General features: G+C 33.4%; 39 protein-coding genes, 1 tRNA gene and 2 pseudogenes (2 of these 42 running past the window's edge). 25 read left to right on the top strand and 17 right to left on the bottom strand.

The window, feature by feature from the left end; genetic code table 11:
• The 10 genes from H3T80_RS05660 to H3T80_RS05615 form a co-directional block, all read left to right on the top strand.
• A protein-coding gene (locus tag H3T80_RS05660; protein ID WP_198200600.1) for a non-ribosomal peptide synthetase crosses the window boundary here: on the top strand, window positions 1-14682 show its 3' portion. Its footprint begins 201 nt before the window's first position; the window shows 14682 of its 14883 coding nt (coding positions 202-14883); the start codon falls outside the window, past its left edge; it ends in the stop codon at window positions 14680-14682.
• Window positions 14683-14745: 63 nt separating this feature from the next.
• Window positions 14746-15411, top strand: a complete 666-nt coding sequence (locus tag H3T80_RS05655; RefSeq protein ID WP_198200598.1) for a 4'-phosphopantetheinyl transferase superfamily protein — start codon at window positions 14746-14748, stop codon at window positions 15409-15411.
• A 185-nt stretch (window positions 15412-15596) separates the two neighbouring features.
• Window positions 15597-17297, top strand: a complete 1701-nt coding sequence (aspT, locus tag H3T80_RS05650) for an aspartate-alanine antiporter (protein ID WP_110447329.1) — start codon at window positions 15597-15599, stop codon at window positions 17295-17297.
• Window positions 17298-17326: 29 nt separating this feature from the next.
• Complete coding sequence (locus tag H3T80_RS05645; RefSeq protein WP_086363303.1) at window positions 17327-18928, top strand: bifunctional aspartate transaminase/aspartate 4-decarboxylase; 1602 nt, start codon at window positions 17327-17329, stop codon at window positions 18926-18928.
• 220 nt (window positions 18929-19148) lie between these two features.
• On the top strand, window positions 19149-19322 hold the full coding sequence (locus tag H3T80_RS05640) for a hypothetical protein (RefSeq protein ID WP_198200590.1): 174 nt from the start codon (window positions 19149-19151) through the stop codon (window positions 19320-19322).
• Between the two features lie 205 nt (window positions 19323-19527).
• The gene (locus H3T80_RS05635; RefSeq protein ID WP_086359347.1) at window positions 19528-20742 is read left to right on the top strand and encodes an MFS transporter; all 1215 of its coding nucleotides are present in this window, start codon (window positions 19528-19530) and stop codon (window positions 20740-20742) included.
• Between the two features lie 59 nt (window positions 20743-20801).
• Window positions 20802-21566, top strand: coding sequence for an ABC transporter ATP-binding protein (locus H3T80_RS05630; protein WP_086363302.1), 765 nt, complete (start codon window positions 20802-20804; stop codon window positions 21564-21566).
• A complete protein-coding gene (locus tag H3T80_RS05625; protein WP_198200588.1) occupies window positions 21563-22471 on the top strand; it encodes an iron-siderophore ABC transporter substrate-binding protein in 909 nt (302 codons plus the stop codon). The genes H3T80_RS05630 and H3T80_RS05625 overlap by 4 nt, the downstream gene beginning before the upstream one ends.
• Before the next feature lie 4 nt (window positions 22472-22475).
• Window positions 22476-24449 carry a Fe(3+)-hydroxamate ABC transporter permease FhuB gene (gene fhuB, locus H3T80_RS05620; protein ID WP_198200586.1) on the top strand — a complete coding sequence of 658 codons (1974 nt, stop codon included), beginning with the start codon at window positions 22476-22478 and terminating at the stop codon, window positions 24447-24449.
• A 153-nt stretch (window positions 24450-24602) separates the two neighbouring features.
• On the top strand, window positions 24603-26639 hold the full coding sequence (locus H3T80_RS05615; RefSeq protein WP_198200584.1) for a TonB-dependent siderophore receptor: 2037 nt from the start codon (window positions 24603-24605) through the stop codon (window positions 26637-26639).
• A 144-nt stretch (window positions 26640-26783) separates the two neighbouring features.
• Here the strand turns inward: H3T80_RS05615 and H3T80_RS05610 are convergent, their stop codons facing one another.
• On the bottom strand, window positions 26784-27371 hold the full coding sequence (locus H3T80_RS05610) for a hypothetical protein (protein WP_110447333.1): 588 nt from the start codon (window positions 27369-27371) through the stop codon (window positions 26784-26786).
• Window positions 27372-27703: 332 nt separating this feature from the next.
• Here H3T80_RS05610 and H3T80_RS12410 point away from each other — a divergent pair, with 332 nt between their 5' ends.
• The 3 genes and pseudogenes from H3T80_RS12410 to H3T80_RS12405 form a co-directional block, all read left to right on the top strand.
• A complete protein-coding gene (locus tag H3T80_RS12410) occupies window positions 27704-29059 on the top strand; it encodes an SWIM zinc finger family protein (RefSeq protein ID WP_198200582.1) in 1356 nt (451 codons plus the stop codon).
• Window positions 29049-32444: a hypothetical protein gene (locus H3T80_RS05600; RefSeq protein ID WP_198200580.1), complete on the top strand. Its 3396-nt coding sequence runs from the start codon at window positions 29049-29051 to the stop codon at window positions 32442-32444. Before H3T80_RS12410 ends, H3T80_RS05600 begins: the two co-directional genes overlap by 11 nt.
• Before the next feature lie 564 nt (window positions 32445-33008).
• Window positions 33009-33170: pseudogene (locus H3T80_RS12405) on the top strand (KilA-N domain-containing protein); the annotation flags it as partial.
• Between the two features lie 28 nt (window positions 33171-33198).
• Here H3T80_RS12405 and H3T80_RS05595 read toward each other — a convergent pair.
• On the bottom strand, window positions 33199-34017 hold the full coding sequence (locus H3T80_RS05595) for a helix-turn-helix domain-containing protein (protein WP_198200578.1): 819 nt from the start codon (window positions 34015-34017) through the stop codon (window positions 33199-33201).
• Between the two features lie 316 nt (window positions 34018-34333).
• Here H3T80_RS05595 and H3T80_RS12400 point away from each other — a divergent pair, with 316 nt between their 5' ends.
• Window positions 34334-34615, top strand: a complete 282-nt coding sequence (locus H3T80_RS12400; RefSeq protein WP_370548266.1) for a hypothetical protein — start codon at window positions 34334-34336, stop codon at window positions 34613-34615.
• A gap of 236 nt (window positions 34616-34851) precedes the next feature.
• Here H3T80_RS12400 and H3T80_RS05585 read toward each other — a convergent pair whose 3' ends face one another.
• Both H3T80_RS05585 and H3T80_RS05580 read right to left on the bottom strand, forming a co-directional pair.
• Window positions 34852-36381: a DHA2 family efflux MFS transporter permease subunit gene (locus H3T80_RS05585; RefSeq protein WP_198200573.1), complete on the bottom strand. Its 1530-nt coding sequence runs from the start codon at window positions 36379-36381 to the stop codon at window positions 34852-34854.
• 8 nt (window positions 36382-36389) lie between these two features.
• A complete protein-coding gene (locus H3T80_RS05580; RefSeq protein WP_198200565.1) occupies window positions 36390-37565 on the bottom strand; it encodes an efflux RND transporter periplasmic adaptor subunit in 1176 nt (391 codons plus the stop codon).
• 658 nt (window positions 37566-38223) lie between these two features.
• On the opposite strand from H3T80_RS05580, the gene H3T80_RS05575 reads away from it, so the two are divergent.
• Both H3T80_RS05575 and H3T80_RS05570 read left to right on the top strand, forming a co-directional pair.
• The gene (locus H3T80_RS05575) at window positions 38224-38640 is read left to right on the top strand and encodes a hypothetical protein (protein ID WP_198200556.1); all 417 of its coding nucleotides are present in this window, start codon (window positions 38224-38226) and stop codon (window positions 38638-38640) included.
• 3 nt (window positions 38641-38643) lie between these two features.
• The gene (locus tag H3T80_RS05570; protein ID WP_110447340.1) at window positions 38644-39414 is read left to right on the top strand and encodes an MBL fold metallo-hydrolase; all 771 of its coding nucleotides are present in this window, start codon (window positions 38644-38646) and stop codon (window positions 39412-39414) included.
• Window positions 39415-39518: 104 nt separating this feature from the next.
• Here H3T80_RS05570 and H3T80_RS05565 read toward each other — a convergent pair.
• Window positions 39519-39952: pseudogene (locus tag H3T80_RS05565) on the bottom strand (TraI domain-containing protein); the annotation flags it as partial.
• A 519-nt stretch (window positions 39953-40471) separates the two neighbouring features.
• Window positions 40472-40559, bottom strand: a tRNA-Ser gene (locus H3T80_RS05560).
• A gap of 193 nt (window positions 40560-40752) precedes the next feature.
• Between H3T80_RS05560 and H3T80_RS05555 the strand changes: the two genes are divergently transcribed.
• From H3T80_RS05555 to H3T80_RS05530, 6 genes are read left to right on the top strand one after another with little or no spacing between them, the layout of a single operon-like run.
• Window positions 40753-41070, top strand: coding sequence for a TusE/DsrC/DsvC family sulfur relay protein (locus tag H3T80_RS05555; protein WP_034902173.1), 318 nt, complete (start codon window positions 40753-40755; stop codon window positions 41068-41070).
• A gap of 21 nt (window positions 41071-41091) precedes the next feature.
• Entirely contained in the window at window positions 41092-41382 is a 291-nt protein-coding gene (ftsB, locus tag H3T80_RS05550) for a cell division protein FtsB (protein ID WP_198200554.1), read from the top strand.
• 11 nt (window positions 41383-41393) lie between these two features.
• A complete protein-coding gene (ispD, locus tag H3T80_RS05545; RefSeq protein WP_198200547.1) occupies window positions 41394-42089 on the top strand; it encodes a 2-C-methyl-D-erythritol 4-phosphate cytidylyltransferase in 696 nt (231 codons plus the stop codon).
• 12 nt (window positions 42090-42101) lie between these two features.
• On the top strand, window positions 42102-42575 hold the full coding sequence (gene ispF / locus H3T80_RS05540; protein WP_065614554.1) for a 2-C-methyl-D-erythritol 2,4-cyclodiphosphate synthase: 474 nt from the start codon (window positions 42102-42104) through the stop codon (window positions 42573-42575).
• A gap of 26 nt (window positions 42576-42601) precedes the next feature.
• Entirely contained in the window at window positions 42602-43624 is a 1023-nt protein-coding gene (truD, locus tag H3T80_RS05535) for a tRNA pseudouridine(13) synthase TruD (protein ID WP_198200545.1), read from the top strand.
• 5 nt (window positions 43625-43629) lie between these two features.
• Window positions 43630-44256 carry a protein-L-isoaspartate(D-aspartate) O-methyltransferase gene (locus H3T80_RS05530; RefSeq protein ID WP_110447412.1) on the top strand — a complete coding sequence of 209 codons (627 nt, stop codon included), beginning with the start codon at window positions 43630-43632 and terminating at the stop codon, window positions 44254-44256.
• A 71-nt stretch (window positions 44257-44327) separates the two neighbouring features.
• Here H3T80_RS05530 and pnuC read toward each other — a convergent pair whose 3' ends face one another.
• Together pnuC and nadR are read right to left on the bottom strand one after the other, a co-directional pair.
• Window positions 44328-45032, bottom strand: coding sequence for a nicotinamide riboside transporter PnuC (gene pnuC, locus H3T80_RS05525; RefSeq protein ID WP_198200543.1), 705 nt, complete (start codon window positions 45030-45032; stop codon window positions 44328-44330).
• 5 nt (window positions 45033-45037) lie between these two features.
• Window positions 45038-46270 carry a multifunctional transcriptional regulator/nicotinamide-nucleotide adenylyltransferase/ribosylnicotinamide kinase NadR gene (gene nadR / locus H3T80_RS05520; RefSeq protein WP_065614557.1) on the bottom strand — a complete coding sequence of 411 codons (1233 nt, stop codon included), beginning with the start codon at window positions 46268-46270 and terminating at the stop codon, window positions 45038-45040.
• A gap of 231 nt (window positions 46271-46501) precedes the next feature.
• Between nadR and H3T80_RS05515 the strand changes: the two genes are divergently transcribed.
• Both H3T80_RS05515 and recD read left to right on the top strand, forming a co-directional pair.
• Window positions 46502-48079 carry a DUF4139 domain-containing protein gene (locus H3T80_RS05515; protein ID WP_198200541.1) on the top strand — a complete coding sequence of 526 codons (1578 nt, stop codon included), beginning with the start codon at window positions 46502-46504 and terminating at the stop codon, window positions 48077-48079.
• A gap of 24 nt (window positions 48080-48103) precedes the next feature.
• A complete protein-coding gene (gene recD, locus H3T80_RS05510; protein ID WP_198200540.1) occupies window positions 48104-49960 on the top strand; it encodes an exodeoxyribonuclease V subunit alpha in 1857 nt (618 codons plus the stop codon).
• Window positions 49961-50035: 75 nt separating this feature from the next.
• Here the strand turns inward: recD and H3T80_RS05505 are convergent, their stop codons facing one another.
• The 9 genes from H3T80_RS05505 to rsfS all read right to left on the bottom strand — a co-directional run bounded on the left by H3T80_RS05505 (window position 50036) and on the right by rsfS (window position 57176).
• Complete coding sequence (locus tag H3T80_RS05505; protein ID WP_110447416.1) at window positions 50036-50761, bottom strand: amino acid ABC transporter ATP-binding protein; 726 nt, start codon at window positions 50759-50761, stop codon at window positions 50036-50038.
• Complete coding sequence (locus H3T80_RS05500) at window positions 50758-51459, bottom strand: ABC transporter permease subunit (RefSeq protein WP_110447417.1); 702 nt, start codon at window positions 51457-51459, stop codon at window positions 50758-50760. Before H3T80_RS05500 ends, H3T80_RS05505 begins: the two co-directional genes overlap by 4 nt.
• Before the next feature lies 1 nt (window position 51460).
• Window positions 51461-52195 carry an amino acid ABC transporter permease gene (locus tag H3T80_RS05495; protein WP_110447418.1) on the bottom strand — a complete coding sequence of 245 codons (735 nt, stop codon included), beginning with the start codon at window positions 52193-52195 and terminating at the stop codon, window positions 51461-51463.
• Window positions 52196-52277: 82 nt separating this feature from the next.
• Complete coding sequence (locus H3T80_RS05490; protein ID WP_110447419.1) at window positions 52278-53186, bottom strand: glutamate/aspartate ABC transporter substrate-binding protein; 909 nt, start codon at window positions 53184-53186, stop codon at window positions 52278-52280.
• A 226-nt stretch (window positions 53187-53412) separates the two neighbouring features.
• Window positions 53413-54954, bottom strand: coding sequence for an apolipoprotein N-acyltransferase (lnt, locus tag H3T80_RS05485; RefSeq protein WP_198200537.1), 1542 nt, complete (start codon window positions 54952-54954; stop codon window positions 53413-53415).
• A complete protein-coding gene (gene corC, locus H3T80_RS05480) occupies window positions 54947-55819 on the bottom strand; it encodes a CNNM family magnesium/cobalt transport protein CorC (protein WP_110447421.1) in 873 nt (290 codons plus the stop codon). Before corC ends, lnt begins: the two co-directional genes overlap by 8 nt.
• An 86-nt stretch (window positions 55820-55905) precedes the next feature.
• Complete coding sequence (ybeY, locus tag H3T80_RS05475) at window positions 55906-56370, bottom strand: rRNA maturation RNase YbeY (RefSeq protein WP_198200535.1); 465 nt, start codon at window positions 56368-56370, stop codon at window positions 55906-55908.
• Between the two features lie 13 nt (window positions 56371-56383).
• A complete protein-coding gene (rlmH, locus tag H3T80_RS05470; protein ID WP_110447423.1) occupies window positions 56384-56854 on the bottom strand; it encodes a 23S rRNA (pseudouridine(1915)-N(3))-methyltransferase RlmH in 471 nt (156 codons plus the stop codon).
• Window positions 56855-56858: 4 nt separating this feature from the next.
• Window positions 56859-57176 carry a ribosome silencing factor gene (rsfS, locus tag H3T80_RS05465; protein ID WP_034902136.1) on the bottom strand — a complete coding sequence of 106 codons (318 nt, stop codon included), beginning with the start codon at window positions 57174-57176 and terminating at the stop codon, window positions 56859-56861.
• A 363-nt stretch (window positions 57177-57539) separates the two neighbouring features.
• Here rsfS and H3T80_RS05460 point away from each other — a divergent pair, with 363 nt between their 5' ends.
• Window positions 57540-57671: the 5' end (the start) of a hypothetical protein gene (locus H3T80_RS05460; protein WP_198200533.1), read on the top strand. The gene runs 1416 nt beyond the window's last position; the window shows 132 of its 1548 coding nt (coding positions 1-132); the start codon lies at window positions 57540-57542; the stop codon falls past the right edge of the window.

Below are 57671 nucleotides of genomic sequence, written 5' to 3'. Positions count from 1 at the left end.
ATTTTCTGGCAAAAAAGAGAGTCAATCACAGAAGATAAATTAAAAACATTATTAGTTTATCACGATCAGCCCTTAACTAACGAAGATATCAGTAAAATAGTTTCGGAACCCTTTGATTTAGAAAAGGATATTTCTGCGAGACTTCATGTTATTCGAGTTGACCATCAACAATATCGAATTATTTTAGTATTTCATCATATTTTAGTTGATGGAGTAAGTACACAAGAGTTTTGGGATAAACTAAGTCAATATTATAACGATATACCTTATGAGCTACCGTCATATGAAGTACAAGCTCAATTGCATGAAAAACTTAATGATTCGTATCATGAAATTTTAACAACGCAAAAACAGCAGATGGAAGATTTCTGGAAAGAAGAGTTACAAGATGTAAAAAATATCGACTTTACTTTCTTAAAGTTAGCAACCGAAAAACCAAAGCCATTAAATCAATTTAAACCTTATATTAGTGAATTTACTTTTAGCTATGATGAAAACATTTATAATCAAGTTAAAGCAATACGACGTAAATATAAGATAACACCTTATTTATTCGGTCAATTAGTAGCGGCGTTGTTATTAAATAAAATGACGTCTCAAAGCGCAATTCCTCTTGTTTATCCAATTGCTTTTAATGAAGGTAAAGAATTAATCTACGGCGCTCATATTAATACGTTACCGGTTGTTTACCATTTTGAAGAAAATTCAACTTTAGAATCTGTTATACAAAATATTTTGCTTCATTATAAAAAGGTTAAACAAACTGGCGCTAGATACTTACCAGTTTACGATATTATGCAATTTGCTGAGAATGCTAATATTCTAGATGTGGCGTTTGTGCAAACCTTTGTTCGAGATCATAAAATGAATCTGAATGGGATGATTGATGAAGCTGTTAATCATGAATTTCAAATAGATTTATCTAATAAATTGGTGTTTGAGCAAGAAGAACATAACAACCAAATTAACTATCGCGTTAAATTTAGTGAACAGCAATTTGATAAACAACTGGTTGAACAACTTGTGATGTTCTATCAGAGATTGTTTATAAAATTACTTAACTATTTAAGTAATGATCAAGCCGATATTTTAGTAAATGATATTGAGGTACTGGATGAAGATGAATTAAAAGTTTTAATTCATGATATAAATCAAACTCAACAACCTTATAAAAGAGATAAAATAATTGCTCAATTATTTGAAGAGCAATGTCAAAAAACACCAAACAATACCGCTGTGCTTTTTGAACAAATTGAGATGTCCTACTCTGAATTAAACAACAAAGCCAATCAATTTGCTCATTACCTTCAAGATCACTTTTCTATCAAACCAAATGATTTAGTGGGCCTTTATTTAGATCGTACTGAACAAATTATTGTTGCTATTATAGCAGTACTTAAATCTGGAGCCGCCTATGTTCCGATCGATCCAACTGCACCTCCTGAACGTAATAAATATATTTTAGAGGATGCCAACATTCGTGCAGTTATTACACAATCTCATTATGTTGATAAACTGAATGAGTTAATGCCAACTGTTGAAAGTGTTTCGGTTGATGATTCATCTTTTATAGCAACCTTACAAAATTATTCAACAGACAATACTGTTATCGACACTAAACCTAATGATTTAGCTTATGTTATTTATACTAGCGGAACAACGGGAAATCCAAAGGGAACATTAATTGAGCAACACTGTGTTAATCGTTTAGTCGTTGATGCTAATTACGTCGAAGTTGATGAGTCAGATCGCATATTATGTATTGCAGGATATCATTTTGATGCATCAATTTATGAAATATTCATGGCTTTACTCAATGGTGCTGGAGTAGTTATTACCGCTAAAGAAAATCTTTTAGATTTAGATAAATTTAATCAGTTAATTGAGCAATATGATATTACCAATATCCTAGCTATATCAACATTTTTCAACACGTTAGTTGATGCTCAGTTACCTAATATAGCAAAATTACGCTATATTCTAGCAGCAGGAGAAGCTTTATCAGCTGTTCACGTAAATAAATGCCTTAAGTTATACCCAAATGTTAACTTATTGAATGCTTATGGCCCAACAGAAACGACTTGTCTTGCTACAACTTATCTAACTAATCAATGTCAAACATCATTCGTTAACAATGTTCCTATTGGTGTAGCCTTACCAAATACCTCTTTATATGTTTTAAATCCACAACGTCGCCCATTACCTGTTGGCTGTATTGGTGAGCTTTATATTGGCGGTGCAGGAGTCGGTCGTGGTTATCTGAACAATGTTGAGATGACTAATAAAGTATTCATTAAAAATCCATTTCAAACTGAAGATGAACGAAAACAAAACTATAATGATCGTATTTATAAAACAGGTGATTTAGTCCGTTTGTTGCCTGATGGTAATATTGAATATATCGGTCGTAATGACTTCCAAGTAAAAATACGTGGTTTCCGTATTGAGCTTGGTGAGATCGAAACGCATTTAATGATGCATCCACAGATCAAACAAGCCACGGTATTAGCACTAAATAATCAAGGTGGTTATAAATATTTAGCAGCATATTATGTCGCTGATAATGAACTTGATACAGAAGAATTAGTAGCGTATTTAAACAATGTGTTACCTGAATATATGGTTCCTTCAGCATTTGTTCATTTACTCGCTATGCCTATGACGATTAATGGTAAAACTGATCAAAGAGCATTACCAAAACCAACCTTAATGACCCAAACTAGCTATGTTGCACCTAGCTCAACCACTGAGCATTTAATTGTAGAGGCAATCGCCAGTTTATTAGGATTTGAAGAGAGTGCTATCAGTGTCACAGATGATTTCTTCCGTTTAGGTGGTAATAGTATTTTAGCTATCAAATTATCAAGTAAGTTGACTCGAGAATTTGATCGTTCTATTCGAGTGGCTGATATTTTTACTTTACGTACCACACAAAAAATAGCTCAATTCATTGATAAGAACCAAGAAAAAAGACAGATAATTAATGTCATACCTGTTGAACATATTGAGCAACAATTATTGTCTTTTGCGCAAGAACGTCTATGGTTTATCGATTCTTATGAAGGTGGTAGTAATGCTTACAATGTTCCATTGGCATTTAAACTAACAAGCACGACAGATATTAATCTACTTGAAAAAGCAATATACGCAATTATCGAACGACACGAAGTTTTACGTTCTTTAATTAAAACGAATGCACAAGGTATTGGCTATCAGCAAGTTATTGATTTACAAAAATTCCCATGGAAGATTAATAAACAAAACTGTTCAAACAAAGCAGAACTTGAAGCGACAATTTATGAGGATCTGCATAGAATATTTAATTTATCCGAAGAATTACCGATTTATGTTTGCTGTTATCAATTTGCTGGTGAAAGTTATTTAAGCATTGTCATTCATCATATTGCATTTGATGGTTGGTCAACAGATGTCTTTTTAGACGAGTTAGTTAATCTTTATCATTATGTTACGGCTTTATCTCAAGGAGATAACCAATACGCTGAAACATTACGCTTACCGGCAGTCGAAGTTCAATATAAAGATTTCGCTTTATGGCAACGTGATCTTTTAAAAGGTGATTTTTTAAATAATCAATTAAATTTCTGGAAAGGACAGTTAGAAGATTTTGAACAACTTAATCTGCCTACTGATTATCCACGTCCAAGGGAGATTGATTACACTGGCCATGATATTCCTTTTGAACTTAACGAACAAATAAGTCAACAAATCCGTTCATTAGCTAATGAACTTAATGTAAGTGTCTATTCAATATTATTAAGTGGTTTCTATCTATTATTAGGTACTTTTAGCAATCAAAAAGATGTGGTTGTTGGTTCTCCAATTGCGGGTAGAAATTATTCAGGTATTGAAAATACTATAGGCTTTTTTGTTAATACTATCGCACTACGTAAATGTATTGATCCGAAAGACAGTTTAAAATCATTCATTTTACAAACCAGTGAGTTAGTCACCCAAGCTCAACAATATCAAGATTTGCCATTTGAACGATTAGTTGATGCATTAGCTATTGAAAAAGATTCTTCACGGCACCCAATATTTCAAGTAATGTTTGGTGTACAATCATTTGGGTCAGCGATACATAATGGTAAAATTGAAGAGCTATTAAGTTTATATCAAAGTGAAGTTGTTAATTATCAATCTGCTAAGTTTGATATGACAGTAATGCTTGATGACTCTAAATCAGCTATTAATGGTCTATTTAATTATGCTTGCAAACTCTACCGCCAAGAAACAATTGAGCACTACATCACTATTTATCAAACGATTTTAGAACAGTTTGCTCAAATGTGTGAGTTAGAACAACCGTTAACTGAAATGCGGTTAGTTGATGCGGCTACTTTCGATAGATTGGTCTTTGATAAAAATAAACCGTTTCAACCTTATGCAAGGGATAAGTCTATTGCAGAATTGTTTGAAGAAAAAGCTCAGCAAATACCTGATAATATTGCAGTCATTTTCCAGAATAATGAGCTATCTTATCAACAAATTAATGAGCAATCCAATCAGCTAGCGCGTTACCTTAAAGAGCATTTTGATATAAAACCTAACGATTTGATTGGTCTTTATCTCGATCGTTCACAATATATCTTGATCTGCTTCTTAGCTATTTTGAAGGCCGGTGGAGCCTATGTTCCATTGGATCCTAATGCACCAGATACTCGTAACGAATTCATAATGCAAGATGCGCAAGTTAAAGCAGTTCTTACAACCGAAAATCATTGTAATAAATTAACTGGTTTAGCCCCTAATTTATCCATAGTAGCTGTTGATCAAGCTGATTTTGTTGACAATCTACAACATTATGCGAAAGATAATCTTTTGATTAAAGTGAAACCGCATGATTTAGCTTATGTTATCTATACGAGTGGAACAACGGGAAATCCAAAAGGAACACTCATAGAGCATAGAAATCTTAATAACTATATTGTTAATGCTAATTATGTCAAAATCAATTCTGACGATCGTTTACTAAGTATCTCAGGTTACCAATTTGACGGTTCGGTTTATGATTTTTACACACCTTTACTTAATGGTGTACCGTTAGTTATTATTGAGAAAGAGACATTTTTAGATTTAGAACAGTTTAATGAGTTAATTGCCGATAAAAAAATTACTAATTTCTTCTGTACAACTACCTTTTTCAATGCGTTAATCGATAATGAAGTTGCTAATTTAAAATTATTAAATTACATACTTGTCGGTGGTGAAGCCTTATCGGCACATCATATTAATAAATGCCATCAACTTTATCCGCATGTAAAAGTGGTTAATGGTTATGGTCCAACTGAAACCACTGTATTTGCTGTTACTTATTTAACTAATTTAGCTCAAGAACCATTTATTTACAGTGTTCCAATCGGTAAAGCATTGACAAATACTTCATTGTATATTTTAGATGAACAACTTCGTCCTGTACCTGAAGGGGCAATTGGTGAGCTTTATATTGGAGGGGAAGGTGTTGGTCGTGGTTATTTACATAAACCAGAACTAACAGATAAAGTATTTATTCAAAACCCATTCCAGACTATTGTTGAAAAGGCACAAAATTATAATGCGCGAATCTATAAAACAGGTGATTTAGTTCGTTATTTAGCTGACGGCAATGTTGATTATATTGGTCGTAATGATTTCCAAGTTAAAATTCGTGGATTCAGAATTGAACTTGCAGAAATCGAAGCTTGTTTAATTAGTCATCCTGATATTCAACAAGCTGCTGTGTTAGCTTTGAAAAATAGTGCTGGCGCTAAATATATTGCAGCTTATTATGTGGCTAAACAACCATTGACTCAAGATGAACTAATTGATTATTTACAGAAGTCTCTTCCTGAATATATGATCCCAGCTGCGTTTGTTTATCTTGACGCTATGCCAATGAACATGAATGGTAAATTGGATCGTAAAGCGTTACCAACACCACAGCTTCTTGATGAGCAAAACTACGTTGGTCCAACAAATGAAACTGAAGCTATTTTTTGTCAAACCTTTGCCAATATACTTGGTTTACAAGCCAATGAAATCAGTATTCATGATGACTTCTTTAAACTCGGTGCGGACAGTATTAGCAGTATCCAGCTTACCAACCGAATTAAACAGGCTCTTAATTATTATCTATCCATTAAAGATATTTTTAATTTAAGAACGGTAGAAGCTTTAAGTAACCATGTGATTAATAATCGCCATGAATCAAAAGCCAATGTGGAAACCGAACAAGGAATTTTAACTGGAACTCTTAAACTTTCACCTATTCAACAGTGGTTCTTTAAAGAAGTTGAAGTTGGACGATTCCAAGACTATCACCATTGGAATCAAGCATTTTTGCTTAAAGTTCCAATGCTAAATGTTGATTTACTCAAACTAAGTGTCCAAAAATTGCTTGAATATCATGATATGTTACGGGTTAATTATCATGATTCTGCCGCAATATATCAATTATTGCCTGATATGTTACCATTTTCTACTCAGAATATATCTGGTTGGTCACAAGATAAGATTCAACAATTATTGACTGATTGGCAAAGCCATTTTACCTTTAATCAAGGGGCGTTATGTCATTTTGGTTATTTAACTGGTTTTGATGATAATTCTGCTCGTATTCATGTCGCTGCACATCATTTAAATATTGATGTAGTAAGTTGGCGTATCATTAAAGATGACCTAGAAGCTATTTATCAATATTTAAGCCAACAATCATCCGTTGATGCCAATATCAATGTTAAAGATATTCTTGGTGAAAAAGGTAGTAGTTATCGTCAATGGGTCAATAAACAACAGCAGTATTCAACGCTAATTGCCAATGAGCAAGAATCTGCTTATTGGCAAACTATATTGGCTGATATTAATCAGTATCATAATCACCTTGATCAACATCGTGTTGATACGCTATATCAAGCTAAAATGCAGCTATCTAAGACGCAAACATCTCGTTTACTTAGCCAAGTTAATAAGGTATATGGCACAGAAATTAACGATATTTTATTAACAGCGCTTGCGCAAGCGTTAAAATTGGTATTCAGTGGTAATGATCACTATATTTTATTAGAAGGTCATGGACGAGAAGATCTCTACAGTGAAATTGATATTAATAACACGGTTGGTTGGTTTACCAGTATGTATCCAGTTAAACTAATGGTAAATAACCAGAATGTTATTAATAATGTTGCCATGATTAAAGATACCTTAAGACAAATACCTAACCATGGTGTAGGTTACGGTTATTTGGTGGGGTATATTAAACAAGCTTTACCAGCGATTAGTTTTAACTATTTAGGCCAATTTGATAGTACTGAAAAAGCTAATAAATGGCGATTTAGCGATGAAGATAGTGGTTTAGAAATGTCTCCAAATAATCGCATGACTGACTTTTTATCCGTTAATGGCGGTATTTTGGATGATCAATTACAATTTGCTATTACAGGATACGTCAATAATGTACATGGTGAAGCTTTAGTTACGGCATTTACTCAGCAGCTTAATGAGCTCATTGATCAACTAGTACTGATTGAACGAAGCTATTTGACACAATCTGATATTAATAACGTGATCTCTCCAACACTGCTTAATTCATTACAAAGCGATAAAGAAATAGAGGCAATTTATCCTGCAAATAGTTTACAGCAAGGGTTTATCTATCATGCTGTTTCGCAGGGAGATTCGGATAATGCTTATCGAATTCAGATGATTTGGGATTATCACAATTCACTAGATATCAATTTGCTTAAACAAGCATGGCATCTTACACAGCAAAAATTTCCATCATTACGATTACGTTTCTCATGGGTGGAAGAGCTGGTACAGATTATTGATAAACAATCTGATTTTGCGTGGCAATTTGTTGATCTTAGCAATCAAACTCAAGAGCAACAACAAGTCAGTATCAATCAATTGATTAAACAAGATGAACAAATCGGTTATGATTTAATGAAAGGCCAACTATTTAGAGTGACTTTAGTTAAATGTTCTGATGAGTATTATCGATGTTTATTTAATAATCATCATGCTATTTTAGACGGTTGGAGTTTACCTATCTTACTTAATGATGTACATCAAAATTATCTATCTTTATTACATCAAAAAGAGGTTATTATCCAAGAAGATAGTAGCTATTTAGCTGCACAATCTTACTTACAAAGTAAAACCAATGAGACGGCATCATTCTGGAAACAATACCTTAATGTTGAACTTGAACCTGAAAATCTAGAGAGCTTACTTAAAGCGGATTTAGGGCATATTAATTTATCTGACCATAAATATGTTGAAGATCCACAAGAAATTTCGATAGAGATTGGTTCCCAACAATGTGAAGAATTAAAATCTTTATGTAAAAACAATGAGTTTACATTAAATGCTTTGGTTCAATATTGCTGGCATCAACAATTAAGCATTTTTGGTAATAGCAACACTACCGTTGTTGGTATGACATTATCAGGTCGTAATTTACCGATTGACGGTATAGAAAACTCTATCGGACTTTATATTAATACATTACCTGTAATTTTAGAGCATACTGATGGTAGCGTTATTGAAACCATCAAAATGTTACAATCACATATTAATAATGTGAATAATAACAGTAATATTAATCTGATTGAATTACAAACATCTGGGACACGTTTATTTAACTCATTATTCGTATTTGAAAATTATCCATTATCAGAAAGCGAACAAGATGAATTAAAAATTGTGTTTCAAGGTGGTCATGAAAAACTTGATTATCCTCTCGGAATTGTGGTCTTCGAGAGTGCAGGTAAGTTATCGATTAAAATCAAATATGCTGGAGAACTCTTTAATGACACAGCTATAAAACGTGTATTGAAAGGAATAGAATTAACCTTAACACATTTAGCTAAAAATCCAGCTATAGAGGCATCTAAGCTTAACTTATTAACTGAGCAAGAGTATGACCAATTAATCGTTAACCAACAAAAAAATATCGTTCCATTTGAAAATCATAAACTGGCGAGCCGATTGTTTGAAGAGCAAGTTCAGAAAACACCTGACTCTATTGCAGTTGTTTATGAAGGGATAACATTAACCTATCAAAGTTTGAATGAACAAGCGAATCAACTGGCAAATTATTTACGATCTCAATTATCAATTCAACCTGATGATTTGATTGCGTTATATTTAGATAAATCGCAATATATGATAGTAAGTATTTTAGCTGTGCTGAAAGCAGGCGCTGCTTATGTGCCGATTAGTCCAAGTACGCCGGCAGAACGAGTAGAGTTAATTCTTAATGATACTAAAGCGAAAGGAGTGTTAACTCACGCTCATTATGCTAAAGAATTAATTCAATTAAAAACTGAATTGCAACCAGAAGTTATTGCTGTTGATGATCCATCAATGGCTAACAAACTTTCACAGTTTGATAAGCACAATCTGGTTACATCAACACAAGCCCATCATTTGGCGTATGTGATTTATACGAGTGGTACCACCGGACTACCAAAAGGGGTAATGATCGAACACCATGGAATAGCTAATTTAGCAACAGTTCAGCAAGACATTTTAGATCTACAACCATGTCATCATGAACAAGAACAAAAAAATGTTCTGTGGTATTCAAATTATATTTTTGATGCGCATGCTTTCGAAATATATAACGCCTTACTTAATGGTCATCAGTTGCACATTCTGTCAGAAGATAAACGTTTAGACTTTATAGCATTATCAAAATATACCCAAGATCAACATATTGATTTTGCCTTTATCCCACCAGCTTTACTTGATCAAGATGAACTACTTTCTGTTCCTGTATTGACAGTGGGTGGTGAAGCTGTTAATGCTAAATTAGTTAATCTTTACTGCCAGCAGGGTATCAAGTTAATTAATGTTTATGGGCCAAGTGAAACGACTGTTTGGGCTATGGCTCATCGTTATAATAAAGATGACTTAAATACAGATTTGGGAACAGCCATTAAAAACGTGACTTTATATGTTCTTGATGAATATTTGCGTCCAGTGCCTCCTGGTGTCATTGGTGAATTATATATCGGTGGTGCTGGTGTTGGTCGTGGTTATCTAAATAACCCTGAATTAACAAATCAGACATTTATTGCAAATCCATTCCAAACCAGTGAGGAAAAAGCGCAAAATTATAATGCTCGAATCTATAAAACGGGCGATCTGGTTCGTTATTTGCCAAACGGTCATATTGAATATATTGGTCGTAATGATTTTCAGGTTAAAATTCGTGGTTTCAGAATTGAATTAGGTGAGATTGAAACGCGATTAATCAGTCATCCTCAAATTAAGCAGGTACTTGTTGTGGCACTGACTAATAACCAAGGTAATAAATATCTTGCTGCTTATTATGTATCTGATACAGCTATAGATCAGACTGAATTAACCAGCTATTTAGAAAAAACATTACCTGAATATATGGTTCCTGCGGCCTTTGTACACCTAACGATTATGCCTGTTAATGTGAATGGTAAAATTGATCGTAAAGCATTGCCAAAACCTAACTTTGTTATGCAAGAAAGTTATGTTGCTCCTAGTACAGTGACTGAACAACAGTTAGTTGCTGATATAGCTGAATTATTAGATATGGATATTGACTCAATTAGTGTGGTCGATGACTTCTTCAGATTAGGTGGTAACAGTATTTTAGCTATTAAGCTGTCAAGTAGAATAGCCAAAACTTTTGAACGTGATGTGCGTGTAGGTGATATTTTTACATATCGTACCATTAAGGAAATTGCGAAATTTATTGACAGTAATCATCAAAAACGTCAATCAATTACCATACAAAAGGTGGCTAATGAACAAGAACAGAGATTATCCTTTGCGCAGGAACGCTTATGGTTCATCGATTGTTATGAAGGCGGTAGCAACGCATACAATATACCACTAGTATTTAAACTTCTGCCAGAGACTAAAATCTCGTTTGTTGAGCAAGCTTTACACGAAATTGTTCAGCGTCATGAAGTATTGCGTTCATTAATTAAAAATACAGCAGATGGTGTTGCCTACCAACAAGTGATAAGTTTGCAACAGCAACCGTTGGTAATCGAAAATCATTATTGTGATAGCCAAGCTGAATTAGATAAAGCGATTCATAATCATATATACAAAGTAATAATGTTATCTCATGAGTTACCGATTTCGATTTGTCGCTATCAATTAGCTCAAGAGAATTATATGAGTATTGTGATCCACCATATTGCATTTGATGGTTGGTCAATTGATCTGTTCATTAATGAGTTCAGACAGTTATATCAATACTATGAGGTTTTATCTTTAGGTGATAGTAATCAAACGGTAACACTTAACTTACCACCTGTCGACGTGCAATATAAAGACTTTGCTTTATGGCAGCGGCAGTATTTGCAAGGTGATATTTTGAATCAGCAATTGCAGTTCTGGCAAGATCAACTAGCTGATTTTGAACCGCTTAATTTGCCGACTGACTATGTTCGTCCACAACAAATTGATTATACAGGTCAAAATGTTATGTTTGAGCTTGATTATGATGTCAGCCAACAAATACGTTCATTGGCAAAAGAACTCAATGTTAGTGTTTATTCTGTACTACTCAGTGGTTTCTATTTACTACTTAGTTCATTTAGTAATCAAAAAGATATTGTCATTGGTTCACCAATTGCAGGAAGAAATTATCAGGGTACAGAAAATACCATTGGCTTCTTTGTTAATACATTAGCATTAAGAAAATGTATTGAACCAAGCGACAGTCTAAAAATGTTCATTTTGCAGACTAGTGAATTAATTACACAAGCTCAACAATATCAAGATCTACCATTTGAGCGCTTAGTGGATGCGTTATCTATTGAAAAAGATACTTCGCGACATCCTATTTTCCAAGTAATGTTTGGCGTACAGTCATTTGGTGAAGATGGGAAAGAGGGTAATTTATTGCAGCGTTATAATAATGACAATGCAAGTTATCAAGCTGCTAAGTTTGATATGACCGTGATGCTTGATGATTCTAAACCAGCGATAACTGGCTTATTCAACTATGCGACTAAACTCTATAAGCCGCAGACTATTGAACACTATATCACTATTTATGAATCAATCTTGCAGCAATTTACAAAGATGTATCAACAGCAACAAGTTCTGTCAGATTTACGTTTAATTGATAACTCAACTTATCAAAAAGTGATCTTTGATTGGAATAAGACGCGTTGCGATTATCCAACAGATGTGACAATGCATCAATTGTTTGAAAGACAAGTATTAAAAACACCAAATAATCTAGCTTTAGTTTATGAAAATGATCGCTTGACCTATCGAGAGCTTAATGAACAAGCTAATCAGCTAGCACATTATCTGCGTGAAAACTTTGATATTCAGCCTGATGATTTGGTGGCAATCTGTCTTGAACGTTGTAAATACATGTTAGTAAGTATCTTAGCTATCTTGAAGGCAGGAGGAGCTTATGTACCAATGGATCCTAATATGCCAGAAGATCGTCTCAGTTATATGATCGAAGATACAAAAGCTAAGGTTGTATTAACTACTAACTTAAGTTATGAAAAAATCAATTCGTTAGTTGCTAAGGATCAAGTTGCATTGAACTTGCAATCCTCACAAACTATAGATTGCTTAAGTAAATATCCAACAACTAACCCAACACCATTAGCTCAGCCTAAAAACTTAGCTTATGTGATTTATACCAGTGGTACGACCGGTATGCCAAAAGGTGTAATGTTAGAACATCAAGGCGCGGTTAACCGTATTATTTGGATGAATAACGAATATCCGATTACTGAAAAGGATCATATTTTACAAAAAACGAATTATACCTTTGATGTCTCGGTGTGGGAGTTATTTTGGGCGAATTGGTATGGTGCTTGTATTGTCTTTGCTCATTCAGAACTTTATAAAGATAATGTCTATCTTGCAGAGTTGATTGAAGCTGAACAAATCACCGTATTACATTTTGTGCCATCTATGTTAGTTGCATTTGTGGAAACATTAGAAGCACAACCTAATTTGGTTCCAAAAGTTCAGGGATTAAAATATCTGTTCTGTAGTGGTGAAGCACTTAACCTTTATGAAGTGAAAAAATGTCAAGTGTTGATGCCAAACTGTGAGATACACAATCTTTATGGACCAACAGAAGCAACCATTGATGTACTTTATTATGATTGTAATAATCCGAATATTTCACAAGTATTAATTGGTAAACCTGTTGCTAATACTTCAGCTTATGTTCTTAATGAATTATTACAACCAGTACCTATTGGCGGAATAGGTGAGTTGTATGTCGGTGGTGATAATGTTGCTAGAGGTTATCTAAATAACATTCCATTATCGAATGAACGTTTTATTGCTAATCCGTTCCAAACGGAAGTAGAAAAAGAGCAAGATTACAATGGTAGAATTTATAAAACTGGCGATCTTGTTCGTTCTTTAGCTGATGGTAATATTGAGTATTTAGGTCGTAATGACTTCCAAGTTAAAATTCGTGGATTCAGAATAGAACTTGGTGAAATTGAAGCTCGATTAACCCAATTTAATGGAATCAAACATAGTATCGTTATCGCTTATGAACAGGCTTCGGGCAGCAAGTATTTGGTTGCTTATTATCTTGCTAATGAGGAGATTGATAGCCAATTATTACAAGCTCATTTAAGTGAAACTTTACCAGGATATATGATTCCGTCAGCATTTATATATTTAACTGAATTACCAATTACCTCAAATGGTAAGTTAAATCGTCGAGCGCTACCAAAACCAGAGCTTACCGATAAGGTTGAGTATGTCGCGCCAGAAAATGATGCTGAAAGAACATTATGTGAAGTCGTTGCTAATATCCTTAAAATTCCTGCTGAAGAAATTAGTATGCAAGATAGTTTCTTCCGATTAGGTGGTAATAGTATCTTAGCTATGATGCTTAATAACCGAATTAATGATGCGTTTAAAGTTAAAATGCGTTTAGTTGATATTTTAAGCGTTAATACAATTCGGGAGTTAGCGAAAAAAATCTCAACGACTCAACAGCAGTTTAATCCTATTGTGGAATTAAGAACTAATCATGAAAAACCACAAATTTTCATGATCCACCCAGGATTAAGCGGTTGTGATGTTTATCAATCATTAGCGAATAAGTTATCCTCAAAATACAGCTGTTTTGGTGTAGATTCTTACAATTTATATCATGACAAACCTATCGAGGATCTCAATGTATTAGCGCAATATTATCTGGATCATATCAGTAAAGTTGCAACAAAAGATCTGCCAATAAAATTATTTGGTTGGTCTTTAGGTGGCAACATTGCGTTACAAATCGCAGTACTACTTGAACAGCAAGGAATCGAAAATATTGAAGTTTATCTATTGGATTCTTGGCTATTAAAAGAGCGGGATTTAGATCAATATAAGCATCCAGTTAACATTACTCGTGCTATGGATCGATTAAATATACCTGCACATGTACGCGGTGAAATTGAGAATTTTGCAAAAATTGATAACAAGCTCGTTGTACAGCCATTATCTGCTCAATTGAAACAGACTCAAGTAGTGTTGTTTAAAGCTACACAGATTGAACAAGGTGGAGATATAGCTGAAAAATATGTATTAAATAATATTGATACTTATTTAGAAGATAATTCTCAATTAAAATTGGTTAAGTTAGATTGTGGTCACTACACAATTTTATCTCATGAACAAGAGATCTTAGCTCAGATTTTATAACCTTAATGTTAATTATCCCCTTAAAAAATCTTATTTTAAGGGGATGCTTTTTAGGTAAAGATAATGAACTTTATTTATTTAGCGAATATCAATAATCTGTCGTGGTCTGTTTTAAAAGATCAAAAAAAAATACTTAGCCACTCTGCACAGTTAGATATCGAGAAATTTAGATTTGATCGAGATAAATGTCGCAATTTAGTTGGCAAACTGCTGTTGCTTTATTCTTTGCAGCGTCATGAACAATTTCAACAATCCTGTTTACCCGTCATTGATTACGGTCCTTATCGAAAACCATTTATTCATTCAATGCAAGGACATTTCAATATTTCACATGCTCATAATTGGGTTGCTTGTGTATATAGTACTAATGGCGAAGTTGGCATTGATATTGAATATATTACGCCAATTAACATTATTGATTATCAGAATGTTATGACTGAAAATGAGTATCAAATTGCACTTAATAATCCACATTTTGATTTCTTTCAATTATGGACATTAAAAGAAGCAATTATGAAAGCTCAAGGGCAGGGGTTTTATCTTTCACCATCTTCGTTTGAGTTACCATTCCCTTTTTGTAATGATGAGATCGTTGAAATTAAACACACACGCTGGTTCGTTTATAGTCAAAGCTTTGCCGATGAATATCGGTTGTCTTTGGCTTCTTTATATCCAATAGTTGGCAATATACAAGTTATTCCTTTGCAACTTGATCAATTTTGGCAGTAATCAATTATCACGCCTTAATTCATTACTGACAATAATATTAATCGTTAAAATTAACTATCTATTCTTGGTATTGAAGTTTAAAATATATCCATATTCATAAATTAGTATGAATATTATTCAAGTTCCAATCTTTTCTTTTCTATCTTTTTCTATTTCATAAATCTTAGCACTTGAGGACAATTATTATGTTTCAATGGCTTTCAAATTGGATTTTAGATGGACTTAAGCATTCACCCGAAATACTTTTATTTCTTTCTTTAAGTTTAGGGTATTTGATTGGTGGAATTCGAATCGGTAAATTTCAATTAGGTGGCGTTGCTGGTTCATTATTGGTGGCAGTGGCATTAAGTGTATTTGGTGTTACTGTCGATGCTGGCGTTAAAGCTGTGCTTTTCGCCCTATTTATTTATGCTGTCGGGTTCGAAAGTGGACCACAATTTTTCCGTTCATTAGGAGTTAAAACTCTGCGTGAAATCTTTTTAGCGTTATTTATTGCTGTTGCTGGTTTTGTAACGGTAGTAGTTTTAGCCAAATTATTCAATTTAGATAAAGGCCTTGCTGCTGGTTTAGCTGCAGGAGGATTAACACAATCAGCTATTATGGGTACAGCATCTGACGCGTTGACTCAGCTAGGTTTAAGTCCAGAAGAGTTAAGCAGATTACAAGGTAATGTGACCATTGGTTATGCTGTGACTTATATCTTCGGTTCACTTGGCGCTATTATTGTCTGTGTAAATATTTTGCCGAAAATTATGGGGCGTGAAATTAATGATGATGCAATTCAGGCCGAAGCAGAACAATTACATGGTTCGCTTTTATTAGGTAATGGCCAGAATTTTGCTTTGTCTGATGTAACTGGTCGCTTATACCGAATTACTAATAAGGTTAATCAAACCGTTGAAAGTTTAGAAAAGGTTATTAATGGTATTAGTATTGAACGAATCAAACGTGGCAATCGTATTATTGAAGCTGCACCTGAAACCTTATTAAAAGCCAAAGATATTATTTTAGTTGTTGGTCATCGGGATGCCATGATTGCTGCAGCTGATTTATTGGGTGAAGAAGTGAATTCAGCACAAGGTATGGATGTGGTGATGAATACTCAAGATGTTGAAATGCGTAATACTCGATATGTCGGTCAAAATTTAACGCAAGTGCTTTCATCTGACGAAGTGATGAAGTTAAAGCATGGTATTTATTTAATTGCTGTTCATCGTGATGGACAACCATTGCCATTAAATAATGATATGGTATTTAAGTTAGGTGATGTCATTACTATTTATGGTACTGATGGTGACTTAAGACGTGTAGTAGATAGAATTGGTGCGCCGATTACCAAAAGTGAAAAAACTGATTGGATATTCCATGGTTTAGGTCTTGTTGTTGGACTTATAATTGGTCTTATTGTGATTAGAGTCAGTGATATTCCAATCACTTTAGGTGCAGGTGGTGGTGCATTATTATCAGGATTATTGTTTGGTTGGTATCGCTCCTTGCATCAAACTGTTGGAAATATTCCAACCGGAGCTGTGCAACTACTTAAAGATTTTGGCTTAGCTGGCTTTGTAGCAGTGGTTGGTCTTAGCTCAGGTTTACAAGCCATTAATACGATTAAAGATCAAGGTCTTTCATTATTCTTAATTGGTGTTGTAGTGACTTTATTGCCGATGTTACTTGGCATTTATTTTGGCAAGTATGTACTAGGTTATAAAAATTCAGCGGTATTTGCTGGAGCTTTAGCTGGCTCTCGTAGTGCGAATCCTGCTTTTGGTGAAGTACTTAATAAAGCTGGTAACTCAACGCCTACCAATTCTTTTGCTATTACCTATGCTTTAGCTAATGTTTTCCTAACATTATTGGGACCATTAGTTGTTGCTTTTGTTTAATTGACATCTCAAATTAAGGATACATGGTTATGAAAAGTAATAATGAATATGCAAAATATGCGAATTTAAGTCCTTTTGAATTGAAAGATAACTTAATTAAACTAGCACAAAGCCATACTGACCGTGTGATGTTAAATGCAGGGCGTGGTAATCCTAATTTTTTGGCAACATGGCCACGACAAGCATTTTTTCAACTTGGTGTTTTTGCCCTACAAGAATCCGAAATGTCATTTTCATATATGAATGAAGGTGTTGGTGGTATGCCAATTAAGGCTGGTTTAACTGGTCGTTTTGAACATTTTGTTCGTCAAAATTATCAAACACCTGGCGTGTCATTTTTAGGTAAAGCATTTTCTTATATTCGCGATCAGCTCGGCCTAGATGAAAATGCATTTTTACAAGAGATGGTGGAAGGTATTTTAGGTTGTAATTATCCTGTACCAGATAGAATGTTACGCTTTAGCGAAGAGGTAGTTAAAGCATATGTGCTTACACAAATGGGAGCACAATATCTTGGTCGTGATGATCTTGATCTGTTTGCCGTTGAAGGTGGTACTGCAGCAATGGCTTATATTTTCAATTCTATGAAAGAAAATAACTTAATCGAAAAAGGCGACAAAATTGCGATTGGCGCACCTATTTTTACACCATATTTAGAAATTCCAGAGCTTAATGATTATCAATTAGTAGAGGTATTAGTTAATTCTGATCCTGATGCGAATTGGCAATATCCAGAAGCTGAATTACGTAAATTAGAAGATCCTACTATTAAAGCTTTTTACTTAGTTAATCCATCTAATCCCCCATCAGTAAAAATTGATGATAAAAGCTTGCAGATCATTGCTGATATTGTGAAAAAACGTCCTGATTTAATTATTTTAACTGATGATGTTTATGGCACATTTGCCGATAATTTCCAATCTTTGTTTGCTATTTGTCCAAAAAATACGATTTTAGTTTATTCATTTTCTAAATACTTTGGTGCAACTGGTTGGCGTTTAGGTGTTATTGCTACAGCACGTGATAATATATTCGATAAAAAAATTAAGGCATTGCCTAGCAAAACGAGACAAATTTTAGATAAACGCTATAGTTCTATTGTAACTGATCCTGAAAATTTAAAATTTATTGATCGTTTAGTGGCCGATAGTCGTGCAGTTGCACTAAATCATACCGCTGGGCTTTCAACTCCACAACAAGTACAAATGGTGTTATTTGCATTGTGTGAAATGATGGATACCGATCAAAGTTATAAAGCAGCATTAAAATCATTGATCCGTCGTCGAGCGGCTTCGTTATATCAACATTTAGGACTTACGCATCATACTGATGAAAATAGTGTTGATTACTATACCTTAATTGATCTAGAACATATTTGTCGTGAGCTTTATGATGACAAATTTGCTAAATGGATCTTAAAAAATAAAAATCCATCTGAAATGTTATTTAGAATTGCCGATGAAGCTGGCGTTGTTTTATTGCCAGGTAAAGGATTTGCTGTACAACATCCTTCGGCTCGAGCTTCATTAGCCAACTTAAATGAATATCAATATGCAGCGATTGGTTTATCAATGCGGAAACTTGCTCAAGAGTATTATGCTGAGTATCAAAGTAAAGCTAAGAAAAAATAGTTAATCATTTAGATTAATTCATCTGTCTACATATCAAACCCTAGTTTAACTAGGGTTTTTTATTTATATATCATTTAACTTGATTATAAATTTTAGTTATTCCTTCTGAATAAAATCAAGTTAATTTAATAATATTGATTTTTTTTAAACAGTAATTTGACAGCTTATTTTCCAATCTATATGATTGCAAATGAAAATCATTATCAACTGTGCGATTCGGATGAAAAAAATAACTGCAAAATTTAATTTATTTAGCTTGTGCCTTATAAGCTGTTATAGCTCTATTGTTCTAGCTGAAAATAAAATTAAAGATATCAAGGAAGATAATGAAAAAGATAAATTGGAGACAATTACTGTTACTGGTGAAGGGGTCCAACGTAGTGAATTGACATAGTAAGCCTTATGTCCTTATCTTCTCGATATAGTACTTATCAGCAACCATGACAAGTAGGTATTTCTGCACAAATAACCTATTGATAAATCAGTTAAATATTATATGTACGAAAGGTCTAAATTTGTTTTATTTTTTACTACTAAAGAATGGTATTAATGAAAATATTATGACCACAAAATAGGTACTGCAAAAGGAAAATTAGTAAATGAATGACAAAGCAACAATTAAATTACCTAAAAATGTATGGTTATTATTTGTAAGTCTTTATATTACAGAATATGTTGGTATTGGCTTTTTGACTATCGCCTTAGCTTTAATCCTAAGAAAAGATGGCATGGAGTTAGACCAATTAAGTCTTATTCCTTTAATGATGTTACCAATTGGTTTAAAAATTTTATGGGCACCTGTTATTGATAAATATTTAAAAAGACGAATATCTCATTATCGCAATTGGTTATTTATCTCTTTAACGCTAATGTTAGTATGCTTAATCTTTATAGCTTTGTTAGATCCTATAAAACAGTTTTATATCATTTTACCCATCATTTTTATTTTTTCGACCATGACTGCAACTCAAGAATTAGCCATATCAGGATTAGCCTGTAATATTTTTTTAGTTCAGCAACGTTATCTAATTTCAAGTATCAAAACCAGTGGTTCTATGATAGGTAATATTTTAGGTGGCGGAGTAATTTTACTACTTTATGCCTATATTGGTTGGATGGGTTGTTTATTATTAATTGCTATTTTAATTGGATTTACATTAATTCAACTTTTCTTTTTTGAAGAGTACCGTTACTGTCAAAATAAACCAATATATGAAAATATGGATCCTAAATATTGGAAAGATCTGATTATCATCTGGAAAGGTAGAATTAATTGGTTAATTATTTTGATACTTATGCCGTTTAGTTTCTTACCGGCTTATAATCTATTATCACCAATACTTGTCGATGATGGTTGGGCATTATCAGATATTGCTATTTTATTAAAAGTATTTGGATCCATTGTTAGCTTAGTGGCTGTTATATTAGTTGCAAAAATCCTCAAGCGATTATCTAGGAAACAAAGTTTAACATATTCATTACTTTTTCATGCTTTTGGTTTACTTGCATTCATCCCGATCTCGTTAGGTTATGTTAATATTTTTAATGTCTATTTAGCCTGTTTTCTTTACTTCTTTAGTTTACCTTTAATGTCTATTGCGATTACTGCCATCATAATGGACAACTCAGATAGTTCACAGGCACGTTCTACTGCTTGTAATGCTCAATCAGCGCCAAGTTTTATATGTGGATTTATCGTAATATCACTAAGTTATTATCTTGCACAAAAATTTGGTTATTTTCCAGTTGTAATCGGCTCAATAGTATTGGCATTTTTAAATGCATTTTATGCAAGTCGAACAATGGGAAAATAGTATCAGAATAGGTAGATAGGATAACTTTAAAGCGTAATTGGATGGATAATTAAATTAGTATGCTTATTGCTCAAGATATTGAATACCAAATTCAAGATACCCTTGTTGTTAATCATGTAACGACTCAATTTCAACCAGGGCTTGTCTATGGTATTGTTGGTCATAACGGTTCTGGCAAATCGACATTTATTAAATTATTAGCAAAGCAAATTGCCGCAACATCTGGTGTTATCACATTAGATGAAAAAGAACTGACTCACTATTCACATAAACAGCTCGCGAGAATACTGAGTTATTTACCACAATATTTGCCTACTGACATTAATCTGCCGGTTAAAGAACTGGTTAAATTAGGGCGATTTGCATGGCATGGTGTACTTGATCGCTATACGGAAAAAGATTATAAAATTGTTGATCAAGCATTAATACAAACAAATACTGCACATCTTAAAGAACGCTACTTAAGCTCACTGTCAGGAGGAGAACGTCAACGAGTTTGGTTATCCATGTGTTTAGCTCAGCAAAGTCAATATCTTTTACTTGATGAACCTCTTTCAGCGTTAGATATTAATTATCAAATTGAAGTAATGAAATTACTTCGACAGCTGGCCCAAAAGCATCGAATAACCACTATTATTGTTCTTCATGATATTAATTTGGCCAGTGAGTTTTGTGACCAGCTATTAGCTTTTAAACAAGGTCACTTAATTTTTGATTTACCGACAAAACAGATGATTACACCATCGATTTTACAGAAAATTTATGGTGTTCATTTTGAGATCATTGATCATCCTACTCGAAGTCATAAGGTTGCTTTAGCATGAAGTTCAAAATAACCCTAATTAGCCTTGTGATTGTAAGCTCTATTTTATGGATAACGCATTTACCTGATAGTAATCAGGATTATGCACAATTTGATAACCCAACTAGAATTATCACTACGGATTGGACTATTGCAGAAACATTATTAGCTTTACAAGCACCGTTAGTGGGAGTAGGTGATACAAAAGAGTATGCCACGTGGGTAAGTGAACCAGTCTTAAATGATAATATTGTTGATTTAGGGTTACGATCACAACCTAATTTAGAAGTGATTGCTAATTTAAAACCGACTCTATTGATAAATTCAACTTGGACACAAAATCTGATCCCTAAAAATATTATTCCCATAAATTTAGCTGCAATTGATTTTTACACAAATGAAGGTACAAGTTGGTCGCACATCGTGCAAACAACAGAAAAATTAGCGCAACTAGTCAACAAAACCACACAAGCTCAGATATTGATAAGCCAGACCGAAAAACAGTTTACCGATAATATCCAACGATTAAAGAAAATACCAAAACAGTCCTATGCAGTTGTGCAATTTATTGATTCTCATCAATTACGTATCTATGGCGCCAATAGTTTATACGGTGTGGTATTAACCAAATTGAATTTAGATAATGCATGGCAACATTCGACAAATGCATGGGGATTTAGTCAAATTAGTTTAATTGACTTAACGACATTACCTAAAAATACGAGTCTTATTATTGTTAAACCTTATCCCGCTAATGTTAATCAGCAATTAGAAAAGAATTCATTATGGCAAAAGTTGCCATTTAGTCAGCAGGGAAATTATTATATTTTACCCTCCGTGTGGGGATTTGGAGCGTTACCTTCAATGCAACGGTTTAGTTATTCATTAACTAACGCTTTAACTAAGCAAACAGTGAATACATGGTGATTGTATGTCGGCATTGAAGAAAATCATCTTAATTAATTTATCTCTTTTTTTACTTGCACTGATAGCAATCGTTTGGATTATTGTGCATGAGTTACATCAGCCTTTTTTGCAAGTTGATTTAATTCAAGTAAGTGTATTAAAACGTATAATTCTTGTCGATAACTGGTTACCTCGCTTTACTATGGCTTTATTGGTTGGAGGGGCATTAGGTATTAGTACCATCATTCTACAGCAAGTTACTTATAATCCCTTAGCCTCTGATTCAACGTTAGCTGTAAGTAGCGGTGCTTATATTGCCCTACTGGGCACTCATCTTTTTATACCATCATTATTACTTTGGTTAAGTAGTGCAATGATTGCATTCTTTGGTGGACTTGCCAGTTTACTGCTTGTGTTTATGATGTCTTATCGTAATCAATTTTTACCAATCAGGATGCTACTGTCAGGTTTGATATTAAATTTATATTTGGGAGCATTAGCCACAGCATTAGTTATATTCCATCCAGAAGCGGCTAAAAATATTTTTGCTTGGCAAGCTGGCTCATTAATTCAAGATAGTTGGCATGATGTCAAACAGATAGTTATTGTCTCTTTGATTGCATTTTCCATCCTGATTTTATTATTGCGCGCATTTGAAGTTATGCAATTAGGTGAAACTCAAGCAAAAAGTTTAGGTGTACCGGTAGTGGTGCTCCGTGTTGTCTGTATTTTGTTTGTCGCTTATTTATGTGCTACAACACTAAGTTTAGTCGGGATGATTGGATTTATCGGCCTAGCCGCAGCTACCATGATTAATCAATTGCAGTTAACTAAAGCCTGGCACAAGCTTCTCTTTTCATATACAACAGCAGGATTAATTTTATTATTAACAGATTGTCTTTTAGTTATTATCCAGTTCTATTGTTCTTTTTATTTGCCTGTCGGCACAGTCAGTGCATTTATTGGAACACCTTTATTACTTTATTTAATTTTCAAAGCGTTACCTACAACAATTAGTATATCAAGTAATAACTCTTTAACTCGATGTGATTTATTAACGCCTATAAAAACAAGGGGACACTGGATATTAGCGATATTAATAATCTTAATATTATTATGGTTTAGTTTAACAATCAGTAATACACAATACGGTTTTATATCGACTGGTTGGAATCATTCTCTTATAAACATTAAATTACCAAGAATTATCACCGCCATTTCGGCTGGAATCATGTTAAGCACGTGTGGCGTTTTACTGCAATGCATGACCCATAATTCTCTGGCTAGCCCTGATTTGTTAGGTATTAGCTCAGGTGCAGCTATTGCTATTATTGTCACAGTTATGACGATGGGGTCTGACATCATGCCACTTTGGTTGCCGGGATTATTGGGTGCTCTACTGACCTTTTTATTTATTATTGCAATTAATATTAAAAATAAATTCCAACCTGAAAAAGTGGTTTTAACGGGAATAGCTTTTGCCGCTTTTTTAACGGCTCTGATTCAATTATTTTTAGTTACTGGCGATCCGCGTATTCAATATTTATTAATATGGTTATCGGGATCAACATACAGTAGTGGGCTACTAAGTAGTGTGGTGATATTTTTAGTAGCATTATTCATTTTATTTATATTATTAATATTTTCACGGTCAATAAGCTTGTTGGAATTGCCAGAAAATATGAGTAATGCATTAGGAATGAATAGCAATATTGTCCGTTTTTTATTAATTGTCGTTTCGACCATTTTAATTACTTTAGCCACATTACAAATTGGACCACTTAGTTTCATTGGTCTACTTGCGCCATTAATGACTCGGATTATTGGTTTTCATTTCATCCGTAACCAATTACTCATGTCATCGCTAATTGGAAGCATATTAATGATCGCTGCTGATTGGTTAGGTCGTAATATTATGTTTCCTTATGAAATTCCGACAGGAGTTATGGCATCACTGATTGGTGGGTCTTGCTTTATCTATCTAATAAGGCGTTCTTGATAATGTCGGCTTTTTTGCAAACTTTTAAACCATATGGTCATACTATTTTTGCTATTAGTCATGATAACAATATTTTGAGCATACTGATGGCATTATTGAGGAGTTCAATGATCAACTATATGAACTCAGTTCATCACCAAAAAGGAGAAAACTATGAGTTATTCAACTCATTTTAAACCTAAAAATCGCATTTTAGCTTGTTCTATATTATCTGTTTTACCTATCATCGCATATGCTGAAACAACCGATACAATGGAAGTTGTTGGTTCAATGGCTAAAACAGGCACGGTCAAATTTTATGATACGCAATCAACAGATTCTATTGATGAAAAGCAGATTAAAGATAAAGACTATAAAAAAGTTGACGAAGCACTATCTTATACTTCTGGCGTATTGAATAGTTCATATGGTCATGATGGCCGAACAAATTGGTTGAAAATTAGAGGGTTAGATGCTTCTTTTACTTTAGACGGTATGCCTCAATTTACTTATAGTTATTTTGGTTCAACACCTGAAATTTTCGGACTGGAAAAAATAGAAATATTAAAGGGCGCAAGTTCTCAACTATATGGTTCATCTAAACCTGGCGGTACTGTCAATATGATAACCAAACGCCCCAAAAATACTCCGGCTGGTGAAGTTAATGTGTTTTATGGAACACATGCACAAGTAGGAATAAATGGAGATTATAGTGGCATATTAACTGATGATATACGATATCGAGTAGTGGGTGCCTATCGAGATGAAAATGGACAACAAACTAAAACTGGATTAAAGCATTATTATTTTGCGCCGAGTTTAACATGGGACATAAATGAACTAACTTCTTTAACTTTATTATCAAGTTTTCAACGTGATTTTGGCATTCCTGAAAATGGATTTTTCCCTGCTTATGGCACGCTATTTCATTCTAAATATGGGAAAGTAGCAAGGGATACTTATTATGGTGATAAAGATTTTGATAATTTTAATCGTAAATCAGAAACAGTCGGTTATGAATTTAGACATCAATTTAATAATGGATTTGTTTTTACACAAAACTATAAATATGCTCATCAAGATTTAGATTTATCAGGTGTTTATGGTATGGATTTCACACCAACAGTTGATGGAAAAAATTATTCACGTTTTGCATATTCTCAAATAGGTATTAACAATACTCATACAATTGATAATCGCCTTTCTAAAGATTTTGAATATGGAAATTGGCGAGACACATTATTAATTGGAATTGATTATTTAAATACCTATATGAGTGGAAATAATTTTAGTGGCAGCGCTAGTACAGTGAATCGTTTTAAACCAAGATTAACCCATTCAAATATTACAGGTAGTTATTCGCCTTTTAAATTAAAAGCACAAGAATTAGGTGCATATGTACAAAATCAACTGACTTTTGATAATAAACTGATTTTCAATCAAGGTATGCGTCATAGCAAAATAAAAAATGATGGATACTGGAGTGGTTCTGATTTTAATCGTGATTATAACCACAATGCCTACAATGCAGGTTTAATGTATATTTTTGATAGTAATATCGCACCTTATATAAATTATTCAGAATCATTTTTGCCAGTGTATGGTTATGATAGTGTCAACAAAACAATGTATCGACCTTATGAAGCAAAACAGTGGGAAGTAGGGGGGAAGTATGAGCCTGATTGGTTTAATGGTACATTCACTCTGGCCTATTTTGATATTAAATCTCAGAATTCATTTGTTTCTAATGGGACAGGGCAAGCATCACAAACATTAGAAACACGCAGTAAAGGTGTAGAGTTACAAATAAAGGCTGATATTACTAAAAGTATAGATATGGATTTTGCTTATACTTACACTCATGCTAAAACAGATCAAACAGCTTCATTGACAACACGTAGTTCATTAATTCCAAAGCATGCTGCTTCAGCTTGGGTAAATTATAAATTTGATGGTGAGTTTGATGGGTTAACTGTTGGATCAGGGCTTCGTTATATTGGTAAAACTGTTGATGAAGTCTATTATCCAAATGAAAGTGTACCTAGTTATACCTTATGGGATGCAATGGTTAAATATCAGTTTAATAAATCATGGTCAGTACAAGTTAATGCAACTAACTTAACCGACAAAAAATATATATCAGGTTGTAGTTATTGGTGTTATTACGGTGCGGAACGCAGTGTGGTTGGAACGCTTAGCTATAAATGGTAGCTATCAACTTTAAACTAATAAAATGCAAACAATTGTTTGCATTTTTTATACTATTTAAAAAGGTATCATTAAAATAAGACAGTTAGAAAGTTCATCCTTGTTGGTTTATATTTGAACAGTTTAAAATGAAATTAGCTTTCTATATTATGGTTTGACTTTAGGTCCATAACTCCAGTCTAGAATGTATGGTTTATAATTAATATCTTGTTCATTATACTTTATAGAAGAGTCCATATCTTCCTCTTCATCTGAAGGAATTTTACCAACAAAATCATTCAAATCACCTACTTTAGGTATTGTAGCAAATTCTTCAATAGTGACTAATTTATCGTTTTTAACGTAAGTGATCTTCCAAATGTAATCTGTAGGCTCTTCACCTCGATAAAAAGTATCAGCAAATTTTTCTACCGTAGTTAACAATGTAAATAACTCACCACATAGATCTGATTCATCAACACAAAACTCAACCGAAACTACACGATAAATATTGTTACCGATGATATATCTTGCGACCGCTTCTCTGGAATAATCGTTTTTATCAGAATAATTATTAATAATAAATACAAAGCGACCATCATCAATATCTGCTGAGTAAGTTAAATATTCTATTCCATCATTTAAAACTTCTTTCTGTTTTTTAAATATGGATATATTTTCAGTATTTGGGGTGGCAAATAATGGAGCAGCAAACAACAAAGATAATATAGTGATTTGTTTTAATAGTTCTTTCATGTGTCATATTCCTATATTTTTATATGCAACAAATTATCTAAATATGCATTTCAGTAAAGATCGCCGTTTATTGCATTTCAATTTGGTTATTGTAGAAATGTTTGGCGCTCAATATTGCCAACAAAATGGACAGATAAGAGTAAAAAACAGATATTTTTCATAAAAAACCGAACATAAATAATCTTCTAATAAATAAATGCTAAAAGCAATGTTTCCCTTTAAAAAAACTCACTTTTTTGGTGTTTTTTGATAAACTAATTATTAATAAACAATATAATCGTAACAGATATAATATGTAGTATTTGTTTTAATTTTTTTATTTAGGAAAAAACGTGCGAGCTTTTTTTCAGCAATCAAATTTTACTGATGGAGCACTAGCTTTAGCGCTTTCTCCTGCATTGACGCCAACAGGTATTGTTAATCATCCGGTATTTTTTTCTGGTTTTGCTCTTTACCCTCAAATTATTGCAAGAGGATTGCTTGTATTAGCAGACATTACTTCTACGAACTATTTCCAGTATAAGCCTGAGTTTCAAAAAGATCCGGTACTTTCAGCGCAAGGTGATCGTGTAAGAGCAGAGTGTTTTTCTGCCTGTAATGGGGTATATGCACGTTTAGATTTATTAAGAGAAGGCCTTGATGGAGAGATTTATCGAGGTACTACTAATGTTGATATTGGTATTGGTTTAAGACAAGCTCTTGCTAAGGTTAATAGTAAAGACAGACTTCATTTAAATATAGGTGATCAAGGGTTAGTAACACGGTATATAGAGGATAAAGGCAATCATCTCAAAGGGTTAGATAAAATCATTTTACAACGGCCTGTTCAAATGCCTAATCGGTGGATAAGAGCTTTAGGCAATATCGCTGAAATCCATAAAAACATGAAGCCAGTTTTTACAATAAAAGGACCTCAAGCACAAATGTTTGTGAGTACTCTACCTAATGTAACGAGTAAAAATCAATCTGGTTGGCTTGTATTATCGCGTTCAGGTATTAAATTAATGTCTAGAAGCGATACGCATAGTGTTTATATATCTGGCTTGCATCGTCTCAATGCACTTAAACGTCTAATAACTAATATTATAAGTTTAACCTTTTACTGTTTGCAAAATAACGAGCAGGGGCCATGCATGATTGAAGTAAGCCTTTTGGGCGCTCGTTTAACACTCAGCTTAACAGCTGAAGCATGGCAAGGATATTCTGGTGAAGGAGCATTGTTAACCTCTTTAGTTTCATCAGCAGAACAAAAAGATTCAAAAATAGTGAATGATCTTTTACAGTTTGATGCGCTTATTAATAAAGAACAATTGTCAAATGCTTCAGCATTAGAGGATTATCGCATTGAGCGGGCACTTGCTTATCTTGCCGTTTGTGGAAAACTTGGGTTTGATGCATATGAAGGTTCTTATTTTCATCGCGAGTTACCAGAAGATCCGAAGCGAGTTTTAAAAGATAACCCACGGCTTATTGGTGCGCATAAATTAGTTGATCGGATCGAAAAAATTGATGAGATGACATGGATAGTCAATTCTACAGATGATAGTTATCGAGTGTCTATTCCAACAAATCAATTGAATTGCAATCCTCAATGTACATGTAGTTGGTATCTTAAAAATCAACAGAAAAAAGGCCCCTGTAAGCACGTTTTAGCTGTACAAATCAAGGAAGGTATTTATGAACTCTAAGCTTGAAGAAGCCGTCGCTATTTTTAACTCTTTGGGATGGGAAAAAGTAACTATAGATACCATATTACAGCAACCACTAGGAACAAAAGAACAACAAAAAATTGCGCTGAATGGTCTAAAAAATGGAGACTGGGAGCGTCTTATTAAAAGAGAAGCGAACAGTACTTACACCAATGAAGGATATATTGAATGCAATCTCAAACATATTACATTGTATGCTATTAGGATTGGAGTTTCTATCACCCGTGCTCTAGAGTTTGCTTATTTTGCTGATAGGCCATTATTACTGCCTATTATTAAGGATAAGGGTGAAAAGTATGCGACTAACTTTATCAGCAAAGCTTGCGTATCCAGAAGAAGAGTATTTGAACACTCTTCAAGTGTATTTGGTGATATTGCAGTTCAACTTGTTGATCAGTTAAATTTAGCTATTCCTGAAAGCTACGAATATATGAAAGATTGGGCCGTTTATGCTGCTTTGTCCATGGGATTACCTGCTGAAGACTATTCTAGAGCAGTATCGACACAAGAGTTACCAACACAAGAACAAATAAAACGCAGGTTTTCTGAGCATATTAAAATAGGGATTGCCGTCAATGTACCTGCAACCGGACCATTCTTTTCTGTATTTATCGAAGGTGTTAAACAAGGTTGGCTCTCAAAACACGATGCAATAGAGTTTATCTTTTTTGCGTTAGATAATGCTATTCGACCTGGGGATAGAAAGGTTTGGGTTAGTGCTATAGATGAGTTGGGGATAAGTACTACAACGTTACATGAAAGAGCAGCAATTTTGATTCCTTTACTTGCCAAAGGTGAATCAAGTGTAATTGCAAAAATTGCGCCTATATTGATTGAGAATGTTGATGATGAACTTTTTAATGAGGTAATGATAGCCTCATTTTCAGCAAAGGTTAAATCAACAAAACAGTTAGTTTTAAAAACAGCAATGACAAGAGTAGCCCCTAATGATGTAGCGCAACTCACACCATGGCTGGCGATATGGTGTGACGATAAAGATAAATCTATTGCAAAGTTAGCTCGTCAATTGGCTAACCATTGGCAACTCAATTATGCACAAATTGAAGAAAGTCATACACAGGACATTAAACATCTTTGGCAAAAAACACCATCTTTATGGATATGTCCTCAATTTGATTGGGGAGAAGTTACACCTCAAGCACTAACAGAGCTTGCCAGTGAACTGGTTAATCGAAGAGAGTTTGTTTGTGATACTGTTGCTGAAAGATTTTTAGCTGTTGCAAATAAGATCGCTTATACCGATCCTCAATCGGCTAAAACAAGTTTGGCTGGATTGAAAACAATATCTTTTGATGTGCTATTTTATTTAATTGCTTGTTGGGTGAAAGGAATCGAACCTGAAGGCTATTGGGGCGCTGATCAGAAAGATATGGTACATGAAGTATTGCATGCTCGTAATTATGTAGTTTGTAAAAATTTAGATCAATTACCTTGTATTTTATCAACTCCCAGTAAGAGTGATCTTTCAATTACAGTTGATGATCTTTGTAAACGGCTAGAAAAATATCAGAAAAATAATATTCATGCACTTGAAGCAGATATATTTTTAGCTTTAACTCGTTTGGATACCAAAACACAAAGTAGTAAAAATTTAAACTTATTAAAAACGTTAAAGGTTGATGTCATTTTACAATCAGGTAAAAAAATGCCTGTTAACGCTGGTGACATAGTTTTAGCTTATCTTGATTGCCCTGTAAAAGAAGTTTTATTAGATTATAATGAGGAATATTTTGGGGATATAAAAATTCCAACCACTCCATCATTACAATACTTTCCTAAACGGTTTGATTCTTTACGTGATTTGACTACTAGTGCATTTTCTGTGTTTCCGCTCTGGGGTGATGCGGCTATACGACTGAGTGTTTCCTCATTCAATGAAATGGAGCATGCCAAAGGCCTCATTTTTAGGCAAATTGCAAAACGGCAAATACCGTTTACTGCTGGTGTTGCAATGAATATTCTCGCTGCACAGCGTTCAGCATCACCCCGTGCTATAGCTGATATAGCCTTAGCCGTGAATGAGGCATGGGAAAGAGGTTTGCTTATACCAGGAATTGCTGATGTTTTCTTACTAGACTGGATAAATAGCACTCCTTCTAAATTAGTTAGCTTAGTTGCAACGCTGTCAAATATTGCTCAGCAAGGGCTTTTATCAGTTGTATGGCCAATTTTAGACGAATTAATTTTAGCCTCTTTAAAAGCGCCGAGATTACTAGTGGGAACTGATGAAATTGTAAATGCTATAGCAGAATTTTTACCCGAAGTTCAGTTTGCAGTTACCAATGGACTTGCGTCGCCAAATCAACTGGATCTTTTAGGTTTGAGAACTTTAGCTGAAAAAACAGGCAGTTCACGGGTAATCAATGTAGCAAAATATATTATAACTCAATTACCAGACATTAAGTCTGTTAAATCAAAAAAATCTAATGAAGTTAATGTAACTGATTTTGATAAAATTTGGCCTAAAAAAGAAAAAAACATTCCGGTACTTGATGATGGCGCTATTATCTCAATTGATTTATTTGAGCAAAGCAAATCTAATTCCGCTTTCATTTTTACATTGAAACTACCAGATATTAATGACCGAGTTTTTCATATAATAAAAACAAATTGGTTTTATGATTTAGAAGAAGGGCAATGTCAAGCATATCCAGCCCCCATAGAACACCCTAAATTTACAACGGATAGCCAGAAAAGTGTTTATTTGCATTGGGATAATGATAAAAAAGCCTTACTGGTCAGCAAATATCGAAATTGGTTAAAAAATGAAGATGGCCCATTGTCTAGTACAAAAATACCAGCATTATCAAATGTTTCATTATTTCTAAATTGGCTAAGTAATAAATATGAACCATTATCTAGTACAGAAATACCCGCATTATCGAATACTTTATTAATGGTTGTTATTGGGCTTCTTGCTCAAGATGGCGAGGGTGCCTATTTTGCTGAAAATTATGTTTTAACGGGTCGTATTGATGAAGGAACTGTTCGTAGAGCAATTTTACTATTTTTAAAAAATCCCATTGTAAGTCCTGCAAAACTTATTAGGTCATTAGAAAAAGAAATTAAATTTTTACCGCTACTTTGGCCTATTTTAATTGAATGTGTTCGTTTTGTTGGTAATCTTGTTAGTCGAGGGGAAAAAATACCAGTCTGGACAAATCGTATTTTAGATATATCGTTACAGTATGCTGCTTATTTGAAAGAAGCTGCATTGCGTGGTTACATAACAAACAAAGATGCTAAATGGGAAGGTCTACATACAATAGCTTCATCAAAATTAAAGTCAACAGCAGTTGCGAAAGCAAAACAGTTGCAAGAAGATTTAAATATTAACCTTTAATCAAAGACTGTTACAGTACTATTAAATGTATATTTATTTTGTTATTTCTAGTGCATCATGAACTTTAATGCCTAAATAGGATGTTATACTTTTGTAGTAGTATGTCTATTTAGGTAATTGTTTTTTAGTTAGAATGAGCCTTAAGCATAGCTAACCCCTTTATCCATAGTCACCCAAACGAGAGTGCTTTATTAATCCCAAAATATTAATATGATGGTATACACTCCTCAATTATTTTTACAAATAAATGATGGAGTGATACTACAGGGAAGAAAGATAACTAACACTACAATAAAAATGACTTATCCTGAAATCAGTTATTTCTTTACCAAAAAATTCCAGATAGAATACTTGCAAATATATATTTTTTATATAGTTATATTCTCGGTTAAACGTATATTGATTAAATTTAATTTTTTATCATAATAACGATGTGTATGAGGAATAGGTGTTCCTCTAGTTTTGTACTCAATATGAAAATGTAACATACTATCTTCAATATTTATCAAGTGTATTTTTTCCATATTCGGATGCATTGTTAATTGTTTACATAATGATTCAAAAGAGCAATTAGTCATTTTATCTAATTTGGAAAGTATTAACTCAGTCTTAATTCATCAAGGTATAAGTGCTTGCGAACGCTTGATACAGCTCAATGGTATTGCGATTAATCAAATGCAATCTTTGGTCAATATTTCTGAAATGAAGAATCTTATATTCAGTTAGTAGTATATAAACGATAATACAGTGTATTTTAGGTATGTAATGCCTGAAATACGCTGTACAAACAGTAATGTTTTCCGCATATAGTGTCTTTATTATCAATTATTAAAGCTCGTTTCAGTTGTGATGGTCTCAGCCCCAAACTAGATAAACATGTTCTGCTAAAATGAGCCGAATCAGAAAATCCCATATCATTGGCTAATTTTGTCAGTGTTGTAGGGGTGTCGAGTGTATCAATTACATCCTGTAATCTTTTCCACAATAGATAACCCCTGAAATTAATACCCAACTCAGAACGAAAAAGATGAAGAAAGCGACTTTCAGAAAGGTGTATTTTTTCGGCGATTTCCCTCGATGAAATTTGCTTTATGGGTAATGATGAAATAATAGAGACTGCTTTATTAATGCGGTTATCTTGATCACATGAACAATTAGCATCTGACTCACGTAATAACTTATAGACGTGATAAAGATCAAATGGTTGGCTAATCGTAACAGATTTCATAAAATAACTGGCAATTTTTAATGCTTCTTCTTTAGTTAGAAAATAAACAGGATTAATTTCAGTAAAATGCGATAATAAGTGATAATAGGGATTTTCTGGGTCAATAAGCAAATTAATACAACAGACATCTGGTGCGCTCAGTTTATGAGGAACATTTGATTGAATAATAAAACCAAACACATCTTTTTTTTCATCTGGTGTTTCTAGCTCAAAAGACATATTGTGCAATGATATTGTCAATTGAAGAGAAGGGTGACGATGCCAATCCGTCGTGATATTGTTTATAAAAAGCAATGTAGATAAATTTTGTCGGTGCACTTTAACTAACAAATCATTGTCTAACATGATATTTTATCCTTGCTAAATAAACATCCTTGTCATCAAAAACAGTAACATAAACCATATGTAAAGACTATATATACGTAATTCGATTAACTAAAACTTACTAAAGGATAACACATATCATATATAAAGTTAATCAAGAACAATACAAACGTATTTTTGGCTATTTTAAACCTATCACCAAAAATTTTATTATAGGATCTCAAAATATTTCGCAATCTTTTTGCCATTTTCAGTAGATAATTTTAATATTAATAATTTTGATGATTTACCATTAAAATTAAAAAAAGATGTTCAATAATTTCCAGTAAGAAGAAAAATAGAGTTCTTAGCTAGTAGAATGTGTTCAGCTACGGCATTAGAAAACTTATTGCGTGATGGAGAATATTACTGGAGACTAAAAAGTTCCAACGGAGCCGTTTTATGGCCTAAAAACATAGCTGGTTCAATATCTCAATCTAATAATTTTGTAACTGTGGTTACAATAAAACACTCAAATGAGGTTGAAAGCATAGGCGTTGATATAGAAAAAATAATGTCCACTCAAAAAGCAATTGATTTAAGTCAAACGATCTTAAAATGCCTACTCCCAGTGACATGATAATGGACATAACACATTACATTACTTTAGTATTTTCAGCCCAAGAGAGTTTATATAAGGCGTTTAGCTCAACTGGTATTACACTTTCATATGAAAATATTTTTTGCATAGGTATAAACAAAGAAAAAAAACATGTACATTACATGTAGGTAATCCGATCAATAAAGTTTTTGAAGTTCATTTTTATTTTTCAAAATATCATAATCTTGTTATGACTTACGTACTTATCTAACCAACTATTTTTCTATTTCATTCTTTGATGTAATGGTTGATTTTGCAAACCAAACAACTATGATTAATAGTATAAAAATAATTCCATATAGCCAAAAAATTTCGTTGGTTGCGATTACCAGCCCCTGATTAGTAATATTTTGTGCTAGTTTTGCCGAAGCTTGAGTTTCAGAAAAACCTTGCAACTGAAACTGCTGATATGTGTATTCTAGCGTTTGTATATTTTGATTCATTAGATCAGTTAGTTGGTTGTGATGAATTGCTTCACGATGTTCCCATAATGAATTTGTTAAAGAAGTACCAATGGAAGTAGATAATGTTCTAAAAAAATTAAATAAACTTCCTGCTGCCGCTAACTTGTGAGAAGGTATATCAGTTAAAATTATTATATTCAAAGGCATAACAAAGCAAGCTATCGCAAATCCTTGAAAGAATTGGGGCCATGCAGAACTCGAAAAATCCATATTAGGCTCAAACGAGTAAGCTCTCCAAAAAAAGCACAAAGCAAAAACAATGAAACCAAAAGTCACAAGCTTCCTCATATCTAAATAGGGAACCAAACGGCCGACAATTGGAGCAAGAACGATAGGAACTAAACCGATGGGAGACAATGCTAATCCAGCCCACGTTGCAGTATAACCAAAAACTCGTTGTAATAGCTGTGGTTGCATAACTAATGTTCCTATATGTAGCAAAAATGCCAAACTTATGCAAATCGTCCCTACTGTAAAATTTCTTGATCTAAATAAAGATAGATCAACAATAGGATGATTCGATGTCATTTCCCAAAGAACAAAAAAAGAAAGTGTTACTAACGCTATCACAGATAAAATAATAATTTCAGATGAATTAAACCAATCCAGTTCTTTTCCTCTATCTAAAATAAGCTGTAAACTACCAACACCAAATATTAATAAAGCAAGCCCGATAGTATCTATTCGAGATTTACTTATTTCTGTTTCTCGTCCTTTTAATAATATTCGAATACTTATCCATGCTATTAGACCAATTGGCACATTTAGTAAAAAAATCCAGCCCCAAAATAAATTGTCACTTATCCATCCACCCAAAATAGGTCCGCAGACGGGAGCAATAATAATAGTCATCGACCATATTGCTAAAGACATATTTTTTTTGGAATCTGGAGAGTTAGCTAATAATAAGCTTTGAGAAAGAGGAATAATTGGTCCAGAAACCGCACCTTGTAGTACTCGTGAAATAATTAACATTTCAAGGCTGTTGGACACACCACATAACCAAGAAGCAAATACAAACAACAAAATTGAAAACAAAAATAATTTAACTTCCCCAAAGTACTTAGCTAGCCATCCAGATAAAGGAATTGAAATGGCATTGGATACGGCAAATGATGTAATTACCCATGTTGCTTGACTACTTGATGTTCCTAGGTTTCCAGCAATAGTAGAGAGAGCTACATTGGCAATTGTTAAATCTAAAATTTGTAAGAAGGCCACTGTTGCCAATGCAACAATAAGCCCAATTAATTTTGCACCTGATAGATATAATGGTGACATTTTATGATTCACTGAATATTACTCTCTAAAATTAAGTTATTTTGCATAATTTCTCGTACTAGTTGCTCGAATTCATCTAAGTCGTAAGCAAGTACATCTGTTTGATATTTAATTTCTTGAGGTGAAATATCAGTAAGTAATTTTCCACTTACATCACTGGTATCCACTGTTACATACATAGATAACCCTACCCGTAATGGATATTCCTTAATTTGCTCTTTATTCAATTCAATACGAACAGGTAAACGCTGAACTACTTTAATCCAATTTCCTGTTGCATTTTGTGCTGGTAATAACGAAAATGCACTTCCCGTTCCCATAGCAATTCCTGTAATCACCCCGTCGAATTTAATATCATCTCCATAAAAATCACTAGTTAACTTAACTTTTTGTCCTATTCGAATGTGTTTTAATTGAACTTCTTTAAAGTTAGCTTCTACCCAAACTTGATCCAAAGGAACAATAACTAATAATCGTTCTCCTCTATTAACCTGTGTTCCAACTTGGACTTGGCGCCTCGAAACATATCCAGTGACAGGGGAAACAATTGTTACTCGTTTTAAGTTAAGCCAAGCTTCCTTTAGTTTAGAAATAGCTTGCTGAATACGTGGTTGTTCTAATAATGAATTCTGCATTAATAGGGCATTATTAATTTCTAACTCTTGCTTGGAAATTTTTAAGTCATTTAACGCAATTAATACATCTTGCCTAGCATGCTCTATTTCTTCTTTTGAAATAGCATTACGAGACCAAAGGCCTTCTCTCCGAGCTAAATCTTTTTCTAATTTATCTAATGTCGCTTGCTTTAATTGAATACTTGCTGACAATTTTTCAGTTGTCAGTTTGATCTGTTGAATTTCTCTTATTACCTTGGCTAATTCATTTTTTGCATAACTAAAATTATTTTCAGCATCAATTGATTCTAATTGAGCGATAACATCTTTTTTTCTTACAAAGTCATTATCATCAACGTAAATGGAGGAGATTCCTCCGCTTATTTGAGTATGAATTGGAATTTGATTTCCCATAACATACGCATTATCTGTAGATTCTGTAAACCGAGAAAACATGTACCAAAAAATGAAATATCCTATCCCTGAAACAAGGAAAATAACAGATAAAATAATCAATTTTTTATATCGTGTTAAACCATTGAATTGTCGGTCATCGGTGTTGTTTTCCATCGTACACTCCATTTACATCTTTTATTTTAATCATTGCTTCTATGAACAGCATCACAAAATACTGTTTCATTAAGCAGACATTCCACCATCAATAACTAGAGTTTGACCCGTAATATAATTACCCTCACAACCGAGTAAAAAATTCACAGACATAGCCACTTCCATATTATTTTTTATTATGTTACTCCATCTCTTGTTTGGTTATTAGATTGTGAAAAGTTAACGACATTATATAAATGGGTGACTAATATTGTCTTGAACAAATAAGCTGACTTCATTTTATAAAATAAAATTATTGATTTATTTAACTCTTTATATTTCAAATAGTTATTTATTCCTTGACAATTATTCTCATTTAAAAAAAAGAATGAGAGATCTAATATAGCTAGTTTATTCAATTAAATAACCTTTGAATTGATACATGCTCACCCAACATATATCTATTAGAGGATAAAATTCATGACTTACGACAGTGTAATCATTGGTGCTGGGCAAGCTGAACTGTGTTTATCATCATTTCTGACTAAAAAAATATCACTGTTCTTATATTAGAAATGGAAATACATGATTTTTACATGGAAAAAGTGACGGAGAAGAAATTGATGGCTCTAATCACTATAGAAAACAAGCTGTATCGCCTTACGTTATGCCTAGATATGTGAATAAATTAATAAGAAAAATAAAAAAAGATTCTAAAGTAGATATAAAATCATTCTATGTTAGTGAAAAAAATATGGCCGATAGATTTAAAAGAGATATAAAAAGCAAAATAACATCCAATCCTGCTTTCAGAAAATCAAACCAAGACGTTTTTATGGAAGTCGGTGGGGAGAATTTTCTGGTTATTAAAAATAATAAGCCTACATGTGCAACAGGAAATGCAGCAACATGTAGAGCAATAAGATATTTAGTGACATCAAATAAAATTTTTGATAATTATATATCTCATATTGGAGTTTTCCCTCTTTGTTCATTGGATAATGTATTAAATGGGTATGGAGCTGCTACTTCTTTCTATGGAAATCTCAATTTACCATGCTTGTTAGTTTTTTGGGGAAAATCATGTTTTGAGTAGTATATGAAAATAAAATTATTAATTAATGATATTAGAGGCTTCAAATTAAGCCCCAATAAAGGTGTTAGTTTTTATATTGAAGATGATAATACAAAAATTCTAATGGATTGTGGATCTGAATGGAGTGAAAATTTAACTCTAAATAACATAACTTATATAGTTTTATCACACGGTCATTATGATCATTCTGGTGGAATAAAACATGTAAATATAAATCAGGATGCATTAGAAAAAATAACGCTAATAGCACATCCTGATGCATTAGAAAAAAGATATGCCATCAATCCACTAAAAATTCGATCGGATGGCAGGTTATCCTTGGAAAAATTGAAAACAAAATTTGATATAAAGTTAACAACAGAAGCTATTTGGTTAACAAAAAAAATGGTATTTCTTGGTGATGTTGGTGGATGCAAATTACCCACAGGAATTATTAAAACTGATAATAAAATAAGGTTAGACTATATTAATGATGATTCTAGTTTAGTTTATTGTTCAGAAAAGGGATTAGTCATTATTACCGGATGCAATCATGCTGGTTTGAAGAAACATATAAATAAAGCTATCAGAATAACTGGGGATAAAAGAGTTTATGCAATAGTTGGTGGATTACATTTTAATGGGCTTTCTGTATTAAAATTACCATTCGTGCTTAGAATTTTAAAAAAAACAAATACGACTAATTTTTATACATGTCATTGTACAGGTAAAATTGCAGAAAAAATATTAAATTCAAAAAAAATGTCTACTGGTGATATATTAGAGTTTATATAATCTATATTTTTTGTCTTAATGATAGTGCTGTTATGTTAAAAACTTTAAATATGTGATGGCTTGTTTGTCGATCAATCACTTTACGTCCAAATAAATATAACCATCGGATGCCAAATTGAGCCATCTTGGTATTCAACATGAATATCAACCGCGAGCTTGCCAATATCATGAATTAAAGCAGCATAAGCAATACCCGCTGTCCAAATATCCTCTGAGGCACTTCGTTCTTCAGATGAAACACCAATAGGTAAAAGATATGATTAGCGATATTTTCACGCATATGCCACAATTTCGAGTCCATGCTCTAAAATCCCCCCAAATAGGCATGATGATGACTTTCGGAGGCTGGAAATTATTGAACTAATTCAGCATAACATTCAATCGGATTGAGATAGATTTGTTTGAATTGTGAATATGACAGCGATGTGCGCTGCCAAATTGCTTTTAATAACTGCTGGCAGCGCACGTTGGATAATAGGTTTTCTGCCGTTTGTGGTACGATAAATCCATCAGGAACAATAAGTAGCGTTTCAGTTATTACTTTATTCTCTTCAACTGTTTTTTCTCTTAACAACTTTCGACAGTTGCGCGCTTCTTCTCTTACTTCTGACAAAGAAACAGTATGTGTAGCGCCAAGTCTGATTCAATGCGCTCTTTTTTAAATTAACACGAAAAATCCAAGATTTGGCTCCCGCATGACTAACGCAAAGCCAAAGTCCACCTTCATCACTATAACAATCAGCTGTATTTATTTTTTTCACAGATAAAGCTGTCAGTTTTTCAATTAGCCTTGCCATGAATAATCCCCCAACATTTTTTTTATGTGTTGAATTATGTAGAACGAGATAGGCGCATTTAATAAAAAATACAAAACAGTCCAGTATTTATTTTTAGGTGGACGTTTTGGTACAAGTTCTAAGCGTGGATTGAAATGATTTACTCTGGATGAGCATAAGATTAATGAAAAAGTGGAAATAAAAAAATCCACGTAACCTCATGACTACCAAGATTCTAGTGGATTCTATTACATTTCAGTGGATTCTGCCATAAAAATAAATGGCGGAAGCGCAGAGATTCGAACTCTGGGAGGGTCGCCCCTCGCCGGTTTTCAAGACCGGTGCTTTCAACCGCTCAGCCACACTTCCGCAATGGCTGTGAATATTAAAGGAGACGGACTTGTTTGTAAATAGTAAATTTAATATTTTTTATCGACTGCTTTAATTTTCGCCAAATTCGGGCGAAATTCAGCAAAACTAGATTGTTTACTCGCCAAAACTAGTGTTGCAATCTTATTAATCGAGTATAATACGCAGCAAATATTAAGTTATGTTTTGAAAAATGTTAAATCAAATAGACACTGATGATAAAGGGTATTTAAAAAATTGGCAGGATTGGACTGTTGATTTAGTACCTGAATTAGCTACTTTAGAATCTATAGAGTTAACTGATGCTCACTGGGAAGTGATTTTATTTGTTCGTGATTTTTACTTAGAATATAAAACTTCACCGGCAATTCGAGCATTGGTTAAAGCAATGGAAAAAAAATTTGGTCCAGAAAAGGGCAATAGTCGCTATTTATATAAGTTATTTCCTGATGGTCCAGCTAAACAAGCAACTAAACTAGCAGGCTTACCAAAACCTGTTAAATGTATTTAAGTTAAGAGATAAATTAAACTCATGATTAGGTGGAAAATTCCATTTTTATTACTACTAGTGCTGGGTTATTTACAGTACTCATTGTGGTATGGGAAGAATAACATTTATGATTATCAAGAAAATGTGCAAATATTACAGAATCTGCATCGAGAGAATGATATGTTGAAAGCACGTAACGAACAGATGTTTGCGGAAGTTGACGATTTGCAGAAAGGCTATGAAGCGATTGAAGAAAGAGCGCGCAGCCATTTAGGTATGGTTAAAGCCAATGAGTATTTTTATCGAATAATTATTGATTCTAAAGCAAAATAATAAGGTATTACGTGACAAATAATAGTGATATTATCGCAATCGTTCCTGCGGCAGGAGTGGGTTGTCGCATGAAAAGCCAATTACCTAAACAATATCTAAAAATTGGTCCAATGACAATATTGGAACATACTATACAAAAATTGTTAACTCATCCCAATATTTCCTGTGTAGTGGTGGTCATCAGTCCTGAAGATAAGTTTTTTAATACACTTGAACTCGCTTTGCAAGACAATGTTAAAGTGGCTTATGGCGGTGAAACTCGAGCTGATTCTGTATTAGCTGGTTTGAATTTAGTTAATGATCACCAATGGGCCTTAGTTCATGATGCCGCAAGGCCATGTGTGACTCATGAAGATATTACAAAATTAATAAATCGAGTATTACAAGAAAATAAGGGTGGAATATTAGCAACACCACTAAGTGATACGATTAAACAAGCTTATAGAGATAATCAAACTGTTATTGATCACTCTATCGATCGAACTTATTTATGGGGAGCTGCTACGCCGCAATTATTTAATGCTGGTGAACTTAAAATGTGTTTAAGTGAAGCATTAAAAAATAACATTGCAATTACTGATGAAGCATCGGCTATAGAGTATTGTGGTGGTCATCCATTATTGGTGGAATGTCGTCGAGATAATATAAAAATTACTCGACCAGAAGATTTAAACTTAGCATCATTTTATTTAACTAATCAAAATTAATATAGGTAGATTATGCGAATCGGTCATGGGTTTGATGTCCATAAATTTGGTGGTGAAGGACCAATTACATTAGCTGGAGTGAAAATCCCTTATCAGTTTGGTCTTGTTGCTCATTCTGATGGTGATGTGGTATTACATGCTATTACTGATGCTTTGATTGGTGCATTGGCTTTAGGAGACATTGGTAAATTGTTTCCAGATACAGATCCTAAATACAAAGGTATAGATAGCCGATTATTATTGAAAGAAGTGTATGGTATTATCCAATCTAAAGGTTATAAATTAATTAATTTAGATACGACCATTATTGCACAAGAACCTAAAATGAGACCTCATGTAGATCAAATGCGGGTTAATATTGCTGAAGATTTGCAAGTACATTTTGATCAGATTAGTGTCAAAGCAACGACTACTGAACAATTAGGTTTTACTGGCCGTAAAGAAGGTATTGCTTGTGAAGCCGTAGTGTTATTAGCAAAGAAATAAAAACAAATTAGACAATAGGCGATTACGTGTTAGCAGAACTCAATTATTTTTATGGTAAACCAACAAGCCATGGTTTATATAAGCAACAATATGAAGATTTTATTGTTATCGAAGAACTAGGTTTTGATTTAACTGGTGAAGGTGAACATGTTTTAGTGTATCTCGAAAAGAAAGATTGTAATACGGTCTTTGTGGCTGAACAGTTAGCTAAATATGTTGGCATTTCAGCCAAAAATGTCAGTTATGCAGGCCTTAAAGATCGCCAAGCTGTTACCCAACAATGGTTTAGTTTGCATATGCCTGGCCAAGATACCCCTGATTTTTCACAATTTGATTTAAATGGCTGTCAAATATTGCAGGTTACTCGGCATAATAAAAAATTGAAAATAGGGGCTTTAAAAGGTAACCGATTTAAAATTGCTTTAAGAAATTTGACTGATAAACAAGAAGTCGAATCAAAATTAGACTTAATTAAACAGCATGGTGTTCCTAATTATTTTGGGGAACAACGATTTGGACGTGAGCAAAATAATATTAATCAAGCAATAAAGTGGGCCAATGGTAAAATTTCAGTTAAAGACCGTAAAAAAAGAAGCTTTTATCTTTCTGCGGCACGAAGTGCTATTTTTAATGATATAGTCAGTCAAAGGATTCAACGCCAGATTCAGCAAACAGTTATTGATGGGGATATATTACAATTATCAAAAAGTAATAGTTGGTTTTTGTCTAAAACTGAGGAATTATCACTTTTACAGCAACGTTTACAAAATGGTGAGATTAATATTACCGCTCCTTTGGTGGGCGATTCAGGATTAGGTACTGAATCTATTGCTTTAACATTTGAACAAAGTTGTTTGGAAAATTGGTCTTGTTTTACTGAGTTATTTAGAAAGGAACGCGTTGAAACGATGCGACGCTCAATATTGTTGCGCCCTGAGCAACTAGAGTGGCAATGGCGAGATGAAAATAACTTAGACATCAGTTTTTATTTACCTTCAGGTTGTTATGCAACAAGTGTATTACGTGAATTGATTATTGAAAATGAGTAACTAAAATGCAAAGTTTAAAAAGGCAGCGGTTGATTGACTTATTACGCCAGCAAGGCATAAAAGATGATCGTGTTTTAGAAGCTATAGCTTCAATACCACGTGAAAAGTTCGTTGATGAAGCGCTTTCACATCAAGCTTATGATGATTGCTCGTTACCTATTGGTAGTGGTCAAACTATTTCTCAACCTTATATTGTTGCTAAAATGACGGAGTTATTAAACTTAACGCCTAATGCAAAGGTACTTGAAATCGGTACTGGTTCAGGATATCAAACGGCAGTTTTAGCCAAGTTAGTAAATCATGTTTGTTCAGTAGAAAGAATTAAAAGTTTACAATGGAATACCAAACGAAGATTAAAATTACTAGATATCCATAATATTTCAACTCGTCATGGCAATGGTTGGCAAGGTTGGCCAGAACGAGGGCCATTTGATGGTATAATTGTAACTGCAGCGGCAACGGAAGTGCCTTCGAGTCTGCTGACACAACTAGCTGATAAAGGGCGGTTAGTATTACCTGTAGGTAAAAATCAGCAAACGTTACAATTAATTGAACGCGATGGTGATAATTTTATTACCAAGAATATCGGTGAAGTGAAATTCGTACCGCTTGTAGATGGCGATATAGAATAATGAAAAAGAAGCAAATAATTTGATTATTTGCTTCTTTTTCAATTTAACTATTCTCTTTCATTTATTAAAAATTAATTTTTCTTCTCTTTTTCATTTTGTTCGGAAAGTTTCCACTCACAAATACCGTATATTGCATTAAACAGATAAATTAAATACTGGGTTGCGATAACAATATTGTTAGTATAAATATTTAAACTAATAACTAATACATTTAATAAGACCCATAAATACCAATTGAAAGCATATCTCATCATTAATAAAAGTTGAGCAACTACGCCCAGACCGAATATAAAGCAGTTAGTAATAAGTTGGTAGGAGGTATTTATTGCGCCGATTTCATTAGTTAAATAAATATTGAAAAAAGCAGCCGCAATGAGGAATATTAACGCATATAAAAAGGCATTTTCATTTAAAGTACGAACTTTAACGCTTTTATTATTATCTAGATTTTTTTGCCAAGTTAATATGCCATAAATATGTGAGCCAAAATAGTAAAACGTTGGCAAACCCGCCCCAATATTACCGCCAAGGAAATTTGCACAACATTCAGCAATTACCGCTAGCATACCAAGCACATTACCTAAATTTTTTCGTTTTGCTAATAAGATCACACATAACAAGCCTAAAAATGCACCAGCATATGATACTGCATAGCGTAAATTGAAATCATTAATTGGATCCGTATATATATATGCTCCGGTGACACAGATAATACAAAACAATGGATAAAATTTATTGCGGCCAATAGCTATGGCAAAATGGCTTAATTTATTCATAATTATTACTCTTCATCATTAATAAGTTGATTGACTAGTTCGATACTTCGCAAATAACGCTCTTCATAATCTGGTGAATCAATTTGGATGTATTTGATATGATTTTTTTCTAACAATGAGATCAGTAATTGTTGAAAATCTTTTCGTTGTTTTGGACTGCCTAAACTTCTTAATCCATCAGCAACCCACGGTGTGTTATTACCTAATAAGATAACTAAATCGAATCGATAATTATTGATCATAGCTTGTAAAAAAGGATGTTCTTTACCTTCATACTTTTTACAAAATGCTTGAGTGGTAATAAAATCAGTATCAATAAATGACACTTTATTAGCATGTTTGATAGCAAAATCAATATATTGAGCATGCCCTAATGCAATTTTATCATAGTCAGCATATTGCAATGCACGTTCATCGCCACCAAGATGAGAAAATACATAATCACGGCCATATTCCCAAGCACTAGTGGTATTAAACATATTGGCTAATTTATTTACTAATGTCGATTTACCGCTTGATTCACCACCAAGAATAGCCACCGTTCTCACAAAAAATGGTCTCACTTCTGTTGGTATATATTGCCAATTTTTTAATGGGGCTTGACGAATTTGAGTACCACTGACTTGCATAAATTGCCGAGTAGGATCGATAAGTACTGTGTCTAAATCGAATAAATCTTTATACATGGCTACATCTTGTGGTTCACTTGAATAGACGCAACTAGGATTAATGCCTTTTTCTTTAAATAATTTTTTGACTCTATCACTCCATTCATTCCAACCATTTGGATAAGCCGGAATACCATCTTCTTCTAAAAGTTCAATATGGATATTTTTTTGATATTTGAATGTTTGTAGCAACCAACGAATCCTATCATTGATCGTTGGTTGGCGTGACATAGCACTTTCTTCAAATAACGCCATATCCCGGATGGTGTCGGAACAAAGAATAATATAAAGTTCATCAACTTGGCTAATTGCACGTTGAATCAAATAAATATGACCAGTATGCAATGGATAAAATTTTCCAAAAATCACTCCAACTTTTTTATTTTTGCTGGCTAAGTCTATTTGTAAATAATGATGCAGTGATTGTAATTTCTGTGCGCTTGGATTTTTAATTTTATCATTAATCAATTGGCTCAAATAACCTTTAGTCATTTGACAAGCATCAGCAACAGTCTGTAATGATAAGTTTTTGCGTTTTATGGCTGCTTTTAAATAATTGAAACCATCCATACCGCCTCCTTTTCGTTTTTTATTTGTTACAAAATTTACATTATTTTTTATAAATGTTCAATATACTAAACAAAAAATAAATATTTTTGATTTGTAATTTAAATCTTATGCTGATTAAATATAAAATAATGAATATTTTTATCATAAAAAAACTGTAGATAATTATATTTTTAATTACATTAATTTAGTAGATTAATAAATAAAATCATGGTGATATAGGGAAATGCTAATATGAAAATTCATAAAATTGCATTGGCGATTGTATTAATTTCAGGGAGTGCTTTGGCAAATAATAATGTTACATTAAATAAAGTAACTTTGTTTTTACAAGGTGCCGAATTACAAGGTCAGTCAACTGTTTTATTAACTAAAGGTGAAAGTGAAATCATATTAACAGGTATCGCTAATAATGTTAAGCCTGATTCAATCAATGTTGGTTTTGGTAATAATGATGTCAAAATATTGTCGACATCATTAAATAATAAATATGCTGGAAGTATTAATAATGATCAGGATATTCAAAAAGTTATTGATAAACTGCAACAACTACAAGAAAAGCATGATATTGTAGAAATTCAATTAAAAGTGGTGAATGAACAAGTTTCACTTTTGCAAGGTAATCGCTTAGATAGTTTAGTTAAAAGTGGATCTGCTGATTTAGTTGCCATGAAAAATGCACTTGATTTTGTGAAAGCTAATCTAATTTTGACATTAAATGAACAAAGTCGATTACAAAAAGAAATTGATTTGTTAGATGAACAAATTAAACAATGCCAAACCCAAATAGATGAAATGCAAGAAGCTGACAAATTACATAATGCGGTTGTTGTCAAAGTCATTTCCAATAAAGATATTACATTACCTATTACACTTTCATATGTTACCTCTGAAGCTGGTTGGGAACCGATTTATGATGTCCGAGTTGCCGATATTAATTCGCCTTTACAATTGACCTATAAAGCAGCAATTTATCAAAACAGTGGTTTAGATTGGCAAAATGTCGATTTTAGTTTATCAACCTCTAATCCAAGTAAAGGTATATCTGCCCCAGAAATTAATCCATGGTATATTGATGTTTATAGTGAAAAAAGTGGTCTATTTTTTTCCAAGTCCGAGAAAGAAGAATATTACGAACGAGAATCAAAATCAAGATTGGTAGAGCCTGGCCAAAATACCAAAGTTAATACTTTAGGTATCAATACCCATTTTGATGTTAAATTACCTCATACTATCAAAACCAATAGTGAAAATAATATTCTTACATTGCAGACAAAAGAAGTTGAAGCTAGTTATCATTATATTTCAACGCCTAAATTAGATAGTAGTGTTTATTTACTAGCACAGATAAGAGACTGGGATAAACTGAATCTATTCTCAGGAAAAGCCAATATCTTCTTTAATGGAGATTTTGTTGGTGAGACAACTATCTCAACCCAAAGTGCTAAAGAGACATTGGATTTTTCATTAGGACGTGATAAAAACATTTTAATCGCCCGCAATCGTAATGTTAAAGAAACCTCAACTCCATTACTATCTGGTGATGATATTTCACAAAAGTATGCTTATACTATTGATGTCAAAAATAATAAAACATTGCCAATTGATATAGAAGTTAATGATCAGCTACCGGTAATTTTAAATAAAACCGTAATACTTGCTGATACCAAATATGATGGTGCTCAATATGATAAACAAACTGGATTATTAACTTGGCGATTTACTTTAAATCCAAATGAAACTAAAGATCTTAATTTAGGTTTTAAACTCACTTATCCAAATGATAAAGAAGAAGATATATATGGTTTATAAACCTCATAAAATAAAGTATAACCTATGTTAACTAATTGGTTCGAGCAATTTAAGCAAAACAGTCAGATCAGTTTACTTGATCTTCATTTGGCCCAATTTTTGGTCAATAAAGTTGATGGCAACGATGAAATTATTAGCAAACGTTTTGCCTTTTTAATTATATCGTTAAGTCAAGAAGTCAGGTCAGGTCATGTTTGTCTTGATATTACTCGCCTGAATCAACAAGTTATTGATCCGCAACTTTGGCAGGAGCTCAATACTCCAACCGTTGAAGATTGGGTTAATGTACTCATTGTAGCTTCAAATAAACAAGTAGTAAGTGATGGAGAACAACTTGCACCACTTATTTTTATTGAAAATAAACTTTATTTTCAACGTATGTGGCTAGATGAACGTCATGTTGCTCAGTATTTTAATCAACCACAATTGAATATTGCATCAAGTAAACCGATCGACTTAAAAAATATTCTTGACCAACTATTTGTTGATGATAATACAACTGTTGATTGGCAAAAAATTGCGGTTGCGGTGGCACTAACTCGTAAAGTAGCCATTATTTCAGGTGGCCCAGGTACAGGTAAAACAACAACAGTAGCTAAAATTTTGGCCGGAATAGTGTTAAATGATCCTACCACGCGAATCGTGGCTGCAGCACCAACAGGGAAAGCTGCATCAAGGTTAACAGAATCTCTTAGTCGAGCAATTGAACAGTTATCTTTTGAATCATTAAATATTAAAACCGAAGCAGTGACTCTGCACCGTTTATTGGGTGCAAAAACTGATAATCGCTCATTTAATTATAATAAACACAATCAATTACATATTGATGTTCTTGTGGTTGATGAAGCTTCAATGGTTGATCTGAATATGATGGCAAGAATCATTGAAGCTCTGCCTGATTGTGCTCGCTTAATCTTGTTGGGTGATAAAGATCAGCTATCTTCTGTGGAAGCAGGTGCGGTATTTGGTGACTTATGTGACTTTATTTTAAATGGATATAGTCAATCTAGGGCGGATGAACTAAGTCGATTAACTGGCTATGCTATTCCAATCGCAGACCAACCTGCAAGCATGATCACCGATAGTATTTGCTTATTGAAAAAAAGTTATCGTTTTAATGAGTATTCAGGAATAGGCTTGTTGGCTAATGCGGTGAAAGAAGGTCAATTGCAAGCGGTTAAAAAACTGCTAGCCAATAAATCTTTACCAGATGCTTGTTATTATGAATTATCTTCAAGTCAAACTTACCAAGCTGTTTTAGATGATTGTGTTGCACATTATAAAAATTATCTAAATGCTATTAAACATCATCAAAATAATGATATTGCCAGTATTTTAGGCAAATTTGCTGAGTGTCGTTTACTGTGTGCTTTACGTGAAGGTAAGTTTGGGGTAGGAGGGTTAAATAAACAAATTGAGTTATTATTGACCAAACATAAATTGATTAAATTAAATAATCGTGATCAATGGTATATTGGCCGACCAATTATGATCTTACGTAATAGTACCGCATTAGGTTTATATAATGGTGATATTGGTATTACACTTAGGGCTGAACATGATCACTCAAAACTACGGGTTTATTTCCCTTTTTCTGATGGTTCTATTAAAGGCTTTTCTCCCTATCGATTACCCGAGCATGAAACAGCCTATGCAATGACAATCCATAAATCTCAAGGTTCTGAATTTGATCATGTCAATATTATTCTACCAACAGAATTTTCACCATTACTTAATCGATCATTGCTCTATACAGCAATAACAAGGGCTAAAAAAACAGTTTCAATTTATGCTGATGCTAAAATTTTAGATCGTGTAGTGAAAAGTCAAATACATCGAGAAAGTGGCTTAGTGGAACAGATAAAAAATGTTTTACAATAGTATCGACACTTAAATTATTGCTGATAAAGATAAAGCACCAACTTATTGTATTATAGTTGGTGCTCTTTTTATTTATTAGTGGATGATCTTAGCTAAAAAGTCTTTAGCTCGATCTGATCGTGGATTGGTAAAGAATTGTTCTTTTGAGGTATCTTCAATGATTTCACCTGCATCCATAAAGATTACTCGGTGTGCAACTTTACGTGCAAAGCCCATCTCATGGGTAACAACCATCATTGTCATGCCTTCATAAGCTAATTCAACCATAACATCTAGTACTTCATTAACCATTTCTGGATCAAGAGCCGAGGTTGGTTCATCAAATAGCATAACGACAGGATCCATACATAGTGCTCGAGCGATTGCAACACGTTGTTGTTGACCGCCAGATAGTTGAGCTGGGAATTTATCCGCATGAGCTAATAAGCCAACACGATCTAATAGCGTTAGCGCTTTTTCACGCGCTTCTTCGTTTGATCGGCCTAATACCTTAATTTGAGCAAGTGTCAAATTTTTCAAAATTGTTAAATGAGGGAAAAGCTCGAAGTGCTGAAATACCATTCCCACTTTTGAACGCAGTTTTGCTAAATTAGTCGATGGATTTGTAATCTCAGTACCATCAATAATAATTTTACCTTGTTGAATAGGTTCTAGAGCATTTACGGTTTTGATTAGTGTTGATTTACCTGAACCAGAAGGCCCACAAACAACAACAACTTCACCTTTACCTACTCTTGTAGTACAGTTTTTTAATACTTGAAATTTTCCGTACCATTTTGATACATTTTGTAAGGAGATCATCGACTTATCCCTTTCTTGAAATAATTAACTAAACGAGAAGCAGTATAACAAATTATAAAGTAACTTATTGCTGCAAAAATAATCATTGAATATTTAACTGTGCCACCCTGAACCGTACCGATTTGGGTCACACTGGCACCAAATAAATCAATTAAGCTCATCACATAAACCAAAGAGGTATCCTGGAACAAGATAATACCTTGTGTTAACAACAATGGCACCATTGATCTAAATGCTTGTGGTAATATTATCAAACGCATTGCCTGACTTTTGGTCATACCTAATGCGTAAGCTGCATGATATTGACCTCTAGCAACCGCATTAATTCCTGCACGTATGATTTCAGAATAGTAAGCTGCTTCAAATAAAGCAAATGCAATCATTGCTGAAACAATCCTAACATCAGCATAAGGCGGTAAATTAAATATATGTTTAATAACTTGTGGTAATGCTAAATAGAACCATAACAAAACTAACAGTAATGGAATGGAACGGAATAAATTGACATAACATTTAGCAAAAATATTTAGTATTTTATTATTTGATAAACGCATTAAAGCTAATACTGTCCCCCAAACAATACCAAATACAACGGCAGTAAATGTAATTTTAGCGGTTAACCACAATCCACTTAATAGTAAATGATAATTGTCTAATACCAATGAAGGTATATCTGCAATCCAATTTAGTAGTTGCATATTATCCTCCATGACTCATATTAGGTAAGCGGGTTTGTTTTTCAACAAAACGCATAATGGTAAGTACGGCATAGTTTATCAACATAAATGCAATTGTTACTCCACATAATATTTCAACAATGCTGTTGGTTGCATCGTTAATGCGATCTATTTGACCAATCAAATCTATCAATCCAATGGTGGATGCAACTGATGAATTTTTAATGATATTGGTCATTTCAGACGTAAGTGGTGGAATAATACGACGATAAGCGTTAGGTAGTAAAACATACATATATGCTTGTCGATTTGTTAAACCAAGTGCAATAGCGGCATAACGTTGACCTTTAGGTAAAGTTTGAATACCGGTTCTAACTTGTTCCGCAATACGCGCAGAAGTAAACAAACCTAAAGCAATTGCTGCCGTAATAAATGCACTAACATCCGGTGATAAGCCAGATATAAACCATGTTTTTAAACTTCCAGATAGAATTTCTGGAAATAACATGTACCATAAAAACATTTGTACTAGTAATGGGATATTACGGAATAGTTGGATATAACCGGCTGCAAAACGATTTAGAAATTTATTTTCTAATGTTCTACAGATTCCCACTAGTGATCCTAGTATGAATGCAATGATCCAAGCAGTAACCGCTAATGAAACGGTTACAATAATACCGTCCAAAAGCCAGTTTAAGTAAATTCCATCACCATACGGAGTGGATTCAAGAAATAGTGTCCAATTGAAACTCATAATATATTTATTTCACTAAATTAGATTATGTACTAAATGTAACGACCATTTAGTACATAGGATTAGAAAGATAAGAAAAGTATTAATCTAATGCTTTATCATTTGGATTTGCAAAAAGCTCAACCATTTTTGGTGAAATTTCTAGAGCCATATTCGCTCCTTTTGGTGGAACAGGTTGAGTGAACCATTTGTTATAAGATTCTAATGCTTTTCCTGATTTTTGGGCATCAGCAATGGTTTTATCCATTAATTGTTTAAATTGGGTATCACCTTTTCTTAACATACAACCATAAGATTCATAAGATAATGGCTCACCGACAATTTTCCATTCTGCAGGATTAATTGCACGTGAACGTTCGCCCGCTAAAAGTGCATCATCCATTAAAAATGCTACAGCTCGACCAGTTTCGAGAGCATTAAATGCATCACCATGATCTTTTGGTGTAATAATACGAATACCCAATTTTTCTTTATTGTTGATTTGATTTAAACGGACTTCAGATGTAGTACCAGCGGTAGTCACCACATTTTTTCCTTTTAAGTCTTCAATACTATTGATATTACTATCTGCTTTAACAAGGAATCGGGTACCTACAATAAAAATACTGTCAGAAAAATCTACAGTCTTTTGACGTTCAAGATTGTTTGTTGTAGAACCACACTCAAAATCATAGGTATAGTTATTTAGTAATTGAATTCGAGTCTTAGAGGTAACAGGTAAATATTTAACTTTAAGATCCGGTAAGTTTAGTTCTTTTTTGACTGCATCTACAATTAAGTTAGAGTAATCTTGAGAATAACCGATAACTTCTTGTTTTTCACCATAGTAGGAAAATGGGATAGAAGACTCTCGATGACCAACAACAATTACACCGCTTTCTTTGATCTTAGCCAATGTACCACTTAGTTCTTCTGCAACTGCGGCACCACTCATTAGGCCTAGCATTGCTAATGATAACACTAATTTGGTTAGTTTTGTCTTTTTGTACATACTCATCTCCTACTGTTTAATTTGTATCATATTAAATAAATTTAATATTTTTACAAAGGGCGTATATTATAACTTATTTTTTAGCATAAAAGTACTTTTTACTGTTTATTTATCGTTTAAAAGGACAAGCTACAGTCAAGAAATTCTATGATCTTTATCAATTCTTAACGTAGCCAATTTTCTGAATTTCAATAATATAGAAGCAATATTTATGCCAAAATATTGCTTAGCGACGGTTTTTTACAAAAATCAGAATAAATAGTATTGAAATAATTAGGTAATAGGAAAGGTTTCCAAACCTTGCATAAGGGGTTAAACCAACGGTAGGGGATAATTTGTAATTTAAAACCTGAGTTTGAAATTGTGGTAATTGTTTAACAATTTGACCGTGATGATCAATAATTGCTGTAATGCCTGTATTGGTACTACGAATCATTGGTCTGCCAAATTCTAAGGCTCTTGCTTGCGCCATTTGTAAATGTTGTTTGGGGCCAATACTGTTACCAAACCAAGCATCATTAGATACAGTTAGTAAAAAATCTGTGTCTGCCGTAAAGTTTTTCAATATTAAGTCGGATAAAATAACTTCATAGCATATTGCTGTAGTAAATTTAAAGCCTTTTATCTCAAGTGGTGGTTGTTTTTCAGCCCCCGCTTGCATGGATGACATTGGGATATCAAGCATTTGCGCAATAGGATCAAGTAATGATTCAAAAGGAGTAAATTCACCGAACGGCACTAAATGATGTTTCTGATAACGATTGGTGTTAGGGTATTGATATGGTGTTTTTCCACCTAACACTAGCAATGTGTTATAAATATCAGGATTTTCTTGATAACCGTAATTTTCTAAACGGTAATCAATAATACCAACAGCTATTTCACTATTATTTGCTCTTGCTTCGTTGTCTAAAAATTGGAGGAACGGTTGCTGATTAATTTCGTAATCTGTGATACTTGCTTCAGACCAAATAATAATTTTATCTTTAGCAAGATTTTGTTCGGTTAATGAACCATAAGTTTGCAGAGTATTATTTAGTTGCTCTCTGGTCCAGCGAAGAGATTGTGAAATATTACCTTGAATTAAGCTAAAATCAGCAGCACGGCTGTGGTCAATTGTTGTCCAATTAATTAAATTGAATGATATTGGTGCAATAAAGAGCGTTAATAGTGCGAATATTGCACCAATTGGGTGCTTTTTAGTCGAGTGGCTTAATGCCATATTTAAACAATAGATGACCAAACCACAGCAGATAGTCAATATTAATGTGACACCATTTATTCCAACTATTGGGAAGTAGCCTCTTAATGGACTGTCTAGTTGACTATATCCTAATTCTAACCAAGCAAAACCAGTTAAAACATAACCACGTAAAAATTCAGTAAGCTGCCATAATATAGGGGCTAGAAAAACCAATTGTTTTATTGAGAATTTTGGTGCGAAGCTGTTACATACTCTTAACAATAATGCAAATAACATAGGATAAAATGCTAAGTATGCGATTAGAAGTCCTAAAATAATTACCGCTACCGGAGTTGGTACTTCACCATATTGTTTAATGCTTATATAAACCCAATGAGCACCAGATAGAAAATAGCCAATTCCCCAGCTAAAACCAATAAGCATTGCTTTCTTTTTCGGTTTATCTGCGATTAACCATAAAAGGCCAGCAAATGCTACAAAAGCAAGCGGCCAGATATGAAAGGGCGCATAGCTGAATACAGCAATTGCACCAAAGATAAAGCTCAATAAAATCTGCTTAAGCATTTTCTGATTGCTCTAAATTAGGTATAGCGGCATTTTCAGGGATTGTGACATGCAATTGAATAATACGTCTTCGGTCAGCAATGGTTACTTTAAATTGATAACCATCAATAGTAATCGTTTCGCCACGGATTGGTAAACGGCCAAAATGTTGCATGACGAGTCCGCCAATAGTATCCATTTCATCATCACTAAACGTGGTAGCAAAAATTTCATTAAAATCTTCTACTGAAGTAAGGGCTCGGACAGAATAAACTGATGGTGATAAACGGCGAATATCACGATCTTCAACTTCATCGTATTCATCCTCGATATCCCCAACAATAAGTTCCAAAATATCCTCGATAGTGACTAAACCTGAAACACCACCAAACTCGTCAATCGCCATCGCCATATGATAGCGTTGCATGCGGAATTCTTTTAACATATGGTCAACTCGTTTACTTTCAGGAACGACAACAGTTGGTCTTAGGATCTTTTTCAAATCAAAATCGTTTACACCTTGTCGAATATAAATGAGTAAATCTTTGGCTAATAGAACCCCTTCGATATGGTCTCGATCTTCACTAATTACTGGATAACGTGAATGGCCATGTTCAGAAATAATATCTAAACATTCATCAAGGGTGAAATTATCTTTGATTGTTACAATTTGAGAGCGGGGTATCATGATATCACGAACGCGTTGATCGGCTATATCCATTACACCTTCGATCATATCAAGGGTATCAGGATCAATGAGTTGGTTTTCTTCAGCCTCACGAATAACTTCGATCAGTTCTTCTTTATCTTTTGGTTCTGAATTGAATAATTGACTTAACCATAATGTAAACCCTTTTTTGGGTCTCCGGTGATTATCATCACTCATTTTGCTCTCTTCCTTTTGTAATACCAAATATAGTTGGATTTATTGTTATTGTTCTAATATCTAAACAGATTATTAGTCATATTTATTTAATCAATTAGTTGATAAGGATTATCAAAACCTAATTGTGCCATGATGTCGATTTCGATATTTTCCATTTCTTCAGCTTCTTCGTCAAGAAGATGATCATATCCTAATAAATGCAAACATCCATGGACAATCATATGTGCCCAATGCGATGTTAATGATTTATGCTGTTCGCTAGCTTCGATTTCAACCACTTGTTTACAAATCACTAAATCACCGAGTAACGGCACATCAATTTCAATTGGTGATTCAAATGGGAATGATAAGACATTTGTCGGTTTATCTTTATTACGATAAGTGTAATTAAGATGTTGGCTCTCTTCTTCGTCGACAATACGTATAGTAATTTCGGCATTATCCATAAACTGCAGTAAGATCACTTCTAACCATTGCATAATTTGTTGTTCTGTTGGGAGATTCTCATGATGCTCACTAGCAATTTGCAAATCTAAAATAATAGTGCTCATTTTATAATTCGACCTATTCACGATGATAAGGATGATTAGCCGTTAAACTCCATGCACGATAAAGGCTTTCAGAAACAATGACTCGTACTAATGGATGAGGCAATGTTAAAGGCGATAATGACCAACTTTGGTCAGCAGCCGCTTTACAGGCTGGCGACAAACCTTCAGGACCGCCAATTAACAAACTGACATCACGACCATCGGTTTTCCAACGTTCAAGTTGTTTTGCTAAATCATGGGTCGTATAAGGTTTGCCTGGAATATCCAATGTGACAATGCGATTACCTTTGCCACATGCAGCTAGCATTAATTCACCTTCTTTATCTAAAATTCGCACAATATCGGCATTTTTAGTCCGTTTTCCTGCTGCTATTTCGATAAGTTCTAAAGGCATATCTTTGGGGAAACGGGATTGGTAATCATTAAAAGCAGTGGTTACCCAATTGGGCATTTTATTGCCAACAGCAATAAGCTGTATTTTCACGTCACTAACTCCAAAGTTTCTCGAGTTCGTAAAGTTGTCGGCTCTGTTCTTGCATGATATGTACAATGACAGAATCCATATCAACTACCACCCAATCAGCATCATTTTGGCCTTCACTTCCTAATACAAGATGGCCTTGTTTTTTTGCTTCATCAAGTAAGTGTCCTGCTATTGATGCAACATGACGGTTAGATGTGCCTGTACAGATAATCATATAATCGGTAATACTTGATTTACCACGAACATCAAGGGTAACAATATCTTTGCCTTTAAGGTCATCAATTTTATCAATAATAAAATCTTGTAATGATTGTTGCAAAATAATCTCTCTACAATTTTAAATAAAGCATTAGTATAGCATATTTTTTTTTAATCGCCTTGAAAATAGCGTTTCTCTGAAATAAGTCTCTATTTTAAAAAAGTCACAGAAAATTTAAATGAGAGCTATTTTAATCCAAAAAAGTTGAGGAGCGAGGTTTTTAAAGAGGGTAAATGTTATTTAAACGCTTATTTCAATAATAATATTTACAAAAGTTAACAATTTAACTTTTAAAAAGCAGTTGCATTGGTTATTTTCAGTTACTATACTTTTAGCAGATTTTAAGTACAATACTCGACGAGTATTTAGTCGAAAAGAATTAAAAAAACCAAATAAAACATAAGATTACTTGACAGGATTGTCGCTATGCATTATAATTTACAACACCAAACACCAAACACCAAACACCAAATCTGCCCAACCTATAATTTAAAATTATTTCATTATTGCAATCAGAGTTTTATATTTCTCAATATTTTAATTTTTCCTCAATTTATA

It is taken from the genome of Gilliamella sp. W8145 (assembly GCF_016101145.1).
Classification (GTDB): domain Bacteria; phylum Pseudomonadota; class Gammaproteobacteria; order Enterobacterales; family Orbaceae; genus Gilliamella; species Gilliamella apis_A.
Note: the sequence above shows the minus strand (reverse complement) of the source record. Positions and strands in the feature narration are given on the sequence as shown.

Coding starts and splice junctions, on each gene's coding strand:
- H3T80_RS05655 (WP_198200598.1), top strand. CDS start 14,746: ATGAACTTTATTTATTTAGCGAATATCAATAATCTGTCGTGGTCTGTT.
- aspT (WP_110447329.1), top strand. CDS start 15,597: ATGTTTCAATGGCTTTCAAATTGGATTTTAGATGGACTTAAGCATTCA.
- H3T80_RS05645 (WP_086363303.1), top strand. CDS start 17,327: ATGAAAAGTAATAATGAATATGCAAAATATGCGAATTTAAGTCCTTTT.
- H3T80_RS05640 (WP_198200590.1), top strand. CDS start 19,149: ATGAAAAAAATAACTGCAAAATTTAATTTATTTAGCTTGTGCCTTATA.
- H3T80_RS05635 (WP_086359347.1), top strand. CDS start 19,528: ATGAATGACAAAGCAACAATTAAATTACCTAAAAATGTATGGTTATTA.
- H3T80_RS05630 (WP_086363302.1), top strand. CDS start 20,802: ATGCTTATTGCTCAAGATATTGAATACCAAATTCAAGATACCCTTGTT.
- H3T80_RS05625 (WP_198200588.1), top strand. CDS start 21,563: ATGAAGTTCAAAATAACCCTAATTAGCCTTGTGATTGTAAGCTCTATT.
- fhuB (WP_198200586.1), top strand. CDS start 22,476: ATGTCGGCATTGAAGAAAATCATCTTAATTAATTTATCTCTTTTTTTA.
- H3T80_RS05615 (WP_198200584.1), top strand. CDS start 24,603: ATGAGTTATTCAACTCATTTTAAACCTAAAAATCGCATTTTAGCTTGT.
- H3T80_RS05610 (WP_110447333.1), bottom strand. CDS start 27,371: ATGAAAGAACTATTAAAACAAATCACTATATTATCTTTGTTGTTTGCT.
- H3T80_RS05600 (WP_198200580.1), top strand. CDS start 29,049: ATGAACTCTAAGCTTGAAGAAGCCGTCGCTATTTTTAACTCTTTGGGA.
- H3T80_RS05595 (WP_198200578.1), bottom strand. CDS start 34,017: ATGTTAGACAATGATTTGTTAGTTAAAGTGCACCGACAAAATTTATCT.
- H3T80_RS05585 (WP_198200573.1), bottom strand. CDS start 36,381: ATGTCACCATTATATCTATCAGGTGCAAAATTAATTGGGCTTATTGTT.
- H3T80_RS05580 (WP_198200565.1), bottom strand. CDS start 37,565: ATGGAAAACAACACCGATGACCGACAATTCAATGGTTTAACACGATAT.
- H3T80_RS05570 (WP_110447340.1), top strand. CDS start 38,644: ATGAAAATAAAATTATTAATTAATGATATTAGAGGCTTCAAATTAAGC.
- H3T80_RS05555 (WP_034902173.1), top strand. CDS start 40,753: ATGTTAAATCAAATAGACACTGATGATAAAGGGTATTTAAAAAATTGG.
- ftsB (WP_198200554.1), top strand. CDS start 41,092: ATGATTAGGTGGAAAATTCCATTTTTATTACTACTAGTGCTGGGTTAT.
- ispF (WP_065614554.1), top strand. CDS start 42,102: ATGCGAATCGGTCATGGGTTTGATGTCCATAAATTTGGTGGTGAAGGA.
- H3T80_RS05530 (WP_110447412.1), top strand. CDS start 43,630: ATGCAAAGTTTAAAAAGGCAGCGGTTGATTGACTTATTACGCCAGCAA.
- pnuC (WP_198200543.1), bottom strand. CDS start 45,032: ATGAATAAATTAAGCCATTTTGCCATAGCTATTGGCCGCAATAAATTT.
- nadR (WP_065614557.1), bottom strand. CDS start 46,270: ATGGATGGTTTCAATTATTTAAAAGCAGCCATAAAACGCAAAAACTTA.
- H3T80_RS05515 (WP_198200541.1), top strand. CDS start 46,502: ATGAAAATTCATAAAATTGCATTGGCGATTGTATTAATTTCAGGGAGT.
- recD (WP_198200540.1), top strand. CDS start 48,104: ATGTTAACTAATTGGTTCGAGCAATTTAAGCAAAACAGTCAGATCAGT.
- H3T80_RS05505 (WP_110447416.1), bottom strand. CDS start 50,761: ATGATCTCCTTACAAAATGTATCAAAATGGTACGGAAAATTTCAAGTA.
- H3T80_RS05500 (WP_110447417.1), bottom strand. CDS start 51,459: ATGCAACTACTAAATTGGATTGCAGATATACCTTCATTGGTATTAGAC.
- H3T80_RS05495 (WP_110447418.1), bottom strand. CDS start 52,195: ATGAGTTTCAATTGGACACTATTTCTTGAATCCACTCCGTATGGTGAT.
- H3T80_RS05490 (WP_110447419.1), bottom strand. CDS start 53,186: ATGTACAAAAAGACAAAACTAACCAAATTAGTGTTATCATTAGCAATG.
- lnt (WP_198200537.1), bottom strand. CDS start 54,954: ATGCTTAAGCAGATTTTATTGAGCTTTATCTTTGGTGCAATTGCTGTA.
- corC (WP_110447421.1), bottom strand. CDS start 55,819: ATGAGTGATGATAATCACCGGAGACCCAAAAAAGGGTTTACATTATGG.
- ybeY (WP_198200535.1), bottom strand. CDS start 56,370: ATGAGCACTATTATTTTAGATTTGCAAATTGCTAGTGAGCATCATGAG.